34 protein-coding genes, 1 tRNA gene, 1 rRNA gene and 1 pseudogene (1 of these 37 only partly in view) are annotated in these 43,131 nt (G+C 71.2%); 16 read left to right on the forward strand and 21 right to left on the reverse strand.

Going from position 1 to position 43,131, the window contains the following annotated elements; all coding sequences use genetic code 11:
- A protein-coding gene (locus ACFYOJ_RS22645; protein ID WP_356557936.1) for a TrkA C-terminal domain-containing protein crosses the window boundary here: on the forward strand, positions 1-385 show its 3' portion. The gene continues 101 nt to the left of window position 1, outside the view; the window shows 385 of its 486 coding nt (coding positions 102-486); the start codon falls outside the window, past its left edge; the stop codon is at positions 383-385.
- A 4-nt stretch (positions 386-389) separates the two neighbouring features.
- Entirely contained in the window at positions 390-1,616 is a 1,227-nt protein-coding gene (locus tag ACFYOJ_RS22650) for a cation:proton antiporter (protein ID WP_356557935.1), read from the forward strand.
- A gap of 82 nt (positions 1,617-1,698) precedes the next feature.
- On the opposite strand, the gene ACFYOJ_RS22655 is transcribed toward ACFYOJ_RS22650, so the two are convergent.
- Positions 1,699-2,133: a MazG nucleotide pyrophosphohydrolase domain-containing protein gene (locus ACFYOJ_RS22655; RefSeq protein WP_356557934.1), complete on the reverse strand. Its 435-nt coding sequence runs from the start codon at positions 2,131-2,133 to the stop codon at positions 1,699-1,701.
- Between the two features lie 124 nt (positions 2,134-2,257).
- Between ACFYOJ_RS22655 and ACFYOJ_RS22660 the strand changes: the two genes are divergently transcribed.
- Entirely contained in the window at positions 2,258-3,253 is a 996-nt protein-coding gene (locus tag ACFYOJ_RS22660; protein ID WP_356557933.1) for a TAXI family TRAP transporter solute-binding subunit, read from the forward strand.
- Here the strand turns inward: ACFYOJ_RS22660 and ACFYOJ_RS22665 are convergent.
- Both ACFYOJ_RS22665 and ACFYOJ_RS22670 read right to left on the reverse strand, forming a co-directional pair.
- Positions 3,232-4,674 (reverse strand): HAMP domain-containing sensor histidine kinase, encoded by a 1,443-nt coding sequence (locus ACFYOJ_RS22665; protein ID WP_356557932.1) that lies wholly within the window; start codon positions 4,672-4,674, stop codon positions 3,232-3,234. The two genes, ACFYOJ_RS22660 and ACFYOJ_RS22665, sit on opposite strands and share 22 nt — an antisense overlap.
- A 9-nt stretch (positions 4,675-4,683) precedes the next feature.
- Entirely contained in the window at positions 4,684-5,370 is a 687-nt protein-coding gene (locus tag ACFYOJ_RS22670; RefSeq protein WP_356557931.1) for a response regulator transcription factor, read from the reverse strand.
- A gap of 301 nt (positions 5,371-5,671) precedes the next feature.
- Between ACFYOJ_RS22670 and ACFYOJ_RS22675 the strand changes: the two genes are divergently transcribed.
- The 8 genes from ACFYOJ_RS22675 to ACFYOJ_RS22710 all read left to right on the forward strand — a co-directional run bounded on the left by ACFYOJ_RS22675 (position 5,672) and on the right by ACFYOJ_RS22710 (position 12,084).
- Positions 5,672-6,448 (forward strand): amino acid ABC transporter ATP-binding protein, encoded by a 777-nt coding sequence (locus ACFYOJ_RS22675; RefSeq protein ID WP_356557930.1) that lies wholly within the window; start codon positions 5,672-5,674, stop codon positions 6,446-6,448.
- A gap of 114 nt (positions 6,449-6,562) precedes the next feature.
- Positions 6,563-7,393, forward strand: a complete 831-nt coding sequence (locus tag ACFYOJ_RS22680; protein WP_356557929.1) for a glutamate ABC transporter substrate-binding protein — start codon at positions 6,563-6,565, stop codon at positions 7,391-7,393.
- 84 nt (positions 7,394-7,477) lie between these two features.
- Complete coding sequence (locus ACFYOJ_RS22685; RefSeq protein WP_356557928.1) at positions 7,478-8,143, forward strand: amino acid ABC transporter permease; 666 nt, start codon at positions 7,478-7,480, stop codon at positions 8,141-8,143.
- Complete coding sequence (locus ACFYOJ_RS22690) at positions 8,140-9,039, forward strand: amino acid ABC transporter permease (RefSeq protein WP_356557927.1); 900 nt, start codon at positions 8,140-8,142, stop codon at positions 9,037-9,039. Before ACFYOJ_RS22685 ends, ACFYOJ_RS22690 begins: the two co-directional genes overlap by 4 nt.
- 175 nt (positions 9,040-9,214) lie before the next feature.
- On the forward strand, positions 9,215-10,822 hold the full coding sequence (locus ACFYOJ_RS22695; protein ID WP_356557926.1) for an FAD-dependent monooxygenase: 1,608 nt from the start codon (positions 9,215-9,217) through the stop codon (positions 10,820-10,822).
- A gap of 199 nt (positions 10,823-11,021) precedes the next feature.
- Positions 11,022-11,069, forward strand: a complete 48-nt coding sequence (locus ACFYOJ_RS22700) for a hypothetical protein (protein WP_309506048.1) — start codon at positions 11,022-11,024, stop codon at positions 11,067-11,069.
- Between the two features lie 104 nt (positions 11,070-11,173).
- On the forward strand, positions 11,174-11,695 hold the full coding sequence (locus ACFYOJ_RS22705) for a cysteine dioxygenase (RefSeq protein WP_356557924.1): 522 nt from the start codon (positions 11,174-11,176) through the stop codon (positions 11,693-11,695).
- Entirely contained in the window at positions 11,692-12,084 is a 393-nt protein-coding gene (locus ACFYOJ_RS22710; RefSeq protein ID WP_356557923.1) for a rhodanese-like domain-containing protein, read from the forward strand. Before ACFYOJ_RS22705 ends, ACFYOJ_RS22710 begins: the two co-directional genes overlap by 4 nt.
- Before the next feature lie 80 nt (positions 12,085-12,164).
- Here ACFYOJ_RS22710 and recX read toward each other — a convergent pair whose 3' ends face one another.
- Both recX and recA read right to left on the reverse strand, forming a co-directional pair.
- Positions 12,165-12,986 (reverse strand): recombination regulator RecX, encoded by an 822-nt coding sequence (recX, locus tag ACFYOJ_RS22715; RefSeq protein ID WP_356557922.1) that lies wholly within the window; start codon positions 12,984-12,986, stop codon positions 12,165-12,167.
- A gap of 3 nt (positions 12,987-12,989) precedes the next feature.
- Entirely contained in the window at positions 12,990-14,117 is a 1,128-nt protein-coding gene (gene recA, locus ACFYOJ_RS22720; protein ID WP_356557921.1) for a recombinase RecA, read from the reverse strand.
- A gap of 268 nt (positions 14,118-14,385) precedes the next feature.
- Here recA and ACFYOJ_RS22725 point away from each other — a divergent pair, with 268 nt between their 5' ends.
- Complete coding sequence (locus tag ACFYOJ_RS22725) at positions 14,386-14,586, forward strand: DUF2191 domain-containing protein (RefSeq protein WP_356557920.1); 201 nt, start codon at positions 14,386-14,388, stop codon at positions 14,584-14,586.
- 283 nt (positions 14,587-14,869) lie between these two features.
- Here ACFYOJ_RS22725 and ACFYOJ_RS22730 read toward each other — a convergent pair whose 3' ends face one another.
- Together ACFYOJ_RS22730 and ACFYOJ_RS22735 are read right to left on the reverse strand one after the other, a co-directional pair.
- A complete protein-coding gene (locus tag ACFYOJ_RS22730) occupies positions 14,870-16,132 on the reverse strand; it encodes an AI-2E family transporter (protein WP_356557919.1) in 1,263 nt (420 codons plus the stop codon).
- 60 nt (positions 16,133-16,192) lie between these two features.
- Entirely contained in the window at positions 16,193-16,387 is a 195-nt protein-coding gene (locus ACFYOJ_RS22735) for a DUF3046 domain-containing protein (RefSeq protein ID WP_356557918.1), read from the reverse strand.
- 80 nt (positions 16,388-16,467) lie between these two features.
- Here ACFYOJ_RS22735 and ACFYOJ_RS22740 point away from each other — a divergent pair, with 80 nt between their 5' ends.
- From ACFYOJ_RS22740 to ACFYOJ_RS22750, 3 genes are all read left to right on the forward strand, one after another.
- Entirely contained in the window at positions 16,468-17,412 is a 945-nt protein-coding gene (locus ACFYOJ_RS22740; RefSeq protein WP_356557917.1) for a hypothetical protein, read from the forward strand.
- Positions 17,413-17,665: 253 nt separating this feature from the next.
- Positions 17,666-22,561, forward strand: a complete 4,896-nt coding sequence (locus ACFYOJ_RS22745; RefSeq protein ID WP_356557916.1) for an ATP-dependent helicase — start codon at positions 17,666-17,668, stop codon at positions 22,559-22,561.
- 18 nt (positions 22,562-22,579) lie between these two features.
- Positions 22,580-23,419 (forward strand): DNA-formamidopyrimidine glycosylase family protein, encoded by an 840-nt coding sequence (locus ACFYOJ_RS22750; protein ID WP_356557915.1) that lies wholly within the window; start codon positions 22,580-22,582, stop codon positions 23,417-23,419.
- Positions 23,420-23,449: 30 nt separating this feature from the next.
- Here ACFYOJ_RS22750 and ACFYOJ_RS22755 read toward each other — a convergent pair whose 3' ends face one another.
- The 11 genes and pseudogenes from ACFYOJ_RS22755 to ACFYOJ_RS22805 all read right to left on the reverse strand — a co-directional run bounded on the left by ACFYOJ_RS22755 (position 23,450) and on the right by ACFYOJ_RS22805 (position 38,894).
- Positions 23,450-23,935 carry an SRPBCC domain-containing protein gene (locus tag ACFYOJ_RS22755; protein WP_356557914.1) on the reverse strand — a complete coding sequence of 162 codons (486 nt, stop codon included), beginning with the start codon at positions 23,933-23,935 and terminating at the stop codon, positions 23,450-23,452.
- 191 nt (positions 23,936-24,126) lie between these two features.
- Positions 24,127-24,348: pseudogene (locus ACFYOJ_RS22760) on the reverse strand (hypothetical protein); the annotation flags it as partial.
- The gene (locus ACFYOJ_RS22765) at positions 24,345-24,815 is read right to left on the reverse strand and encodes a DNA starvation/stationary phase protection protein (RefSeq protein ID WP_356557949.1); all 471 of its coding nucleotides are present in this window, start codon (positions 24,813-24,815) and stop codon (positions 24,345-24,347) included. The gene ACFYOJ_RS22765 and the pseudogene ACFYOJ_RS22760, both read right to left, overlap by 4 nt.
- Positions 24,816-25,032: 217 nt before the next feature.
- Positions 25,033-25,413: a helix-turn-helix domain-containing protein gene (locus ACFYOJ_RS22770; protein ID WP_007387871.1), complete on the reverse strand. Its 381-nt coding sequence runs from the start codon at positions 25,411-25,413 to the stop codon at positions 25,033-25,035.
- Between the two features lie 109 nt (positions 25,414-25,522).
- Positions 25,523-26,068, reverse strand: a complete 546-nt coding sequence (locus tag ACFYOJ_RS22775; RefSeq protein ID WP_356557913.1) for a CinA family protein — start codon at positions 26,066-26,068, stop codon at positions 25,523-25,525.
- On the reverse strand, positions 26,065-26,838 hold the full coding sequence (gene pgsA, locus ACFYOJ_RS22780; protein WP_356557912.1) for a CDP-diacylglycerol--glycerol-3-phosphate 3-phosphatidyltransferase: 774 nt from the start codon (positions 26,836-26,838) through the stop codon (positions 26,065-26,067). The genes ACFYOJ_RS22775 and pgsA overlap by 4 nt, the downstream gene beginning before the upstream one ends.
- Complete coding sequence (gene rimO / locus ACFYOJ_RS22785; RefSeq protein ID WP_356557911.1) at positions 26,835-28,307, reverse strand: 30S ribosomal protein S12 methylthiotransferase RimO; 1,473 nt, start codon at positions 28,305-28,307, stop codon at positions 26,835-26,837. Before rimO ends, pgsA begins: the two co-directional genes overlap by 4 nt.
- Before the next feature lie 93 nt (positions 28,308-28,400).
- Positions 28,401-29,249 (reverse strand): RodZ domain-containing protein, encoded by an 849-nt coding sequence (locus tag ACFYOJ_RS22790; protein WP_356557910.1) that lies wholly within the window; start codon positions 29,247-29,249, stop codon positions 28,401-28,403.
- Positions 29,250-29,506: 257 nt separating this feature from the next.
- Positions 29,507-32,263 (reverse strand): DNA translocase FtsK, encoded by a 2,757-nt coding sequence (locus ACFYOJ_RS22795; RefSeq protein ID WP_356557909.1) that lies wholly within the window; start codon positions 32,261-32,263, stop codon positions 29,507-29,509.
- Positions 32,264-32,403: 140 nt separating this feature from the next.
- A complete protein-coding gene (locus ACFYOJ_RS22800; RefSeq protein ID WP_356557908.1) occupies positions 32,404-33,078 on the reverse strand; it encodes a response regulator in 675 nt (224 codons plus the stop codon).
- 344 nt (positions 33,079-33,422) lie between these two features.
- A complete protein-coding gene (locus ACFYOJ_RS22805; protein ID WP_356557907.1) occupies positions 33,423-38,894 on the reverse strand; it encodes a HAMP domain-containing protein in 5,472 nt (1,823 codons plus the stop codon).
- A gap of 509 nt (positions 38,895-39,403) precedes the next feature.
- Here ACFYOJ_RS22805 and ACFYOJ_RS22810 point away from each other — a divergent pair.
- On the forward strand, positions 39,404-42,043 hold the full coding sequence (locus ACFYOJ_RS22810; RefSeq protein ID WP_356557906.1) for a SpoIIE family protein phosphatase: 2,640 nt from the start codon (positions 39,404-39,406) through the stop codon (positions 42,041-42,043).
- A 61-nt stretch (positions 42,044-42,104) separates the two neighbouring features.
- On the opposite strand, the gene ACFYOJ_RS22815 is transcribed toward ACFYOJ_RS22810, so the two are convergent.
- The 3 genes from ACFYOJ_RS22815 to rrf all read right to left on the reverse strand — a co-directional run.
- Positions 42,105-42,180, reverse strand: a tRNA-Thr gene (locus ACFYOJ_RS22815).
- A 78-nt stretch (positions 42,181-42,258) separates the two neighbouring features.
- Positions 42,259-42,921: a DegT/DnrJ/EryC1/StrS family aminotransferase gene (locus ACFYOJ_RS22820; protein ID WP_356557948.1), complete on the reverse strand. Its 663-nt coding sequence runs from the start codon at positions 42,919-42,921 to the stop codon at positions 42,259-42,261.
- A gap of 115 nt (positions 42,922-43,036) precedes the next feature.
- Positions 43,037-43,131: ribosomal RNA gene (gene rrf, locus ACFYOJ_RS22825) — 5S ribosomal RNA — on the reverse strand; the annotation flags it as partial.

Genomic DNA, 43,131 nt, shown 5'->3' on the forward strand with positions numbered 1-43,131 from the left:
TGACGGCACCCGTACGGTGAACCTGTACCGGGCCGACGACCCCGACTCGTGCGCCCACTCGCTCCGGCTCACCGGTCAGGAGGCGGGTGCGCTGATCGACACGCTGAAGCCGTCCCACCACAGCGCGAACCTGCTGTACACCACCGATCTGGGGCTGGTCGCCGAGCGGATCGAGGTGTCCGCGACGTCCCGCTGGAACGGGCGGGTGCTGGGCGACACGCGGATGCGCACCGAGACGGGCGCGTCGATCGTGGCGGTGCTGCGCCGGGCCGAGGCGATCCCGTCGCCCGCTCCGGACTTCCGGCTGGCCGGTGGTGACATCCTGATCGTCATCGGCACTCGTGAGGGCGTCGACTCCGCCGCGGCGATACTCGGGCAGGAGTGAGCCCGTGCACTCAGCGGTCCTGCTGATCGAGTTCGGTTCCATCATTCTGGGACTGGGGCTGCTCGGCCGGTTCGCCGGCCGCTACCGCCTCTCCCCCATCCCGCTCTATCTGCTGGCCGGTCTGGCGTTCGGCGAGGGCGGGCTGCTGCCGCTGGGCGCGAGCGAGGAGTTCGTGGCGACCGGCGCCGAGATCGGCGTCATCCTCCTGCTGCTGATGCTCGGCCTGGAGTACACGGCCGGTGACCTGGTCACCAACCTGAAGTCGCACTACCCGGCCGGTCTGGTCGACTGCGCGCTCAACGCCGTGCCCGGTGCGCTGGCCGCGCTGCTGCTGGGCTGGGGCCCGGTGGCCGCGGTGGTCCTGGCCGGCGTCACCTGGATCTCGTCGTCCGGTGTCATCGCGAAGGTCCTCGGCGATCTGGGGCGGGTCGGCAACCGGGAGACCCCGGTGATCCTGAGCGTGCTGGTCCTGGAGGACCTGGCGATGGCGGTGTACCTGCCGATCGTCACGGCGCTGGTGGCCGGCGCCGGGCTGGTGACCGGCAGCATCACGCTGGCGGTGGCGCTGGCGGCGGCCGGGCTGGTCCTGTTCGTGGCCGTGCGCTACGGCCGGCTGATCTCCCGGTTCGTCTCCAGCGACGATCCGGAGAAGCTGCTGCTGGTGGTGCTGGGGCTGACGATCCTGGTCGCGGGCGTCGCCCAGCAACTCCAGGTGTCGGCGGCGGTCGGCGCGTTCCTGGTGGGCATCGCGCTGTCCGGTGAGGTCGCGGAGGGCGCGCACACCCTGCTGAGCCCGCTGCGGGATCTGTTCGCCGCCGTGTTCTTCGTCTTCTTCGGACTGCACACCGACCCGGCCAGCATCCCGCCGGTGCTGCTGCCCGCGCTGGCGCTGGCGCTGCTCACCGCGTGCACCAAGATCGCGACCGGCTACTGGGCGGCACGGCGCGCCGGCATCTCGGTGAAGGGCCGCTGGCGTGCGGGCGGTGCACTGGTGGCGCGCGGCGAGTTCTCCATCGTCATCGCCGGTCTGGCGGTGTCGGCCGGGATCGAACCGTCGCTGGGCCCGCTGGCCACGGCGTACGTCCTCATCCTGGTCGTCCTCGGTCCGCTCACCGCCCGCTTCACCGAGCCGCTGGCGACGCGTCTGTTCCGCCGCCGGGACGATCCCGACCGGCCCTCCGGCGTACCCGGCGGGGCACCGCGGCACACGGAGGCGTCGGTGGGCGACTGACCCGGGCCCGTGCCCGGTGCCGCCCCTCCGGTCCGCCGGCCGGCGCCCCTGCCCGGCGGCCGCGGTCCCGGCTCCGCGGCCGTCAGGCGTCCGGCGACCCGTCCGGTGTCCCGGCCGCCCCGGGCACCCATCCCTGCCTGCGCAGTACGCCCGTCACGTCCGGGGCCTCGTAGTGGTCGCCCTTGAGTACCTTGCCGTCGGCCCGGCGGCTGACCCGGCCGTCGGGGCCCAGCTTGGTCATGTTGGAGCGGTGCACCTCGGCGATCACCGCGTCGAGGTCGATGCCGTGCACGAGGGCGGTGCCGTAGGCGACGTACACCACGTCGGCCAGTTCGTGCGCGAGCCGGTCGAGCGGACCCGTCACCGACACCTCGGCGACCTCCGCGGCCTCCTCCGTGAGCAGGTCGCGCCGCTGGGCGGCCAGGGCGGCCGGGATCTTCGCCGGTCTGTCACGGACGTCCAGCCCGAAGGCGTGGTGGAAGGCGCGGACCAGGTCGGCGGGCGAGGAGGTGCTCATGCCGGCGACTGTAGCGAGCGCCACCGACACCGCCCTCGCCTCCCCCGCGTCTTCCCCGCGGCACCGCCGGGTGCGTCCGGTCCGGCCCTGGTCAGCGGGGATACGGGCTGGCAGGATCGCCCGCATGTCCACGATGTTCTCCCGTATCGGCAGGCGACGGGCCGTCAGGGGCGCGGCCGCCGGCGCCGTCGCCCTGGGACTGCTGCTGTGGTGGCTGCTGCCCCTGGGCGAGAAACCGCCGGGCGGGACGGTCACCTTCAGCACGGGCACCCGCGCCGGGGTCTACCAGAAGTACGGCGAGCTGCTGCGCGCCGAGCTGCGCAAGGACATGCCGGACCTGGAGGTGCGGCTGATGACCAGCGCGGGTTCGCAGGAGAACGTGGCGCGGGTGGCGTCCGGCGAGGCCGACTTCACCATCGCCGCGGCCGACGCGGTGGAGACGTACAAGATCGCCGACGGGGAGGGCGCCGGCCGGCTGCGCGGGGTCACCCGGCTCTACGACGACTACGTACAGCTCGTGGTCCCGGCCGGCTCGGACATCCTGTCCGTCGCCGACCTGCGGGGCAAGCGGGTGGCCATCGGGCTGCCGGACTCCGGTGTCCGGCTGATCGCCACGCGGCTGCTGCGGGCCGCGGGCATCGACCCGGAGCGGGACATCATTCCCCGGGCGGACGGCATCGACACCGGTCCGGGGCGGCTCGGGCACGAGATCGACGCGTTCTTCTGGTCGGGCGGGCTGCCGACGGACGGGCTCGAGGAAGCGGCCGAAAAAGCCGCCTTCCGGTTCGTGCCGATAGACGAGGACCTCGTCGCCGAGATCCACGAGTCCGGCGGCGCGACCCGCTACTACCGCTCCACCAGCATCCCGGAGTCGGCGTATCCCGCCGTCCAGAACGGTGTGGTGGTGCCGACGATGGCGGTGTCCAACCTGCTGGTCACCCACGCGGACATGGACCCGCGGATCACCGAGTGGCTGACCAGGGCGGTGCTCGACAGCCGCGACGGCATCGGGGCGCACGTCCACTCCGCGCAGCTGGTGGACCTGCGCACGGCGATCTACACCGACCCGCTGGAACTGCACGAGGGTGCCCGCCGGTACTACCGGTCGGTGAAGCCCTGAGCCTCCGCTAAGCCGTCGCGCGGCGCCGACCTGGGCACCGTCACCGTCACCGTCAGTCCGTGCGGCTCGTGGTGGCCGAAGGAGAGCGTGCCGCCGCCCGCGGCCAGCAGCGCCCGGCAGATGGACAGGCCGAGACCGGAGCCCTTGATGTTCTGGTGCCGGCCGCTGCGCCAGAAGCGGTCGCCGACGCGGGCGAGTTCCTCGTCGGTCAGGCCGGGCCCGTCGTCGGTGACGACGACGGTGGCGGCGTCGCCGGTGGAGCCGACCGCGATCCGGACGGTCTCGCCGGGCGGGGTGAACTTCACCGCGTTGTCGATGACCGCGTCCAGGGCGCTGGACAGGGCCACCGGGTCGGCCCAGCCCGTGGTCGGCGGGCAGTCCCCCTCCAGCCGTACGCCCTTGGCCTCGGCGGTCGGTGACCAGGCGGCCACCCGCTCGGCCGCCAGCGCGCCGATGTCGGTGACCCGCAGGTCGGCCGCGGTGTGCTCGGCCAGCGCCAGGTCGAGCAGGTCGTCCAGGACCCGGGCCAGGCGTTTGCCCTCGGCCTGGACGGAGGCGATCTCCTCGTTGCCCTCCGGCAGTTCGAGGGCGAGCAGCTCGATGCGCAGCAGCAGCGCGGACAGCGGGTTGCGCAGCTGGTGCGAGGCGTCGGCGACGAAGGCCCGCTGCTGCTCCAGCACGTCCTCGACGTGGTCCGCCATCTCGTTGAACGACCGGGCCAGGCGCCTGAGTTCCGGCGGCCCCCCGGAGGGCGCGACCCGGGACTTCAGCCGTCCGGTCGCGATGTCGTGGGTGGTGGCGTCCAGGACGCGTACCGGCCTGAGGACCCAGCCGGTCAGCCGGAGCGCCGCTCCCACGGCGAGCAGCATGGCGGCGACCTCGCCTGCCGCGATGACGAGCCAGCCGCGCAGGGTCCGCGAACGCATCGCGTCGGTGGGCGAGTCGGTGACCACGACCGCGACGACGTCCCCGTCCCGGATGACCGGCGAGGCGACCACGATCCGCCCGTCCTCCCACGGCCACACCTGCCGCGGATCGTGGCTGCGGCGGCTGAGCAGCGCCTCGGCGAAGGCGTCGCGCACCTCGCCCTCGGGGGGAAGGAACCAGGTCGTCGGCGCGTTGGCCATGGGGACCTGGTTGCGGTAGAAGACACCCGCCCGGATGCCGTAGACGTCGTGGTAGCTGGTCAGTTCGGCCTGCAGGGTCTCCAGCCGCTCGTCCGTGGCGGTCTGCCGGGAGCCGCCCGGCACGGACTCGGTGACGAACTGGGCGAGTGCCGCGAAGCGCGCCGTGTCGTCGATGCGGTCGACGACGACCTGCTGCTGTTCGGCGCGGGCGACGCTGACGGCGAGCGGCACGCCGAGAGCGAGCAGGACGGCCGCCATCAGGACGATGAGCAGCGGAAGCAGGCGTGTGCGCACCCGGCCCCGCTAGACGGTGGGGGCGACGAGGCGGTAGCCGACGCCGCGGACGGTCTCGATGAGCGACGGCATGCGCAGCTTGGCGCGCAGGGAGGCCACGTGCACCTCCAGGGTGCGCCCGGTCCCCTCCCAGCTGGTGCGCCACACCTCGCTGATGATCTGTTCCCGGCGGAAGACCACGCCGGGGCGCTGCGCGAGCAGGGCGAGGAGGTCGAACTCCTTGCGGGTGAGCTGGACGGCCGCGCCGTCGACGCTGACCTGTCGTGTCGGCAGTTCGATGCGCACGGCGCCCAGGCGCACCACGGTCCGGGTGCTTCCCGTGGCGTCCTCGTGGGCGGTGCGCCGGCTGACGGCATGGATCCGGGCGAGCAGTTCCCCGGTGTCGTACGGCTTGACCACGTAGTCGTCGGCGCCGAGGTTGAGGCCGTGGATGCGGGAACGGACGTCGGAGCGGGCGGTGACCATGATCACCGGAGTGGCGGTGCGCTTGCGGATCTTGCCGCAGACCTCGTAGCCGTCCTGGTCGGGCAGGCCCAGGTCGAGCAGGATGACGCCGAAGCAGTCGACCTCGGGGACGAGCGCCCGGAGCGCCTCCTCGCCGTTGCGCGCGTGGGTGACGTCGAAGCCGTGCCGGGCGAGGACCGCGGACAGCGCGGCGGCCACGTGGTCGTCGTCCTCGACGAGCAGCAGTCTCATGCGGTCCCCCTTCGGTTCATCGGCCGTTCGGTCGGTACGGGTACAACGGAGCGACGGGGTCCGCCGCCCGTGCGTGTGCGTGCCCTGTGCAGTGACGCCGATGGGAGGGGACGGCGTCAAGAGGGTTCCGGTCACGGCCGCTCGAAGTTATCCGGCCGATATGTGCCCTGCTCACATGAGCTGTGACCCGCATCCGATTGCTATCGGATCGTGATGCTCAGATTCACCTCAGATGTAGAGACGCGCGTCTTTCGGGGTTACTACTGTCCTCCGAAACCGAGGAGGACGGAGCCCGCAAGCGATGACCGAAGTATCGGTTGCCAAGGAAGACGTGGCCGCGACCGGCGACCTGGTCGTGCTGAGGAATGTCAACAAGCACTTCGGTGCCTTGCATGTGCTCCAGGACATCGACCTGACGATCACCCGCGGCGAGGTCGTCGTGGTCATCGGGCCGTCCGGGTCCGGCAAGTCCACCCTGTGCCGCACCATCAACCGCCTGGAGACGATCGACTCCGGCACGATCTCGATCGACGGCAAGCCGCTTCCCGCGGAGGGCAGGGAGCTGGCCCGGCTGCGCGCCGACGTCGGCATGGTCTTCCAGTCCTTCAACCTGTTCGCGCACAAGACCGTGCTCGAGAACGTGACGCTGGGCCAGATCAAGGTCCGCAAGGTCGACGCCAAGAAGGCCGAGGAGAAGGCCCGGGCACTGCTGGACCGGGTCGGCGTGGGCGCGCAGGCGGACAAGTACCCGGCGCAGCTCTCCGGTGGTCAGCAGCAGCGGGTGGCGATCGCGCGGGCCCTGGCCATGGACCCGAAGGTCATGCTCTTCGACGAGCCGACGTCGGCTCTCGACCCGGAGATGATCAACGAGGTCCTGGAGGTCATGCGGCAGCTCGCCCAGGACGGCATGACCATGATCGTGGTCACGCACGAGATGGGCTTCGCCCGGTCGGCCGCCAACCGGGTGGTGTTCATGGCGGACGGCCGCATCGTCGAAGAGGCCGAGCCGGAGCAGTTCTTCAGCAATCCGCGCAGCGACCGCGCCAAGGACTTCCTGTCGAAGATCCTGCACCACTGACGCCGCCGGCCCTTCGCCGAGGCCCTGCGTCACCCGCCCCCGACGGCCCGCATCTGATCGTTTGCTCCTCTGATCGTCCGATCGCAGTGCGATCACAGCCAAAGGATGTTCACCATGAAGCTCCGCAAGGTCTCCGCCGCCTCGGCCGCCGTCCTCGCCCTCGCCCTGACCGCCACCGCGTGCGGCGGTGACGACAGCGACAGCGGCTCCGGCGGCGGCAAGAAGATCACCATCGGCATCAAGTTCGACCAGCCCGGCCTCGGCCAGAAGACCCCGAACGGCTACGAGGGCTTCGACGTGGACGTCGCCACGTACGTCGCCAAGAAGCTCGGCTACACCGAGGACCAGATCGAGTGGAAGGAGGCGAAGAGCGCCGACCGCGAGACCATGCTGGCCCGCGGTGACGTCGACTTCATCGCCGCGACCTACTCGATCACGCCCAAGCGCGAGGCCAAGGTCGACTTCGCCGGCCCGTACCTGCTCGCGCACCAGGACGTGCTGCTCCGCGCGGACGACGACAAGATCAAGTCGCCGGAGGACCTCAACAACGCCAAGCTGTGCTCGGTCACCGGCTCGACCTCGGCCCAGAACGTCAAGGACAAGCTGGCCCCCAAGGCCCAGCTGCAGCCGTACCCGACGTACTCGGCCTGCCTGCCCGGCCTGCAGAACGGCGCCATCGACGCGCTCACCACCGACGACTCGATCCTCGCCGGTTACGCCGCCCAGTCGCAGTTCAAGGGCAAGTTCAAGCTCGGCGGCTTCAAGCTGACCAACGAGAACTACGGCATCGGCGTCAAGAAGGGCAGCGACCTCAAGGACAAGATCAACAAGGCTCTCGAGGAGATGGTCGCCGACAAGTCCTGGCAGAAGGCCGTGGACGAGAACCTCGGTCCGGCCGGCTACAAGAACGAGCCCGCGCCGAAGATCGGCGACATCAAGAGCTGAGGCAGCGCCTGACAGGGTGCGCCGCCCGCCGAAAGGGGCGGCGCACCGGGGCGGGCTTCCCTACACGCGAAAGCGCGGGAGATCGTGTTCGACTTTCTTGAGGATTACGACCTGCTGGGAGCCTTCTGGACGACGGTGCAGCTCGCTGTGCTCTCGGCCGTCGGCTCCCTGATCTGGGGCACCGCCCTGGCCGCCATGCGCGTCGGCCCGGTGCCGCTGATGCGCGGTTTCGGGACCGCGTACGTGAACATCGTGCGGAACATCCCGCTCACCGTCATCATCCTGTTCACGTCGCTCGGCCTGAACCAGACACTGGGTGTCTCCCTCGGCGCGAGCGACGTCGAGTCGATCAATTTCCGGCTCGCCGTACTCGGCCTGATCCTCTACACCTCGGCTTTCGTCTGCGAGGCTCTGCGCTCCGGCATCAACACCGTCCCGGTAGGACAGGCGGAGGCCGCCCGCGCGATCGGGCTCAGCTTCAGCCAGGTGCTGAGCCTGGTGGTGTTGCCCCAGGCTTTCCGTTCGTCCGTCGTCCCGCTGGCGAACGTACTCATCGCTCTCATCAAGAACACCACGGTGGCCGCCGCCATCGGTGTCGCCGAGGCTGCGCTGCTGATGAAGGAAATGATCGAGAACGAGGCACAACTGCTGCTGATCTCCGCGGTGATCGCGTTCGGTTTCGTGGTTCTGACACTGCCGACCGGCCTGATCCTCGGCTGGGTGGGCAAGAAGGTGACGGTGAAGCGATGAGCTCCGTCCTCTACGACGCCCAGGGGCCCCGTGCCAAGCGGCGCAACATCCTCTTCACGGTCGTCTTCCTGGTCGCCCTCGCCGCCCTGCTGTGGTGGGTGTTCAGCACCCTCAACGACAAGGGCCAGCTGGAATGGGCCCTGTGGAAGCCGTTCTTCACCGACACCGAGGCATGGTCCACGTACATCTGGCCCGGGCTCGAGAACACCCTGAAGGCCGCCGCGCTGGCAATGGTCATCGCGCTGCCGCTCGGGGCCGTCCTCGGCATCGCCAGGCTCTCGGACCACGTCTGGGTCCGCGCCCCGGCCGCGATCGTGGTGGAGTTCTTCCGGTCCATCCCCGTGCTGGTGCTGATGATCTTCGGCTTGGCCCTGTTCGCCGAGTACACCGGTGTCAGTTCCGACGACCGTCCGTTCTACGCGGTTGTCACCGGACTGGTGCTGTACAACTCCTCGGTCCTCGCCGAGATCGTCCGTTCGGGCATCCTGGCGCTGCCCAAGGGCCAGGCCGAGGGCGCGATGGCGATCGGTCTGCGCAAGGGCCAGGTCATGCGGCTGATCCTGCTGCCGCAGGCGGTCACCGCGATGCTGCCGGCCATCGTCAGCCAGCTCGTCGTCATCCTGAAGGACACCGCACTCGGCGGCGCGGTTCTCACCTTCCCCGAGCTGCTCGCCTCCGGCAACACGATGAGCGCCTACTACGGTGCCAACGTCATCGCCAGCTTCACCGTGGTCGCCGTCATCTACATCGCGCTCAACTTCGCCCTCACCAGCTTCGCGAGCTGGCTGGAGCAGCGGCTGCGACGGGCCAAGAAGTCGACCGGCGCGGTGCTCAAGGTGGATGACGCGGGAACGCCCGGAACCCCGACCGCCGGCACCGGCGTGGCCAAGACCTGACCTACGGTCAGAATGTGTGATCATCACGGAGGCAGTGGCGCGATTGCCGCTGCCTCCGTCGCTTGACGCAAGCAGCGGCAATGGGTTGCATACGTTCTGTGACCGTGCACCCTGCTTCAACTCCCTGTTCATCCACGTCCCCCGGGACGCCGTCACAGGCAGGGGGCACCGCACCGTGGACCCGGTGATCATCGCCGGAGCGGGGCCCGTCGGGCTCACGCTCGCCCTGGCGCTGGCGCGGCAGGAGGTGCCCTGCGTCGTCCTCGACGAGGGTCCGGGCAAGGACGAGCCGCGCCCGGCGCGCACCGTCGTCCTCGGTGAGGACACCGTCGCCCTCGTCGAGCGGCTGACCGGCGCGCCGCTGGCGGAGCTGGGTCTCCGTTGGGCCGGATGGCGGTCGATGCGGCGCAAGCAGGTGACGTGCGAGGTCACGTTCGGGGAGACCGGTCCCGCGCCGCTGCACATCGCCCAACACCTGCTGACCGGCGCCCTGCGGACGGCACTGGACCGCGAGCCGCTGGTGCGGATCGCGGTGGACAGCCGTCTGGACGGTGTGGAGCAGGAGACGTCCGGCGTCGCTGTCCACACCCGCGGTCCCGGAGGCACCTGGTGGCGCGGCAGTTACCTGGTCGGCTGCGACGGCCCCCGCTCGACCGTGCGCAAGCTCCAGGACATCCGCTTCCCCGGCCGCACGGCGGTGGAACGATACGCCGTCGCCGCGCTGCGCACCGAACTCCCGTGGACCGACGAGGCACTGCTCCACCGTGCGCCGCCGTGGCGGACGTCGGGGCCGTCGGCCGGCGAGATCGTCGGCCGCCCCCTGCCGGACGGCGTGTGGCGCCTGGACTGGCTGCTGCCGCCGGGCAAGGACCTGGTCACGCCCGAGCTGCTGGTGAACCGGGTCCGGGAGACCCTGGCGGGCTGGGGCGACGGGGGTGTTCCGGCCTACGAGCTTCTCGACACCGGTGTCCACACCGTCCACCACCGGCTGGCCCGCCGCTGGCGGGCGGGCCGCGTGTTCCTCGCCGGGGACGCGGCGCACCTGCTCGGCGCGCTGGGCACGCAGGGACTCGACGAGGGGCTGCGGGACGCCGGCAACCTGGCCTGGAAACTCGCCCTGGCCTGGCACCACGGCCCGCACGAGACGCTGCTCGACAGCTATCAGGAGGAACGCCGCACGGCCGTCGCGGGCCGGCTTCGCGCCGCCGACCAGGTACTGCCGCTGCTGCGCGGCGGCGGGGGCCTGAGGTCGTACGTCCCCGGCTCGGCGCGGGGCAACGACGCGCTGCTCGCCGACGGCCACCTGGGGCGGGGGACGCTGGGAGCGCCGGGGGTGTACGACCGGTCAGCACTCATGCCCGGGCGCCTCGACGGGGAGGTGCCCGTCGGCACGCCGCCCGGGGCTCCCGTCGCGGACGTGCGCGTCACGGCCGAGGACGGCACCTTCGTGCGGTTGCGCGACCGGCTGGGACGCGGTGCGCTGCTGGTCGTGCTGATCGCGCCGGGCACCGGGGTGTGGGACCGCAAGCACTGGGTGACCGCCGGCATCATGCCCCGGCTGGCGGCGGCGGTGACGGCACTGCCGCACCACGCCGAGCTGCTGGTCGCCGAGAGCTACCCCGGGGCCGCCGCGCACACGGTGCTGCTGGTGCGGCCCGACGGCCACCTCGTCACGGCGCTGAACGGAGTGCGCCCGGCCGACCTGTACGCGGCGGCCGAGGCGACGCTGGGCGGGGCGGCCGAGGTGGCAGAGGAGGCGGGTGCGGCGGCCGGGTCTCGTTGAGGGGCCGGCCCGCGTTCGCCTGTGGCCGGGGCCGGGGCCGGGGCCGAGACCGAGGGCATTGCGACCGCAGCCCGTTACCTGTCATTCGCTGTTCACCAGCCACCGTTCGCATGGTGACGGTGAGTTGACCAGCCCTCCGCGTCATGGTCTACTCCGGACCGTGACCGACACCGATGTGCTCCTGTGGCGGAGGGTCCACATGGACCTCGTCCGCTATGCGGGCTGCGTGTGTCGTCCGTCCTGCTGAATTCGCCCCCGCTTCTCCGCGCGCGCCGCCGCACCGACCTGCCGCCGCGCGCTTCTCGCGAACTTCCAGGACGGTACCCGTTGTCTGTCTCCTCCCCTGTCCCCATGCCTGTTCCCACGGCCACAGGCGCGTCCGCGCCGACGCAGGCCGTACTCCTCGGCTTCGTGCGGCGCGTGGCCGCCGACACCGAACTGATCGCCTCTCTTCCCCTCGACCCCGAGGACCGCACCTGGGTGCGGCTGACCGGCCCCGGTGGCAGTGAGGCCTGGCTGATCGGCTGGCCACCGGGCACGGGCACCGGCTGGCACGACCACGCCGATTCGGTGGGTGCCTTCGTGACCGCTGCCGGCGAGCTCAGGGAGAACGCTCTCGCCGCCCGGCTGCCCACCGAGGGCTGGAAGACCCTGGAGCTCACCGACGGCGTGGACCGGGAACACCGGCTGCCCGTGGGAAAGGGGCGCGCTTTCGGGCGGCACCACATCCACGAGGTGCTCAACGAGTCCCCGCACCGGCACGCGGTCTCCGTCCACGCCTACTACCCGCCTCTGCCGCGGATCCGTCGTTACAGCCGCAGCGGCCGGATCCTGCGCCTGGAAGAGGTCGAGCGTCCGGAGGACTGGCAGTGAGCGGACCGCAGGGAATCGACACGGTGCTGGAGCGGGTGCGCCGGGGCTACACACGCATCGAGCCGCGCGCCGCGTACGAGTCCGCCCAGGCCGGTGAGGCACTGCTGGTCGACATCCGGTACGCGGCCCTGCGCGATGCGGACGGGCTCATTCCGGGCGCGCTGGTGGTCGAGCGCAACGAGCTCGAGTGGCGTCTGGATCCGCAGGGCAGCCACCGGCTTCCCGAGGCCACCCACCACGATCTGCGTGTCGTGGTGGTGTGCAACGAGGGGTACGCCTCCAGCCTCGCGGCGGAGTCGCTGCACCGTCTGGGGCTGCACCGGGCCACCGATCTGGTCGGCGGGTTCCAGGCGTGGCGGTCGGCCGGGCTGCCGGTGACGGTGCCGTAACAGGTCTGCTCCCGGGGGCAGTCGGCGGACGGGCCGCGGCTGTCTCCGGGCCGACCTGGTGATCCTGCGCGGCGGAACGGTCAGAAACCTCCCTCGTCGAGGAAGTCCGGGTCCTCGCCCTCCTCCTCCAGGGCCCGGCGGACCACCCGGAGAGCCAGCCCCTCGGGGTAGCCCTTGCGGGCCAGCATGCCGGCGAGGCGGCGCAGCCTCTTGTCACGGTCGAGCCCGCGGGTGGCGCGCAGCTTGCGGGCGACGAGCTCGCGTGCGGTCTCCTCCTCCTGCTCGGCGTCCAGCCGGGACACCGCAGCGTCGATGAGCGTGGGGTCGACACCCTTGGTCCGCAGTTCCCGGGCGAGAGCGCGCCGGGCCAGGCCACGGCCGTGATGCCGGGACTCCACCCAGGCCTCGGCGAAGGCACTGTCGTCGATCAGGCCGACCTCCTCGAACCTGGACAGCACCTCCTCCGCGGCCTCCTCCGGGATCTCCCGCTTGCGCAGGGCGTCCGCGAGTTGCCTGCGTGTGCGCGGGGTCCCGGTGAGCAGGCGCAGGCAGATCGCCCGCGCCTGCTCCACCGGGTCCCGCGGAGGCTCCGCCCCCTCGGCCCTCGACGAGGAAGTGGCACCTCCGTCCTCGGCCGACTCCGCGCCCTCGCGTCGGCGCCGTCCGCGCGGGCCGCCCGCTCCGCGGCTCCGGCCGCCGCCCCGGCGCCCCCCGCCGCCGCGGCCCGGGCCGTCCTCGTGGAACGGCTCGCCCGTGTCGTACGACGCGACAGGTCCGTCCGTCCCGTCCGCGTCGTGCGCGTGCCCCCCGGCGGAGCCCTCGTCACCCGGTCCCGGACGCTCACGCTCGCGCGCGGTGACGTCCGGGTAGGCGTACTCGGCCCAGTCGGTTCGTCGTGTCACGGGTCAGCTCTTGGCTGCCGCGGCCTTGGACTTCGTGGCCTTGGCCGTCGCGGGGGCGGGCACCGCGGGGGCGGCGTCGGCCGGGGCGGCGGAGACCGCGGCGTCCGTGCCCGGCTCGGCGGCCGGCTCCTCGGGGCGCACGCCGACGCCCAGCTTCTCCTTGATCTTCTTCTCGATCTCGTTGGCGAGGTCGGGGTTGTCCTTCAGGAAGTTGCGCGCGTTCTCCTTGCCCTGGCCGAGCTGATCGCCCTCGTACGTGTACCAGGCGCCGGCCTTGCGGACGAAGCCGTGCTCCACGCCCATGTCGATCAGACCGCCCTCGCGGCTGATGCCCTGGCCGTAGAGGATGTCGAACTCGGCCTGCTTGAAGGGCGGCGCGACCTTGTTCTTGACGACCTTGACGCGGGTGCGGTTGCCGACCGCGTCGGTACCGTCCTTCAGCGTCTCGATGCGGCGGATGTCGAGTCGCACCGAGGCGTAGAACTTCAGCGCGCGGCCACCGGTCGTGGTCTCCGGGGAGCCGAACATCACGCCGATCTTCTCGCGGAGCTGGTTGATGAAGATCGCGGTCGTCTTGGACTGGTTGAGCGCACTGGTGATCTTCCGCAGGGCCTGGCTCATCAGGCGGGCCTGCAGACCCACGTGGCTGTCACCCATCTCCCCCTCGATCTCCGCACGCGGGACGAGGGCCGCGACGGAGTCGATGACGATGAGGTCGAGGGCGCCGGAGCGGACCAGCATGTCCACGATCTCCAGGGCCTGCTCACCGTTGTCCGGCTGGGACAGGATCAGGTTGTCGATGTCGACGCCGAGCTTCTGCGCGTACTCGGGGTCGAGGGCGTGCTCCGCGTCCACGAACGCGACCTGCCCGCCGGCCTTCTGCGCGTTGGCCACCGCGTGCAGGGTCAGGGTCGTCTTGCCCGAGGACTCGGGGCCGTAGACCTCGATGACGCGGCCGCGCGGCAGGCCGCCGACGCCGAGAGCCACGTCGAGCGCGGTCGACCCGGTCGGGATGACCTCGATGGGCTCCTTGGACCGGTCGCCCATGCGCATGACCGCGCCCTTGCCGAATTGCCGTTCAATCTGTGCGAGCGCGGCGTCCAGGGCCTTCTCGCGGTCGGTGCCTGCCATGGGTTCCACCCGGTTTGCTTGATTCGATCGCTTCACGTCAAAGACGCTAATGCCTGCCACTGACAATGGGCCTCGCCGTGGGGCCAGCCTGTGGATAACTCGGGCATTCCTCCCGCCGAACCCGGTCGAATCGCCCACCACGGCCCCTTCCAGAGCCTCCATGAGAATGGATGTTCGATTTTAGTGTCAAGCGCATCACACGACACCACCGAGCGTACGACCGGGCCCGCGGCTAGAGTGCGCGGACGCGAAGCGACTGGGGGGTCCCATGGCCAAGATCAGCATCAGCCTCGACGCCGAACTGGTCGTGGAGGTGATGGTCCTGGCCGGCATCGGCTCGCCCCAGGACGCCGTCGAGGCGGTGGTCCGGGACTACATCGCCCGTGGCCACCGTACGGAGACCCGCACAGAGGTCAAGGACCGGAACCTGCGTGAGATCGACGCCAAGCCGCAGGAACCCCAGGGCTGATCCCCGTCCCGCCGCCGTCGCACCGCCGGGACGGAGACGAGACGCGCGCCACGGGGTGGGCACCCGCCACGCGGCGGACGCCCACCCCGTGCCCGGCCGTCCGCTCCTCGTGCCCGGTCCCCCGCTCCCCGCGCGCGGTGACGGCGGGCGGCGCTTCGCACGGACGGACGGCCCTGCGGCGGGTTCCCTCCGGGCCGTCGTCCTCAGCGGAGGGCTGTTTCGCGGACGCCGGGACGCGGGCCGCGCCGACGCGCTGTACCCGCTCCCGAGTGTCTCCGGTGTCTCAGCCGGAGCGGCCTTCGCCGGAACCGTCCTTCTCCGAAGGGCGCCGCCGGGCCCACAGTTTCCGCGCCCGCGTGAACCCCCCGGCGCTCGCCCCGCGGCGGTCGCGGTGCCCGTGGACGCGCGGATCGTCCGTGACGTCGTACCGCTTGACGTACGCCCCGAGGAACGCCTGCAGGGTGGCGACCGCCGGGATGGCGATCAGCGCGCCGACGGCGCCGAGGAGGGCGGTTCCGGCGATCACCGAGCCGAAGGCGACCGCAGGGTGGATGTCCACGGTCTTGGACGTCAGCTTGGGCTGCAGCACGTAGTTCTCGAACTGCTGGTAGATCACCACGAAGCCCAGGACCCACAGCGCGTACCAGGGGTTGACCGTGAAGGCGATCAGCATGGGCAGCGCGCCCGCCAGATAGGTGCCGATGGTGGGGATGAACTGCGACACCAGGCCCACCCACACGGCGAGCGCGGGCGCGTAGGGCACCCCCAGTATCTCCAGCAGGATGTAGTGCGCGATGCCGGAGATCAGCGCCATCAGACCACGCGAGTACAGGTAACCGCCGGTCTTGTCCACGGCGATCTCCCACGCGCGCAGGACCTCGGCCTGCCGGGCGGGCGGCAGGACGGAACAGAGCGCGCGCCGCAGCCTGGGGCCGTCGGCGGCGAAGTAGAACGAGAACAGCACGATCGTCAGCATCTGGAAGAGGCCGCCGAGGACCTGCGCGGACACGTCGAGAACGCCGGTGGCGCTGTCCTGCACGTAGTTGCGCAGCCAGTCGGAGCGGAGCAGGCCCTCCTGGACGTCCACCCGTCTCAGCTCGGTGTGGAAATGGCCGTTGACCCAGTTGATGACGGAGTCGAGATAGTCCGGAAAGTCCTCGACCATCTTGACGATCTGGCCGGCGAGCATCGAGCCGAGCAGCGTCACGAACCCTGCGGCGGCGATGAGCACGGCGAGGAAGACGAGGAAGGTGGCCAGTCCGCGGCGCATGCCGCGCGCGGCCATCCAGCTCACCGCCGGCTCGATGGCGAGTGCCAGGAAGAACGCGATGAGGATGTTGATCAGCAGGCCGGTGAGCTGGTGGAAGGCCCAGCTGCCCAGCTGGAAGACGGCGACCAGGGAAAGGGCCAGCACCAGGGCCCGCGGCAGCCAGCGCGGCATGCGGTCGCCCGGACCCGCGCCGCCGGCTGGGGGCGGTGCGGGCGGCGTCGTGCCGGGCGGAGATGTGTGCCGGGGTGTCTGCCCGGTCTCGTCTGTGGATGCCACGGACCAAGTCTCACCCACGCCGGCGGCAGCGGACCGCCGGTTCTCGATCTTCGTGACCGGTCAGCGCCGTTCCTGTGGCACGCTCATGACGGTGCAGACCACTCGCCACACTTCTTTGGCGTCCCAGCCCGCGTCCAGCGCCTCGTGCACCGTACGACCGCCCAGCTCCGTCATCACGTGATCGCGCGCGAAGGTGTCGGCGTACCCCGGACCGAAGTGCTCCGTCATCCGCTCCCAGAAGACCGTCAACCGCATGACCCCAGTATCCCGCCCCTGAGAGTGGCCCCGGACCGGGACGGCGTGCCGGCACCGCTTTCCGCCCTACGGTCTGACGCATGGCCGAACCCGGAGCTTCCCCACTCCCCCCGGCGTCCCCGGCGCGCACTACGCTCGCGCGCGCGGAACGCTTCGTCTGGCTCACCGCGCGCGTGCTGGAGCAGCGCCTGTTCGCGTACCACTTCCGTGACGGAGGCGCCGAGCCGGTCGAGACCGCGCTGGACGCCTACCGCAACGAGGACGGCGGATACGGACACGCGCTGGAACCCGATCTGCGCGGACCGGTCAGCCGGCCGCTGCACACCGCGCACGCCCTGCGCGTCTTGGACGCCGTCGGGCGGTGCGGGAACCGGCGCGTGGAGGGTGTGTGCCGCTATCTGACCTCCGTCTCCACCGCCGACGGAGCCCTGCCGGCGGTCCACCCCCGCGAGCGCGGCTACCCGGCCGCCCCCTTCGTACCGGTGGTGGACGACCCTCCCGGGGAGTTGCTCGCCACCGGCCCGGCGGTCGCAGTGCTGCACCGCAACGAGGTCTGGCACGCATGGCTGTTCCGGGCGACGGACTTCTGCTGGCGGGCCGTCGAGTCGCTGCACGCCTCGCACCCGTACGAGGTCCGTGCCGCCGTCGCCTTCCTGGACTCCGTCCCCGACCGCCCGCGCGCACAGGCGGCGGCCGACCGGCTGGGCCGTCTGGTACGGGAGCAGCGCCTCGCGGTGCTGGACCCGGACGACCGCGGAACGTACCCGGTCTCCCCCGGCTACGCCCCGGGCGAACACCACTTCCCCCACGACTACGCGGAAGATCCGCACTCCCTCGCGCGCGCGTGGTTCACGGACGACGAGATGGCCCGCTCCCTCGACTTCCTCGCGGCGGAGCAGGACGAGGACGGCGGATGGCCGCTCCGGTGGCGCCGCTGGGCACCCGCCCCCGCGCTGGAGGCCCGGCCCCGGGTGACGATCGACGCCCTGCGCACGCTGCGGGCCTACGGCCGTCCCCTCGATTGACGCCCCGGCGGCCCCGTACCCTCCACGCGTCCGGGCCGCCGTCACCCCGCGCTCCCCGCAGCCCCTACGAGCGCGTGGCCGTCGGTGAAAGCCCATCGGCGGCGAGTGCGGCAAGGAGGGGCGGCGGCCGCTCCTGGGACCCACGGGCCGCGGGACCCGGTCACGAGTCGCCCCGCCCGGCAGGCCGCACGGTTCCCGGCCGACATCCGCGCAGCTCAGGCCGATTGTCAGTGCCGGGGTGCACGATGGGTCCATGGTCAGCTCCGCGCACCGAGCCCTGGACGGCTTCTCCCCCGCGACCCGCGGCTGGTTCACGGGGGCCTTCTCCGCGCCCACCGCCGCTCAGGCAGGCGCGTGGCGGGCCATCGCGGAGGGCTCGGACGTGCTGGTGGTCGCCCCCACCGGCTCCGGCAAGACGCTGGCCGCCTTCCTCGCCGCCCTGGACCAGCTGGCCTCCACTCCCCCGCCCGCCGATCCCAGGAAGCGCTGCCGGGTCCTGTACGTCTCCCCGCTCAAGGCCCTGGCCGTCGACGTCGAGCGCAATCTGCGCAGCCCGCTGACCGGCATCCGTCAGGAATCCGTCCGGCTCGGCCTGCCCGAGCCCGAGGTGAAAGTCGGCATCCGCTCCGGTGACACCCCGGCCGCCGAGCGCCGCGCCCTGTCCACCCGGCCGCCGGACATCCTGATCACCACTCCCGAGTCCCTCTTCCTGATGCTGACCTCGGCCACCCGCGACGCGCTGACCGGTGTGGAGACGGTGATCCTGGACGAGGTGCACGCGGTCGCGGGCACCAAGCGCGGTGCCCATCTCGCGCTCAGCCTGGAGCGTCTGGACGAGCTGCTGCCCAGGCCGGCCCGCAGGATCGGCCTGTCGGCGACGGTCCGCCCGGTGGACGAGGTCGCCCGCTTCCTCGCCCCCCGCGGCAAGGTGGAGATCGTCCAGCCGAAGTCGGGCAAGGAGTTCGACCTCTCCGTCGTCGTCCCGGTGGAAGACCTGGGGGAACTGGGCGGTTCCCCGGTCGCGGAGGGCAACGAGGGCGCCGAGCGTCCGTCGATCTGGCCGCACGTCGAGGAGCGCATCGCCGACCTCGTCCAGTCGCACCGGTCCACGATCGTCTTCGCCAACTCCCGGCGCCTGGCGGAGCGGTTGTGCAACAGACTCAACGAGATCGCCTACGAACGGGCGACCGGCGAGCCCCTGGACGAACATCACTCGCCCGCCGAGCTCATGGGCGGCTCGGGCGCGGCCCAGGGCGCCCCGCCCGTGATCGCCCGCGCCCATCATGGCTCGGTCTCCAAGGAACAGCGCGCCCTCGTCGAGGAGGACCTCAAAGCGGGCCGGCTGCCCGCGGTGGTCGCCACCTCCAGCCTGGAGCTGGGCATCGACATGGGCGCCGTCGACCTCGTCGTCCAGGTCGAGTCCCCGCCCTCGGTCGCCTCCGGCCTGCAGCGCGTCGGCCGCGCGGGACACCAGGTCGGCGCCGTCTCCACGGGCGTGGTCTTCCCCAAGTACCGCGGCGATCTGGTGCAGGCCGCCGTGGTCACCGAGCGGATGCGCAGCGGCGCCATCGAGGCACTGCGCATCCCGGCGAACCCGCTGGACGTCCTCGCCCAGCAGATCGTCGCGATGACGGCCCTGGACACCTGGCAGGTCGACGACCTGCTCGCCACTGTCCGGCGCGCCGCTCCCTTCGCCTCGCTGCCCGAGTCGGCGTTCACCGCCGTCCTGGACATGCTCGCCGGCCGCTATCCGTCCGACGCGTTCGCCGAACTGCGCCCGCGCGTGGTGTGGGACCGGGTCACGGGGACCGTCACCGGCCGCCCGGGCGCCCAGCGTCTCGCCGTCACCTCGGGCGGCACCATCCCCGACCGGGGGCTCTTCGGTGTCTTCCTCGCCGGAGCCGACCCGAAGAAGGGCGGCGGCCGGGTCGGCGAGCTGGACGAGGAGATGGTGTACGAGTCCCGGGTCGGGGACGTCTTCACCCTGGGCACCAGCTCCTGGCGCATCGAGGACATCACCCGCGACCGTGTCCTCGTCTCCCCCGCGCCGGGGGTGCCGGGCCGGCTGCCGTTCTGGAAGGGCGACCAGCTGGGCCGCCCGCTGGAGCTGGGCCGGGCACTGGGCGCCTTCCTGCGCGAGATCGGCTCCCTGCCCGCAAAGGACGCCCGGCTGCGCCTGCTCACCGCGGGCCTGGACGCCTGGGCGGCGGACAATGTCCTGGCCTACCTCGATGAGCAGCGCGAGGCCTGCGGCCATGTCCCCGACGACCGCACCATCGTCGTGGAACGCTTCCGCGACGAGCTCGGCGACTGGCGCGTCGTGGTCCACTCCCCCTTCGGTGCCCAGGTCCACGCACCCTGGGCGCTCGCGCTCGGCGCCCGCCTGTCCGAGCGGTACGGCATGGACGCCCAGGTCATGCACGCCGACGACGGCATCGTGCTGCGCCTGCCGGACGCCGATCTGCTGAGCCTGGACCTGCTCGACCAGGACCCGGCGAAGCCCGGCCCGGAGTACGACGCCGAGCAGGCGCCCGTCGGCGCGGCCGATGTCGTCTTCGACAAGGGCGAGGTCGACCGGGTCGTCACCGACCAGGTGGGCGGGTCGGCCCTGTTCGCGTCCCGTTTCCGCGAGTGCGCCGCCCGCGCACTGCTGCTGCCGCGCCGCAGTCCCGGCAAACGCACCCCGCTGTGGCAGCAGCGCCAGCGCGCCGCGCAGCTGCTCGAGGTGGCGAGCGAGTACGGCTCGTTCCCGATCGTCCTCGAGGCGGTCCGCGAGTGTCTCCAGGACGTCTTCGACGTGCCCGGCCTGGTCGAGCTGATGGGCGACCTGGAGTCCCGCAAGGTGCGTCTGGTCGAGGTCACCACCCCGGAGCCCTCCCCCTTCGCCCGCTCCCTGCTTTTCGGGTACGTGGCCCAGTTCCTGTACGAGGGCGACTCGCCGCTCGCCGAGCGCCGCGCCGCCGCCCTGTCGCTGGACTCACGGCTGCTGGCCGAGCTGCTCGGCCAGGCGGAGCTGCGCGAGCTGCTCGACGGGGACGTGCTGGCCGAGCTGGAGCGCGAGTTGCAGTGGCTCACCGAGGACCGGCGCGTCAAGGACCCGGAGGGCGTCGCGGACCTGCTGCGGATCCTCGGCCCCCTCACGGACGCCGAGCTGGCACAGCGCGGCGCCGAGCCCCAGTGGGCCCCCGAGCTGGCCGCCGCCCGGCGCGCGATCCGGGTACGGATCGCCGGCGTCGAGCACTGGGCGGCGATCGAGGACGCCGGCCGGCTGCGCGACGCGCTGGGCACCGCGCTGCCCGTCGGCGTGCCCGAGGCCTTCACCGAACCGGTCAAGGACCCGCTCGGCGACCTTCTCGCCCGCCACGCCCGCACTCACGGCCCTTTCACCTCGGTCACCGCCGCGGCCCGTTTCGGCCTGGGCGTCGCGGTCACCGAGGGCGCCCTGCAACGGCTGGCGGGGGCGGGCCGGGTCGTGCAGGGCGAGTTCCATCCGGCCGGGATCGGTCAGGAGTGGTGCGACGCGACCGTGCTGCGTCGGCTGCGCCGCCGTTCCCTGGCCGCGCTGCGGCAGGAGCTGGAGCCGGTGCCGCCGGCCGCGCTCGGCCAGTTCCTGCCCCAGTGGCAGCACGTCGGCAAGGGGCACGCGCTGCGCGGTGTCGACGGTCTGGTGCGGGCGATCGAGCAGTTGCAGGGTGCCTCCGTGCCCGCGTCCGCCCTGGAGAAGCTGATCCTGCCGTCCCGAGTGTCGGACTACGCGCCGGCGATGCTGGACGAGCTGACGGCCGCCGGCGAGGTGGTGTGGGCGGGAGCGGGCTCGCTTCCCGGCAAGGACGGCTGGGTCTCGCTCTATCTGGCGGACGCGGCCCCGCTGCTCCTGCCGCCCCCGCACCCCCTGGAGACGACCGCTCTCCACGAGTCCGTGCTGGAGAGCCTCTCCGGCGGTTACGGTCTGTTCTTCCGGCAGATCGCCGACCAGGTCCGCGCCACCACGCACCCGGACGTCTCCGATCCGCAGCTGGCCGACGCCCTCTGGGACCTGGCCTGGTCCGGGCGGCTGACCAACGACACGCTGGCCCCCCTGCGTTCCCTGCTGGGCTCGGGCCGCACCGCGGGTTCCACCGCCCACCGCGCCAGGCGTGCCGTGCCGCGCGGACGCTACGGCTCGCTGACCGCCGCGGCCCGCACCGCCTCCCGCACCGGCCCGCCGACGGTCGCGGGCCGATGGTCCCTGCTTCCCGCCCGCGAGGGCGACGCCACCGTGCGCGCCCATGCCCTGGCCCGCGCCCTCCTCGACCGGCATGGTGTGGTGACCCGCGGCGCCGTCGCCGCCGAGGGCGTCGAGGGCGGCTTCTCGGCGGTGTACCGGGTCCTGGCCGCCTTCGAGGAGAGCGGGCAGGCCCGGCGCGGCTATGTGGTGGAGGGGCTCGGCGCGGCCCAGTTCGCCATGGAGGGCGCCGTGGACCGGGTGCGTGCGGTCGCGGGCGCCCGCGAGCGCGGCACCGGCCCGTCGGACCACCCGGGCTTCGGCGACGGCAACCGGCTCGCACCCGACGGTCCCGCACCGTACGACCGGACTGCGGGGACCTTCCCCTTCGACGACTTTCCTGACGGCAGCCCCGGCGGCACGGGCGCATCGGGCCGTCCCGGCAATGTGTTCGCGTCCGGCTCCCGCCCCTCGGCGTCCCGCGACGAGTACGTCTCCCCGCGCGGCGGGTACGAAGCCGGTCCTCCCGGCCATCGTGGCCGCCCTTCCCTCGCGTCGCGGGCCGTCGTTCTGGCCGCCGCCGATCCGGCGAACGCCTACGGCGCGGCCCTCGGCTGGCCCGAGCCACCGGCCGGGGCGACCCACAAACCGGGCCGCAAGGCGGGTTCCCTGGTGGTCCTGACCGAGGGGGAACCGGCTCTCTACATGGAACGCGGTGGCAAGACCCTGCTGCTGTGGCCCTCCGCCCCGGACGCACCGCCGCACACGGATCCGGCCCTACGGGCGGCGACGGAGGCCCTCGCCGCGGCCGCCCGTGCCGGTTCCCTCGGCACGGTCACGGTGGAACGGATCAACGGCGCGGCGGCCCTGACATCCCCCTTCGGTCCGCTCCTGGAGGAGGCCGGCTTCGTCGCCACCCCTCGGGGTCTGCGCATCAGGGCGTGAGCCTGCCACCCTTGACCCATGCCCGAAGGAGACACCGTCTGGCAGGTGGCCAAGAGGCTGCACGGCGCACTGGCCGGCGAGGTGCTGACCCGCAGCGACTTCCGCGTGCCCCGGTACGCGACGGTCGACCTCACCGGCCGCACCGTCCTGGACGTCATCCCACGCGGCAAACACCTGCTCACCCGCGTCGAGGGCGGTCTGACGGTGCACTCGCACCTCAGGATGGACGGTTCCTGGAAGGTGTTCGCCGCCGGAGAGCGCTGGAGCGGCGGCCCGGCGCACCAGATCCGTATCGTCCTCGGCACCGCCGGCCGCACGGCCGTCGGCTACCGTCTGCCGGTGCTCGAACTCCTGCGCACCGCGGACGAGCAGCGCGCGGTCGGCCATCTCGGCCCTGACCTGCTGGGCCCGGACTGGGATCCCGCCAAGGCCCTGGCCAACCTCCGCGCGGACCCCGTCCGGCCCCTCGGGGAAGCCCTGCTCGACCAGCGCAATCTCGCCGGGATCGGCAACATCTACAAATGCGAGCTCTGCTTCCTGCTCGGCGTCACTCCGTGGCTCCCGGTCGGCAAACTGCCCGCCGACCGGGCCGAGAAGCTGCCCGCGCTGGCCAGGAGACTCCTGGAGGCCAACCGCGACCGTCCGGCCCGCCGCACGACGGGCCTGCCCGGCCAGGAGCTGTTCGTGTACGGCCGGGCGTCCCGACCGTGTCTGCGCTGCGGCACGCCGGTCCGTCTCGCCGACCAGGGTGACGGCTCCCGTGAGCGGCCCACGTACTGGTGCCCCGCCTGCCAGACGGGCCCCGTCCCCCACCGGGGCGGCTTTTCCGGCGCCGGACGGCGAAGGAGAGGGCCGTGAGACGACCGCAGCGGCAGCCGCGACGGTGACTCAGGAGGCCAGCAGCCCGTCCATCTGGCCGACCGCCTGCCGCATACCCTCGACCATGCCCATGGCGGTCAGCTGCTCCATCTGCTCCGCGGAGTCGAAGACCGAGCGCATCTCCATGCGGGTGCCGCCCTCGTGCTCGCTGAGCCGGACCTGCACCGCCGTGGTCGGCATCCCGGTGTCCGGAGCCCCGTCCTGGTCGGCGAATCCGTCGGTGAACTCCAGAGACGTCGGGGCGTCCACCGACGTGATCCGCCACCAGCCGCGATGCCTGTCGCCCTCCGGGCCGGTCATGAAGTAGGTGACGTCCCCGCCCGCTGTCAGGTCGTGCCGCTCCACGGTCGCCGGGTAGGACGGCGGGCCCCACCAGCGTTCCAGCTGCCGCGGGTCGGCCCACAGCCGCCACACCCGCTCGACGGGCGCGGTGAGATCGGCGACGAGGGTGAGGGTCAGTCGGTCGACGTCCTTGTCGACGCTGGTGACGGTCATCGGTCGTGTCCTTCCGTCCGGTCGTGCACAGCGCTGCCACGGTCCCGGACGGGCAGAGAGGGTGTGCTCCGTCCTGCCGCGCCGGGCCGCCTCGTGTTCGTCCAGGACCGGGATCCGTCCTGACGCTCTCCCGGGCCCGCAGTTCCTGTCCTCTGTCCCCGGGAAGAACGCGCCGGGTCCTGCGGGCGGACGGCCGTGCGCAGGGCGCGGCGCCACCGGCCCGCGTCCACGGCCCCCACTGCCTGGCTCCGCGGCACACAGTGCACCGGCAGCACGCTCAGCCCCCACCCTCCGATGGCGACCGCGCCCTCGGCCGCCCCCGCCCCGGGCACCAGCAGGAGACGCAGCACGGCCCACCACCACAATGCGCCGAGGCCCAGCGCGACGGCCCGGCGCACGATCGCCGTCGTCATCCGTTTTCGGCTTGGAACATCCAATGCTGCTTCTCGAGATCGGCCGTGATCCGGATGAAGATGTCCTGGCTGACCGGGTCCGGCTCCCCGGTCGCCGTGATCCGCTCCCGCATCCGTGTGATCACCGCACCCAGGGCGTCCACGATCGTCCGCACCGCGGTGGTGTCGTCCACCCATCCCTCCGGCGTGACCCCGATGCCACTGCCGACGGCCACCGTCGCGGCCCGGCCGTCCGGTGACACCCCGAGGGCCGAAGCCCGTTCGGCCACCGTGTCGGAGTGGGTGCGCGCGGTACCGACGACCTCGTCCAGCTGCAGATGCACGGAGCGGAAACGCGGTCCGACCACGTTCCAGTGGATCTGCTTCGCCACCAGGGCCAGGTCCACCAGATCGACGAGGGCGCCCTGCAGCGCCGCGGAGACGATCTTCAGGTTCGCGTCGGACAAAGGGCTCTTGACGACGTACATCCACACCTCCGACGGTTCGTCCCCGGCCATGTCCTTCCACGATGACCGGCGCGCCACCGACCGGCAAACGGGCGGACGCGCCCTGCGACCGAGGCCCGTCCCGGCGCACGGAAGAAACCCTCCGGACACGCAAAAACCCCGACCGCGTCTCTCCGGTTCTCCCGGAGAGACCCTGGCCGGGGTCTCCTGTGTACGTGTGGTGCGTGCGGGTCGGCGCTCAGGCGGCGACGACGTCCACCGCCTCCGCGGGTGCCTTGATGGTCACCCGTTCCGGCGGCACACCGGTCACCGACACGGAGCCCAGCATGGGGCGCACCGGCGCGGGCACGGTCTCGCTCGGCGTGGCCGCGGCGGACTGGGCCAGCTCCGCGAGGGCGAGTTCGTCGCTCACCTCACGCATGAGCTCGGACATCCGTACGTCCAGCGCGTCGCAGATGGCGGACAGCAGCTCGGAGGACGCCTCCTTCTGCCCCCGCTCCACCTCGGAGAGATAGCCGAGTGAGACTCGGGCGGACGAGGAGACTTCGCGCAGAGTACGGCCCTGGCGTTGGCGCTGCCGACGCAGCACGTCACCCAGCAGGCGACGGAGCAGAATCATCGGTGGCTCCCTCCTCGGACCGCGTAGCCGCATCCTTCACGCCCCACCGTACCGCCTCGTGCCGCGGCCGTGCGGGGAGCGATGTCGTGTTCACTCTGGGCTGCAAACATCAAAACCCCCCGTTCCGTTCCGTATCCTGTGCCCGCTCATTTCCGGTCTGTTCGCCCGTGAGCTCCCCGAGAAGGAGTACGAGCACGCTCCGTACACTCTCCATACGAATGTCCGCGCGGTCGCCGTTCAACCGCAGCGCCTCCACTTTTCCGCCGGAGCCGGAATCGTCGGATGATCCGAGAGGTCCGTCGACGGCCACGTAGACCGTCCCCACCGGCTGTCCGTCCTGGGGGTCGGGGCCGGCGACACCGGTTGTCGCGATGCCCCAGTCGGCGTCCAGGGCCTTGCGCACGCCGGACGCCATCTCCGCGGCGACCTGCGGGTCCACCGCTCCCCTCGCCTCCAGCAGCTCGGCGTCGACGCCGAGCAGGTCATGCTTGAGGTCCGTGGCGTAGGCGGTCACCGAACCGCGCAGGACTTTCGACGCGCCCGGGACCGCCGTGATCCCGGCCGCCACCAGTCCGCCGGTCAGCGACTCGGCAACGGCGAGGGTCTCGCCCCTCACCGTGAGCAGTCGCACCACGTCGGCGGCGGTGGAACTCACCCCTGTGTCTCCTTCAACGCCGCTCTGCGCTCGGCGATTCCCTGTCGGCGCAGCACGATGGCCTGCTTCACATAGTCCAGTCCGGTCACCACGGTCAGGACGACCGCCGCCGCCATCACCCAGAACCTGAGGGTGGCCAGGGGCCCCGTCAGCGCCAGCACGTACATCCCGACTGCCACGCCCTGGGTGAGTGTCTTCAGCTTGCCGCCGCGGCTCGCGGGAATGACTCCGTACCGGATGACCAGGAAACGCAGCAGGGTGATCCCGAGTTCCCGGCCCAGGATGACGGCCGTGACCCACCACGGCAGGTCGCCGAGGGCGGAGAGGCAGATCAGCGCCGCCCCCATGATCGCCTTGTCGGCGATGGGGTCGGCGATCTTCCCGAAGTCGGTGACGAGGTTGTAGGTACGGGCCAGATGCCCGTCGAAGAGGTCGGTGATCATGGCGATGGCGAAGGACGCCCAGGCGAACGAACGCCAGGCCGGGTCGTAACCGCCGTTGCCGAGCATCAGCGCGACGAACGCCGGCACGAGGAGCAGCCGGAGCATCGTCAGCAGGTTGGCGACGTTCCAGACGCTCGCCTGGTTGACGGCGGCCGCCGCGATCTTCCCGCCGCGCCCGGCGGCCCCGCCCTCGGTCGCCCCCCGCTGCGCGGTCGTGCCCGCGGCCCTGGGCTCCGTCGTTTCCTTCGCGGCACCCGATGCGCCGCGCGGGCCGGTCCTCCGCGCACTGGAGGAACCGCCCGCCGCGGACGCCGGGACTCCGGTCATCTGGCCGCCTCCTCGCTTCCGGTGGGCGTGCCCGGCAGCGGTTCGGCCACCAGGTCGACACCCTCCGTACCGACCACCTTCGCGTCGACCATACGACCGGCACTCAGTCCTTCGCCGCTCGTGAGCAGCACCTGGCCGTCCGTCTCGGGCGCCTGGTGCTCCGCGCGGCCGTACACGCCCTCCTCGTCGTCCACGGACTCCACGAGTACCCGCACGGTAGAGCCCATTCGCTCCTCGGCCCGCTGGGAGACGAGTTCCTCGGCGAGCCGGGACACATGCGCCAGCCGCTCGGCGACGACGTCCTCGTCGAGCTTGTTCCCGTAGCCGGCCGCCTCGGTGCCCTCCTCGTCGGAGTAGCCGAAGACGCCGATGGCGTCCAGCCGGGCGTGGGTGAGGAACCGCTCCAGCTCGGCGAGGTCGGCCTCGGTCTCGCCGGGGAAGCCGACGATGAAGTTGGAGCGCACGCCGGCCTCGGGGGCCTTGGTGCGGATGGTGTCCAGCAGCTCCAGGAAGCGGTCGGTGTCGCCGAAGCGGCGCATGGCGCGCAGCACGTCCGGCGCGGAGTGCTGGAAGGAGAGGTCGAAGTAGGGCGCGACCTTCGGCGTGGAGGTCAGCACGTCGATGAGGCCGGGGCGCATCTCGGCCGGCTGGAGGTAGCTGACCCGCACCCGCTCGATGCCGTCGACCTCGGCGAGCTCGGGCAGGAGCGACTCCAGCAGGCGGATGTCGCCGAGGTCCTTGCCGTAGGAGGTGTTGTTCTCGGAGACCAGCATGATCTCCTTGACGCCCTGCTCGGCCAGCCACCGCGTCTCGTTCAGCACGTCGCTGGGGCGGCGCGAGATGAAGGAGCCCCGGAAGGACGGGATGGCGCAGAAGGAGCAGCGCCGGTCGCAGCCGGAGGCCAGCTTCACCGAGGCGACCGGGGAGCCGTCCAGGCGGCGGCGCAGAGGCGCGCGGGGTCCGGAGGCGGGGGCGACGCCCTCCGGGAGGTCGGCGGGCGCATGTCCCGGCAGAGCGACGGCGGCACCGGCCTCCTGCCGCTCGGCGGGACTGATCGGCAGCAGCTTGCGCCGGTCGCGCGGGGTGTGCGCGGCGTGGACGCCGCCGCTGAGGATGGTCTGCAGCCGGTCGGAGATGTTCGCGTAGTCGTCGAAGCCGAGCACGCCGTCGGCCTCGGGCAGGGCTTCGGCGAGTTCCTTGCCGTACCGCTCGGCCATGCAGCCCACGGCCACCACGGCCTGCGTTCTGCCGTGACCCTTGAGATCGTTGGCTTCCAGAAGGGCGTCGACGGAGTCCTTCTTGGCGGCCTCGACGAAGCCGCACGTGTTCACGACGGCGACGTCCGCTTCCTCGGCGTTCTCGACGAGCTTCCAGCCGTCCGCCTCCAGACGGCCTGCGAGCTCCTCCGAGTCCACCTCGTTACGGGCGCAGCCAAGGGTGACGAGTGCGACGGTACGGCTTTCAGGCATGGGCTCAAGACTACTTCGTCCCGCGGACAGCCCACGTCGACGGGGTTGGCCGATCTTGGCCAACCCCGTGCACGCTCGTCCCTTCCGGCCCGCTTATCCGGCCTGCGGGTCGCCCTTCGTGTACGTCAGCCGCTCCACGGCACCCGGCTGGAAGTCGTCCTCGATCTCCTTGCCATTGACGTGCAGCTGGATGGCACCGGCGTCGCCGAGGACGAGGTCGACCTTCTCGTCGTCCTGGAACGTCTGGGAATCGCCCTGCTCCAGCAGGCCGTCGAAGAGCCGCCGGCCGTTGTGGTCCTTGACGGAGATCCAGCTGCGGCCGTCGGTCGCACTGACCTTGACGGTCACCTTGTCCTGGGGCGCTGCGGCGATGGCACTGTCGGTCGGGGCCGGCTCGGGGGCGGCCGGCTTCTTGGGCTCGGCGGTCGGGGACGCGGACTTGCCGGCGGACGGCTGGGAACCCTCGGCGACGCTCACCTCGGAGCCGCCGTCGTCGCCCTTCACGAACGTGAATCCGACGAAGCCGATCACGGCGACGATCGCGGCGACCATGGCCGCGGTCCAGTTGGGTCCGCGCCGCTCGGGCCGGATGCGCTCCGCCTCGAACAGCGGTGCCGCGGGGGTCGGGGAGGGACGTGAGCCGTGCTCGCGCTCGTACTGCGCGAGCAGCTCGGCCGGGTCGAGCCCGACGGCCTTGGCCAGGGCCCTGATGTGGCCGCGGGCGTAGACGTCACCGCCGCACGGCCCGAAGTCGTCCGCCTCGATGGCATGCACGATGGCGATCCGGACGCGGGTGGCACTGCTGATGTCGTCGACGGTCAACCCGGCGGCGATGCGCGCCTGTTGCAGGACACGGCCGACGGAGGGGCGGGCTTCCTCAGAAACGTCTTCGGACACGCCTTCGATCGGACGCTCGTCTTCAGGGGAGTTGCCGATGGACACGGGGGCGCCTTTCGAGCGTATAGCCGCCTGTGCTGGACGTTCAGTCTAGGGGGGGTACAAACGGGTGGGGCAACCGGACGACGGGACCGGTACGCCATCGGTATGGCTTCGTGTCCCGATGGTGGACCATCTCTTTGCCGCTTCTCCCCACTTGACGTATGCCGGGGGGAAACGGTTGCCCGGAGATCCTCGACAGGAGGATCACAGCCGGGCTGCCCTTGTGATCCACCGCGCGAGGGATCCGCGTGTACTCTTCCCTACCCCTCGGACTCCCCCCGGATCACCGCGAGCACACCGTCCAGCTCGTCGGCCTTCACCAGGACGTCACGGGCCTTCGAGCCCTCGCTCGGTCCGACGATGCCCCGCGACTCCATCAGGTCCATCAGGCGCCCGGCCTTGGCGAAGCCGACACGCAGCTTGCGCTGGAGCATGGAGGTCGACCCGAACTGGGTGGAGACGACCAGCTCGGCCGCCTGGCACAGCAGGTCGAGGTCGTCGCCGATGTCCTCGTCGATCTCCTTCTTCTGCTTGGTGCCGACGACGACGTCGTCCCGGAAGACGGGCGCCATCTGGTCCTTGCAGTGCCGGACGACGGCCGCGACCTCCTCCTCGGTCACGAACGCGCCCTGCATGCGGGTCGGCTTGTTCGCGCCCATCGGCAGGAAGAGGCCGTCGCCCTTGCCGATCAGCTTCTCGGCGCCGGGCTGGTCGAGGATGACCCGGGAGTCGGCCAGCGAGGAGGTGGCGAAGGCCAGCCGGGAGGGCACGTTCGCCTTGATCAGGCCGGTGACGACGTCCACGGACGGGCGCTGGGTGGCGAGGACCAGGTGGATGCCGGCCGCGCGCGCGAGCTGGGTGATGCGCACGATGGCGTCCTCGACGTCCCGGGGCGCCACCATCATCAGGTCGGCCAGCTCGTCCACGATCACCAGCAGGTACGGGTAGGGCTGCAGCTCGCGCTCGCTGCCCTCGGGCGGCTTGACCTTGCCCTCGCGCACGGCGCGGTTGAAGTCGTCGATGTGCCGGTAGCCGTAGGCCGCGAGGTCGTCGTAGCGCAGGTCCATCTCGCGCACGACCCACTGGAGGGCCTCGGCGGCCCGCTTGGGGTTGGTGATGATCGGCGTGATCAGGTGCGGAATGCCCTCGTACGCGGTCAGCTCGACCCGCTTGGGGTCGACCAGGATCATCCGGACGTCCTCGGGGGTCGCCCGCATCATGACCGAGGTGATCAGGCAGTTGATGCAGGACGACTTGCCGGAGCCGGTGGCGCCGGCGACCAGCATGTGCGGCATCTTCGCCAGCGAGTGCATGACGTAACCGCCCTCGACGTCCTTGCCGAAGGCGACCAGCATCGGGTCGTCGTCCTCGGCGGACTCCGCGAGTCTCAGCACGTCGCCGAGGTTGACCATCTCCCGGTCGGTGTTCGGGATCTCGATGCCGACCGCGGATTTGCCGGGGATCGGGCTGATGATCCGCACGTCGGGACTGGCGACGGCGTACGCGATGTTCTTGGTGAGCGCGGTGATCCGCTCGACCTTCACGGCGGGCCCGAGCTCGACCTCGTACCGGGTGACCGTCGGGCCGCGGGTGAAGCCGGTGACGGCCGCGTCGACCTTGAACTCGGTGAAGACCGTGGTGAGCGAGGCCACGACGGCGTCGTTGGCGGCGCTGCGTGCCTTGCCCGGGCCGCCCCGGGTGAGGAGGTCGAGGGACGGCAGGGAGTAGGTGATGTCGCCGGAGAGCTGGAGCTGTTCGGCTCGTGGCGGCAGCTCCCGCTCCTGCGGCAGCGGGGTCTTGGTGAGGTCGGGGACCTCCACCTCGGCCGGGGTCCGTCCGGACAGATCCTGCGCGGGCGGTTCCTTCCTGAGCTTCCCGGGCTGGGGGCGTGCGGCCGGGACCGGCGTGGGCGTCGGTGTCGTCGGTTCGCGGTCCCCCGTGCTCACGCCCTGGGTGAGGTCGGCGACCAGCGGCGACGGCGGCATTCCGTGCAGGACGGCGCCGTCGAGCGCGGCGGCGGCCGCGGCGGCGACGTCCACGGCGTCCAGGGGCCGGTCCGTGTCGGGCTGCGGCACGGCGGTCCGCCGGGACCGTCCGCGGCGCCGGGCGAGGGCCTGCTGCTCGGAGCCGTCCGGGTCGTACGGTTCGGCGGCCGGCGTCCCGCGCTTGTGGGGGCGTACGGGCAGCGCTTCGCGCCACTGTTCGTCGTACCGCTCGTCGTCCTCGGAGCACTCGACGGCCTCCGGGTCGGCGACGAGTCCCAGCCGTACGCCGAGCAGCCGCAGCCGCTGCGGGACGGCGTTGACGGGGGTGGCCGTGACGACCAGCAGGCCGAACACGGTGAGCAGCACGAGCAGCGGCACGGCCAGTACGTCGGTCATGGTGGAGGAGAGCGGGGTCGCCGCGCCCCAGCCGATCAGTCCGCCGGCATCCCTTATCCCCTGCATGCCGGCGCTGCGGGCCGGCGAGCCGCAGGCGATGTGGACCTGTCCGAGCACGCCGACGACGAGGGCGGACAGGCCGATCACGATCCGGCCGTTGGCCTCTGGCTTCTCCGGGTGCCGGATCAGGCGGACGGCGACGGCGCCGAGCAGGATCGGCACGAGCAGGTCGAGCCGGCCGAAGGCCCCGGTCACCAGGATCTCGACCAGGTCGCCGACCGGACCCTTGAGATCGGCCCAGGTGCCGGCGGCGACGACCAGCGTGATACCGAGGAGCAGCAGCGCGACGCCGTCCTTGCGGTGTGCGGGGTCGAGGTTCCTGGCGCCCTGGCCTATGCCCCGGAAGACAGCGCCGACGGCGTGCGCGACACCCAGCCAGAGAGCGCGCACGAGCCGGTAGACGCCCCCGGTGGGGCTGGGTGCCGGTGCGGGCGCGGGCTTTCTCGCCACCGCCTTCTTGGCGGGCGCCTTCTTCGGTGGTGCCTTTTTCGCGGCGGCCTTCTTCGCCGGAGCCTTCGCGGGAGCGGCCGCCTTCTTCGCGGGCTGCTTCTTGGCTGCGGAGGGACGTGAGGCCATGGGGGTGAGGTTACCGGGGGAGGCGGCGGTCGACACGTGTGCCCACCGCTTCACCCGTTCGTGTCGTCCATTCGTGAACCCGGAACTGACGTCCTCACCACAGGCGCTGACGCCTCTTCACGCCGGTGTGCCGCCGGTGGTCAGTTGACCGCGGGCTGGCCACCGGCGGAACCCGGTTCCAGCGCGTCCAGTGCCCGCCGCAGTCCCGTGAGCTTGCGCTCCAGGTGCGCCGCCGTGGCCACCGCGGCGGCGTCCGCCGACTCGTCACCCAGCTGTTTGGAGAGCGCCTCGGCCTGCTCCTCGACGGCCGCCAGCCGCGCCGAGAGCTCGGCGAGCAGCCCGGCCGGCTCCTTGGTCTCGGCGCTCCCGGTCCTGCCGCCGCCCTCCAGCTGCAGCCGCAGCAGTGCCGCCTGCTCCCGCAGCTGGCAGTTCTTCATGTACAGCTCGACGAAGACGGAGACCTTCGCGCGCAGCACCCACGGGTCGAACGGCTTGGAGATGTAGTCCACCGCGCCCGCCGCGTATCCGCGGAAGGTGTGGTGCGGGCCGTGGTTGATCGCGGTGAGGAAGATGATCGGGATGTCCCGGGTCCTCTCCCGCCGCTTGATGTGGGCGGCGGTCTCGAAACCGTCCATGCCCGGCATCTGGACGTCCAGCAGAATGACCGCGAAGTCGTCCGTGAGCAGTGCTTTGAGTGCTTCCTCCCCGGACGATGCCCGCACCAGCGTCTGATCGAGCGCCGAGAGGATCGCCTCCAGCGCCAGCAGATTCTCCGGCCGGTCATCGACCAGGAGGATCTTGGCCTTCTGCACCATGGCCCGCCCTCCTCGCCCCGGCGTGGGGCCTCCCCTGTCCGCAGGACTCGGGGCAGCACCGGCGGGTGCCGCTCCGGGGGACGACTCCCTTGCGCCGCCCGTCCTTGTGCCGGTCATCGTAGCCGCACCCCGCCTGTCGCCACACCCTGTCACCGCGATGTCACTGTGCACGTAGCAGAAACGCAGCGGGGGACCAGAAGGTTCCCCGAATCCCGCGCTTCCACACGGCTACGGGCACACTGAGTCAGCAACTGCGGGTGAGCGCGGGGCATCCCCGCCGTCCTCGCGCGATCCACGGCCGCGCACCGCCCGGACGCCCCGCTCGCCCGTGCCGTGTCCCCCGCTCACCCCTCCCGTGCCCACTGCTCCATGACCGTCAGCAGGTGGTCGGGGTCGACCGGCTTGGTGACGTAGTCGGAGGCGCCCGACTCGATCGCCTTCTCCCGGTCGCCCTTCATCGCCTTGGCGGTCAGCGCGATGATCGGGAGTCCGGCGAACTGGGGCATCCGGCGGATCGCCGTGGTCGTCGCATACCCGTCCATCTCGGGCATCATGATGTCCATCAGGACGACCGTGACGTCCTCGTGCTGCTCCAGGACCTCGATGCCCTCCCGGCCGTTCTCGGCGTACAGCACGGACAGGCCGTGCTGCTCCAGGACACTGGTGAGGGCGAAGACGTTGCGGATGTCGTCGTCGACGATCAGCACCTTCTGGCCGTTGAAGCGGATGTTCCGGCGCGGCTGCGACTCCGTCTCCTGGCCGGCGCCGGGCCGGCGCTCCTGCGAATCGATCGGTTCCCCGCTCTCGGCGACGGTCTTGCGGCGGTGCCGGAACAGCGTGGCACCGCCGTTCCGCGTGTCCTGGTACGACTCCTCCTCGGCCGGCGCCCCCGGCCGTTCGGGCTGCTCGGCCAAGGCGTCCGTGGAGTCCGGCAGTTCGTCCGCCTCCAGGGCCGGCGCGGCCTGCTGGTGGCCGTGCGCGGGCAGTTCACCCGGATGCAGCGGCAGGTAGAGGGTGAACGTGGAGCCGCGGCCGGGCTCGCTCTGCGCGTGGATCTCGCCGCCCAGCAGCTGCGCGATCTCCCGCGAGATCGACAGTCCGAGGCCGGTGCCGCCGTACTTGCGGCTGGTCGTGCCGTCGGCCTGCTTGAACGCTTCGAAGATCACCCGCATCTTGCTGGCCGCGATACCGATCCCGGTGTCGCTCACCGAGAACGCGATCAGCTCCCCGTCCGGGTCGGTCAGCGAACCGCCCTCCAGCAACTGCTCCCGGATGGCCTGCGGAACGTCGTCCCGGGCCGGCCGGATGACCAGCTCGACCGCTCCGGAGTCGGTGAACTTCACCGCGTTGGACAGCAGGTTGCGCAGCACCTGGAGCAGCCGCTGCTCATCGGTGTGCAGCGTGGCCGGCAGCTCGGGCGACACCCGCACCGACAGGTCGAGGCCCTTCTCCGCGGTCAGCGGCCGGAACGTGGCCTCCACATAGTCAACCAGCTGGACGAGCGCGATACGCGTCGGGGAGACGTCCATCTTGCCCGCCTCGACCTTCGACAGGTCGAGGATGTCGTTGATGAGCTGGAGCAGGTCGGAGCCTGCGCCGTGGATGGTCTCGGCGAACTCCACCTGCTTCGGCGTCAGATTCGCGTCGGCGTTGTCGGCGAGCAGCTTGGCCAGGATCAGCAGGGAGTTGAGCGGCGTACGCAACTCGTGCGACATGTTGGCCAGGAACTCGCTCTTGTAGCGCATGGAGACCGCGAGCTGCTCGGCCCGCTCCTCCAGGACCTGCCGCGCCTCCTCGATCTCGGTGTTCTTCACCTCGATGTCGCGGTTCTGCCGCGCGAGCAGCTCGGCCTTCTCCTCCAGTTCGGCGTTGGACGACTGCAGCGCCTTCTGCCGCTGCTCCAACTCCTCCGAGCGTTCCCGCAGTTGCTCGGTCAGCTCCTGCGACTGACGCAGCAGCACCTCCGTCTTGGTGTTGACGGAGATGGTGTTGACGCTCGTCGCGATCATCTCGGCGATCTGGTTGAGGAAGTCCTTCTGGATCTGCGTGAACGGGGTGAACGACGCCAGCTCGATGACGCCGAGCACCTTCCCCTCGAACAGCACCGGCAGGACGATCACCTGCGCGGGCGGCGCCTCCCCGAGACCGGAGGAGATCTTCAGGTAGCCGGTCGGCGCGTTCTCCACGAGGATCGTGCGCTTCTCCTGGGCCGCCGTCCCGACCAGCGCCTCCCCCGGCCGGAACGAGGTCGGCATGGAGCCCATCGAGTAACCGTACGAGCCGAGCATGCGCAGCTCGTACTGGTCGTCGTGGGCGGCGGCCGGCTCCTGTCCGTCGACCAGCGGCATCGCCAGGAAGAACGCGCCGTGCTGAGCGGAGACCACCGGGGTCAGCTCGCTCATGATCAGCGAGGCGACGTCCTGGAGGTCCCGGCGGCCCTGCATCAGCGCGGAGATGCGGGCCAGATTGCCCTTGAGCCAGTCCTGCTCCTTGTTGGCGATCGTGGTGTCGCGCAGGTTGGCGATCATCTTGTTGATGTAGTCCTGGAGCTCCTGGATCTCACCGGACGCGTCCACGTCGATCTTCAGGTTCAGGTCGCCACGGGTCACCGCGGTCGCCACGCGCGCGATGGCCCGCACCTGCCGGGTCAGATTCCCGGCCATCTCGTTCACGGACTCCGTCAGGTCCCGCCAGGTGCCGTCCACGTCCCGCACCCGCGCCTGCCCGCCGAGCCGGCCCTCCGTGCCCACCTCGCGGGCCACGCGGGTGACTTCCTCGGCGAAGGACGACAGCTGGTCGACCATCGTGTTGATCGTGGTCTTCAGCTCGAGGATCTCACCGCGCGCGTCGATGTCGATCTTCTTGGTCAGGTCGCCCTTGGCGATGGCGGTGGTGACCATGGCGATGTTGCGCACCTGACCGGTGAGGTTGGACGCCATCTGGTTCACCGACTCGGTGAGGTCCTTCCAGGTCCCCGCCACACCCGGCACGTGCGCCTGGCCACCGAGGATGCCGTCCGTGCCCACTTCACGGGCCACCTTGGTGACCTGGTCGGCGAACGAACTCAGCGTCTTCACCATGGTGTTGAAGGTGTCGGCGAGCTGCGCGACCTCGCCGCGCGCCTCGATCGTCACCGTCCGCGTCAGGTCGCCGTTGGCGACGGCGGCGGCCACCTGAGAAATGTTCCTCACCTGAACGGTGAGGTTCTTCGCCATCAGGTTGACGTTGTCGCTGAGGTCCTTCCAGATGCCCACGACGCCGGGCACATGCGCCTGGCCGCCCAGGATGCCCTCCGTGCCCACCTCACGGGCCACCCGCGTGACCTGCTCGGCGAACGACGACAGCTGGTCCACCATCGTGTTGACGGTCGTCACCAGCTCGAGGATCTCGCCCTTGGCGTCGACGGTGATCTTCTTCGACAGATCGCCCTTGGCCACGGCGGTGGTGACCTCGGCGATGTTGCGGACCTGCATGGTCAGGTTGTTGGCCATGCCGTTCACGGACTGCGTGAGGTCTTTCCAGGTGCCCGAGACACCCTGCACCTCTGCCTGGCCTCCCAGGCGCCCCTCGGTACCCACCTCGCGGGCCACCCGCGTGACCTCCTGGGCGAACGACGACAGCTGGTCCACCATCGTGTTCAGCGTGTTCTTCAGCTCCAGGATCTCCCCGCGCGCGTCCACGGTGATCTTCTGGGAGAGGTCACCACGGGCGACCGCCGTCGCGACCTGCGCGATGTTGCGGACCTGCGCGGTGAGGTTGCCGGCCATGCCGTTCACCGAGTCGGTCAGGTCGCGCCACACACCGGCGACCCCGGGCACCTGCGCCTGGCCTCCCAGGCGGCCCTCGGTACCCACCTCGCGGGCCACCCGCGTGACCTGCTCGGCGAACGACGACAGCTGGTCCACCATCGTGTTGATGGTGTTCTTCAGCTCCAGGATCTCCCCGCGCGCGTCCACGTCAATCTTCTGCGACAGGTCGCCGCGCGCCACCGCCGTCGTCACCTGCGCGATGTTCCTCACCTGACCGGTCAGGTTGGACGCCATCGAGTTGACGGAGTCCGTCAGCTCCTTCCAGGTCCCCGACACCCCGTCGACCCGGGCCTGACCGCCCAGGCGGCCCTCGGTGCCCACGTCCCGCGCCATCCTGGTGACCTGGTCGGCGAAGCTGGAGAGCTGGTCCACCATCGTGTTGACGGTGTTCTTCAGCTGGAGCATCTCCCCGGAGACGTCCACGGTGACCTTCTGCGACAGGTCGCCGTTGGCCACCGCCGTCGTCACCTGCGCGATGTTCCTCACCTGACCGGTGAGGTTGCGGAACGCGGTGTTGACGGAGTCGGTGAGGTCCTTCCACGTCCCCGCCGCACCCGGCACCTGCGCCTGACCGCCCAGCTCGCCCTCGACACCGACCTCCCGGGCCACCCGCGTGACCTCTGCACCGAAGGCGGACAGCTGGTCCACCATCGTGTTGACGGTGTTCTTCAGCTCCAGCATCTCCCCGGCCACGTCGACGGTGACCTTCTGCGACAGGTCGCCGTTGGCCACCGCCGTCGTCACCGCGGCGATGTCGCGCACCTGGGTGGTCAGGTTCCGGAAGACCGTGTTGACCGAGTCCGTCAGGTCCTTCCAGATACCCGCCGCACCCGGCACGTTCGCCTGGCCGCCGAGCTGCCCCTCGCCGCCGACCTCGTTGGCCACCCGCGTGACCTCGTCCGCGAAGATCCGCAGCGTCTCGGTCATCTGGTTGACCGTCTCGGCGAGCTGTGCGACCTCACCGCGGGCCGGCACGGTCACCTTCCGCGACAGGTCACCATTGGCGACCGCGGTCGTCACCTCGGAGATGCCGCGCACCTGGGCCGTCAGATTCCCGGCCATGGTGTTGACGGAGTCGGTCAGCTCCTTCCACACCCCGGCCACGCCCGGCACCTGCGCCTGACCGCCCAGCTCGCCCTCGGTGCCCACCTCACGGGCGACACGCGTCACCTCGGAGGAGAACGCGGAGAGCTGGTCGACCATCGTGTTGACGGTGTTCTTCAGCTCCAGCATCTCCCCGGCCACGTCGACGGTGACCTTCCGGGACAGGTCGCCCTTGGCCACCGCCGTCGTCACCAGAGCGATGTCCCGCACCTGTGCCGTCAGCCGGTACGCCATCGTGTTGACCGAGTCCGTGAGGCCCTTCCACGAACCGGACATCCCGTGCACCTGCGCCTGGCCGCCCAGCTTGCCCTCGGTACCGACCTCGCTGGCCACCCGCGTGACCTCGTCCGTGAACGTCGACAACTGGTCGACCAGGTTGTTCACGGTCCGCCCGACCTTCAGGAACTCACCGCGCAGCGGCTGCCCCGGGCCCTCGGCCGTCTGCGTGCGCAGCTCCATCCGCGGCGAGAGGTCGCCGTCCGCCACCGCCGACAGCACCCGGCTGACCTCGGAGACGGGCCGCACCAGGTCGTCCACGAGCGCGTTCGAGTTGTCGATCGCGGCCGCCCAGGACCCTTCGCAGACCCCCGTCTCCAGGCGTTCCGTGAGCTTTCCCTCACGTCCGACCATGCGCCGCACCCGCGCCAGCTCGCCCGTGAGGTGCAGATTCCGGTCGGCCACCTCGTTGAAGACCGCCGCGATCTCGGACATCACGCCGTCGCCGGACACCGTGAGCCGCTTGCGGAAGTTCCCCTCCCGCATGGCCACGAGGGCCGCGAGCAACCGGTTCAACGCCGCCGTGTCGACCGTCGTCGTCCCGCCTCGCGTCCTGCCCTGCCCACTCGGGGACTGTCCGCCTTTCGCGCGCGTCCTCGTGGCCCGCGTCGCTGCGCCAGACTCCACTGTGTCCCTCCCGCAGGGGTCGACCGTTACTGCTGTTCGTGGGTGCCATCACGCTCGGCGGACCGGTTGATGCCGCTTTCCCGTGCTGCCGCCCGGCGCGATCCGCGTGCTGGACCGCTTTCCGGGGTGCTGCCCACCATGGACGGCGGGCACTCGCCCCACCCGGACGTTTACAAGAAGCCTGCCCAGTGTTCCACCACGCCGACCTGACATGCCGACCTATGACCGTAACTCACAACGCCGCCGCTCGTTGAACAGCCGGGCAGGGCTTGTCCTTCGCCGGATCCGGATCCAGCGAGAAGCGGGCCTTCGGGTCAAGCGGAGTCACAACAGTTCGGCAGCTTCTCGGAGCTCATCGGCCGACCTGTGACGCGGGACGCGTCGCGTCGGTGTTCAGGGGCGTCCCTCCGGAGGACGCAGGGGGATACCCCTGAACACCGGTCCACTGGCCGACTACCCTGTACCGAGCGAGCCGGGGAATCGGGCATGGAGGGCGGGGCCGCCGACATATGGGGAGTTCTGTGATCACCGCGCGCGCGGCCGCCGGCTTCGAGCCCGTGGGGCGATCGGTCGCAAGCGCCCGCTCCTTCGTCCGCGACACCCTGCAGGGCTGGGGCTTCGGTGACGTCGTCGACGACGCCGTGGTCCTCACCAGCGAGCTGGTGACCAACGCGGTGGTGCACGCGGGTACCGCCGCCGACGTCGTGTGCCTGCGCAGCGACGACGGCGTACGCATCGAGGTGGCCGACCGTTACCCCGAGCGCGAGGTCCCGATCCAGGGTTCGGCCGTCGACATGGGCAGCCCCGACCGCGAGGGCGGGCGCGGTCTCCAGCTGTGCGCGGCCCTGGCCGCCCGCTGGGGCGTCGAGTACACGCCTACGCACAAGACCGTCTGGTTCCAGCTGGACCTGCCCGACCGTCCGGTCGGCACCCGCAGCGCCGGCCCCGCCCTCCCGGCCGCCATGCTCCCGGTCGCCGACGGCCGCGTCCGCGTCGCCGTCGTCCAGATCGACCGCACCGGCGCCGTCACGGCCTGGAACGAGGACGCCGAGGAGCTGTTCGGCTACCCGGCCGAGCAGGTCACCGGCAAGCCGCTGACCGACCTCGCCGCCTGGCCGCACACCCCGGGCACCAGCACCGGCATCGCCGAGGCGCTCCAGCTCTCCCGCTGGGAGGGCAGCTACGGCATAAGGGCCGCCGACGGCCGCGTCACCCCGGTCTACGCCTCCCATCTGCGGGTCCGTGACACCGACGGTGAGCCGTCCACGGTCTGCCTCCTCGTGCGGGATCACGAACGTGCCGTACTGCAGACGCCGCTGCGCGGGCCCGCCTCCGACGGCGGCACCTCCTCCGAGGGCCAGAACACGGACCCCTTCGAGGTGTTCATCGGCTCTCCCGCTCCGGACGACCTCGACGGCCTTCTGCAACGCACGGTCGAGCGCGCCCGCGACATGCTCGACGCGGACGCGGCTTTCCTGCTGCTCGCCACCGACGACGAGACGGAGCTGGAGGTCCGCGCCTCCACCGGTCTGCCGTCGGCGCGTCAGCGTTTCGCCCGCGTCCCCGTGGAGGCGGGCCCCGGCCGTTACGGTTCCGCGCGCATGCCGGCCGTCCACGACGACCTCGCCGCCGTGCCCGGTGCCGTCCCGCTGCTGAACGGCACCGGCATGCGCTCGGTCGTCACGGTTCCCCTCAAGGTCGAGGGCCGCCTCACCGGTTCCCTCGGTGTCGCGGCCGAGTCCCCCGGTCGGTACTCGAACGAGGAGGCGCTCCGCCTCCAGTTCGCCGCGGACCGGATCGCGCTGGCCGTCGAGTCCGCCCGCCTGGGCGAGCTGGAGCGGCTGCGCCGCGGCTCGCTCAGCTTCCTCGTCGAGGCGTCCGACCTCCTGGCGGGCACGCTGGACCGCGACCAGACGCTGGCGCTCATGGCCCAGATGACGGTGCCGACCCTGGCCACCTGGTGTGCCGTCTACACCATCGCCGACCAGGCCTCGGAGCCGTACCTCTCGTACGTCCTGCACGAGGACGAGGATCTGATCGACGGCATCAAGTCCCTCCTGTCGAAGATCGCCCCGCCCGACCCGGTGCCCACTCCGGGCGCGCGCGTCTGGCCGGCTCCCAGGGAGGTCGCCCACCAGGCGGCGCTGCGCACGTCCATGCGCAGTCTCGGTCTGAGCGGCGGCTCCACGCAGCAGGCCGGCCAGGGCATCGGCCCGACGCTGGCCACCGCCTCCGCGGTCGGTGGCGAGACGGTGGTCCTCCCTCTGGTCGCCCGCAACCGCGTCATCGGCATGTTGACCCTTGGCAAGCCGACCGACGAGCACTTCCGCCAGGAGATCCTGGAGCTCGCCGAGGACCTGTCCCGCCGGGCCGCTCTGGCTCTGGACAACGCCCGTCTGTACTCGGAGCGGACGGCCATCAGCCAGTCCCTCCAGCGCAGCCTCCTGCCGCCGGAACTCCCCCAGATCGACGGGGTCGAGGTCGAGGTCATCTACCGCGCGGCCGGCGAGGGCAACGAGGTCGGCGGCGACTTCTACGACCTCTTCCCCATCAGCGACGGCGCCTACGGTTTCGCCATCGGCGACGTCTGCGGTACGGGTCCGAACGCGGCGGCCGTGACGGGTCTGGCCCGGCACGCCCTGCGCCTGCTGGCCCGCGAGGGGCTCAGCGGACCAGCGGTTCTGGAACGCCTCAACTCCGCCATCCTCGACGAGGGAGCCCGCAGCCGCTTCCTCACCCTTCTGTACGGCGAGATGCGCCCGCAGGAGGGCGGCGGCGCGGAGCTGAAGGTCGTCTGCGCCGGCCATCCGCTGCCGCTGCGGCTGCGTCAGGACGGCACGGTGGAGCCTGCTGCCGAGCCTCAGCCGCTGCTCGGTGTCATCGAGGACCTCGAGCTCTACGAGCAGACGCTCACCCTCGAACCGGGTGACGTCCTGCTCTGCGTCACTGACGGCGTCACGGAACGCCGTGAGGGCGCCCGCATGCTCGGCGACGACGGCCTTGCCGACGTCCTGACCACCTGCACGGGTCTGACCGCGGGCGCGGTGGCGGCCCGCATCATGCGCGCGGTGGAGCGCTTCGCGTCGGACGCGCCGTCCGACGACATGGCGATCCTGGCGATGCGGGTACCGGAGCCCCACACCGACTGACCCTCCGGAACGGTTCAGGGCATGCGAAAGGCCCCGCCCATTGGGCGGGGCCTTTGCTTTGTGGAGCCCCCAAACGGAATCGAACCGTTGACCTTCTCCTTACCATGGAGACGCTCTGCCGACTGAGCTATAGGGGCCTGCTGCCTTTTCGGGGTTTCCCCCTCGGCAACGGAATAGATCATACCCCGAACAGAGGGGTGCTCCCAACACGGCTGTCAGATCGCGGCCGGCAACAGTCCTCCCAGTGCGTTGCACGCGGAGGCGATCCGCTGCATGTCCCTCTTCGTCAACGAAGCGTCGACCGGCAGCGCGAGCGTCTCGTCGGCGGCCCGCTCCGTCTCCGGCAGCGATATGCATCGCCGGAAGCCGGGCATCCGGTGCACGGGGGTCTTCACCGGCACCCAGCAGTCGACTCCCCTTCTCCGCACGGCTCGTGCGAAGGCGTCACGGTCGGGTCGGCCGTTGCCTGGCACTCTCACCACGTACTGCTCGAAGGTGTGCCCGTCTCCCCCGTCCGGAGTGAGTACTCCGGTCAACTTCCCGTCGAGGTAGGCCGCTCGCTGCCTGCGCCGGGCTATCTCGTCGTACGGCGCCTCGGTCTCCCGGTGCTCCAGCACGAGCAGGCCGTGCCGCTGACCGGACCGTCGCAGTCGCGTCATGTCCGCCAGGCGCCCGAATCGGTGCACTGCTATGACGGCCGCGGACCGGGGCGTCAGCACGGCCTCCATCGCCGACACGTCGAGACAGTACGTCGCGGGATCTATATCGGCGAACACCGGCACCGCGCCGGCCAGGACCACGGCCTCGGCGACCTCGACGTTCCCGAAGGCAGGTACGACGACCTCGTCACCAACTCCGACGCCGGCGGCCCTGAGCATTGCAGCAGTACCCATAGCGATAAGAGTGGTAGCGCGACGTGAACACTGAGTGACGGAAAACAAAAAAGGGTTGGACCCGGAACCGAAGTTCGGGGTCCAACCCTTTTGAATGATTGTTCGGCGGTGTCCTACTCTCCCACAGGGTCCCCCCTGCAGTACCATCGGCGCTGTAAGGCTTAGCTTCCGGGTTCGGAATGTAACCGGGCGTTT

Origin of the sequence: Streptomyces sp. NPDC006384 (genome assembly GCF_042870695.1) — a bacterium.
GTDB lineage: Bacteria > Actinomycetota > Actinomycetes > Streptomycetales > Streptomycetaceae > Streptomyces.

Excerpts from the sequence above, each read along its gene's own strand:
- ACFYOJ_RS22655 (WP_356557934.1), bottom strand. The coding sequence starts at position 2,133 with ATGAGCACCTCCTCGCCCGCCGACCTGGTCCGCGCCTTCCACCACGCC.
- ACFYOJ_RS22660 (WP_356557933.1), top strand. The coding sequence starts at position 2,258 with ATGTCCACGATGTTCTCCCGTATCGGCAGGCGACGGGCCGTCAGGGGC.
- ACFYOJ_RS22670 (WP_356557931.1), bottom strand. The coding sequence starts at position 5,370 with ATGAGACTGCTGCTCGTCGAGGACGACGACCACGTGGCCGCCGCGCTG.
- ACFYOJ_RS22675 (WP_356557930.1), top strand. The coding sequence starts at position 5,672 with ATGACCGAAGTATCGGTTGCCAAGGAAGACGTGGCCGCGACCGGCGAC.
- ACFYOJ_RS22680 (WP_356557929.1), top strand. The coding sequence starts at position 6,563 with ATGAAGCTCCGCAAGGTCTCCGCCGCCTCGGCCGCCGTCCTCGCCCTC.
- ACFYOJ_RS22690 (WP_356557927.1), top strand. The coding sequence starts at position 8,140 with ATGAGCTCCGTCCTCTACGACGCCCAGGGGCCCCGTGCCAAGCGGCGC.
- ACFYOJ_RS22705 (WP_356557924.1), top strand. The coding sequence starts at position 11,174 with ATGCCTGTTCCCACGGCCACAGGCGCGTCCGCGCCGACGCAGGCCGTA.
- recA (WP_356557921.1), bottom strand. The coding sequence starts at position 14,117 with ATGGCAGGCACCGACCGCGAGAAGGCCCTGGACGCCGCGCTCGCACAG.
- ACFYOJ_RS22725 (WP_356557920.1), top strand. The coding sequence starts at position 14,386 with ATGGCCAAGATCAGCATCAGCCTCGACGCCGAACTGGTCGTGGAGGTG.
- ACFYOJ_RS22735 (WP_356557918.1), bottom strand. The coding sequence starts at position 16,387 with ATGCGGTTGACGGTCTTCTGGGAGCGGATGACGGAGCACTTCGGTCCG.
- ACFYOJ_RS22740 (WP_356557917.1), top strand. The coding sequence starts at position 16,468 with ATGGCCGAACCCGGAGCTTCCCCACTCCCCCCGGCGTCCCCGGCGCGC.
- ACFYOJ_RS22745 (WP_356557916.1), top strand. The coding sequence starts at position 17,666 with ATGGTCAGCTCCGCGCACCGAGCCCTGGACGGCTTCTCCCCCGCGACC.
- ACFYOJ_RS22750 (WP_356557915.1), top strand. The coding sequence starts at position 22,580 with ATGCCCGAAGGAGACACCGTCTGGCAGGTGGCCAAGAGGCTGCACGGC.
- ACFYOJ_RS22755 (WP_356557914.1), bottom strand. The coding sequence starts at position 23,935 with ATGACCGTCACCAGCGTCGACAAGGACGTCGACCGACTGACCCTCACC.
- ACFYOJ_RS22765 (WP_356557949.1), bottom strand. The coding sequence starts at position 24,815 with ATGTACGTCGTCAAGAGCCCTTTGTCCGACGCGAACCTGAAGATCGTC.
- ACFYOJ_RS22770 (WP_007387871.1), bottom strand. The coding sequence starts at position 25,413 with ATGATTCTGCTCCGTCGCCTGCTGGGTGACGTGCTGCGTCGGCAGCGC.
- pgsA (WP_356557912.1), bottom strand. The coding sequence starts at position 26,838 with ATGACCGGAGTCCCGGCGTCCGCGGCGGGCGGTTCCTCCAGTGCGCGG.
- rimO (WP_356557911.1), bottom strand. The coding sequence starts at position 28,307 with ATGCCTGAAAGCCGTACCGTCGCACTCGTCACCCTTGGCTGCGCCCGT.
- ACFYOJ_RS22795 (WP_356557909.1), bottom strand. The coding sequence starts at position 32,263 with ATGGCCTCACGTCCCTCCGCAGCCAAGAAGCAGCCCGCGAAGAAGGCG.
- ACFYOJ_RS22800 (WP_356557908.1), bottom strand. The coding sequence starts at position 33,078 with ATGGTGCAGAAGGCCAAGATCCTCCTGGTCGATGACCGGCCGGAGAAT.
- ACFYOJ_RS22810 (WP_356557906.1), top strand. The coding sequence starts at position 39,404 with ATGGGGAGTTCTGTGATCACCGCGCGCGCGGCCGCCGGCTTCGAGCCC.
- ACFYOJ_RS22820 (WP_356557948.1), bottom strand. The coding sequence starts at position 42,921 with ATGCTCAGGGCCGCCGGCGTCGGAGTTGGTGACGAGGTCGTCGTACCT.